At 65.4% G+C, this 56,379-nt stretch carries 52 protein-coding genes; 21 read left to right on the forward strand and 31 right to left on the reverse strand.

What is annotated here, in order from left to right:
- From KQ303_RS10095 to KQ303_RS10105, 3 genes are all read left to right on the forward strand, one after another.
- Positions 1–246 (forward strand): hypothetical protein (locus KQ303_RS10095; protein WP_259730169.1); only part of this gene is annotated, 246 nt, incomplete at its 5' end.
- A gap of 55 nt (positions 247–301) precedes the next feature.
- Entirely contained in the window at positions 302–1,294 is a 993-nt protein-coding gene (locus tag KQ303_RS10100) for a YihY/virulence factor BrkB family protein (RefSeq protein ID WP_259730170.1), read from the forward strand.
- 256 nt (positions 1,295–1,550) lie between these two features.
- On the forward strand, positions 1,551–2,036 hold the full coding sequence (locus tag KQ303_RS10105) for a zinc ribbon domain-containing protein (RefSeq protein WP_259730171.1): 486 nt from the start codon (positions 1,551–1,553) through the stop codon (positions 2,034–2,036).
- A gap of 755 nt (positions 2,037–2,791) precedes the next feature.
- Here the strand turns inward: KQ303_RS10105 and KQ303_RS10110 are convergent.
- The 6 genes from KQ303_RS10110 to KQ303_RS10135 form a co-directional block, all read right to left on the reverse strand.
- Entirely contained in the window at positions 2,792–3,115 is a 324-nt protein-coding gene (locus KQ303_RS10110; protein WP_311134144.1) for a DUF2834 domain-containing protein, read from the reverse strand.
- Between the two features lie 89 nt (positions 3,116–3,204).
- A complete protein-coding gene (gene xseB / locus KQ303_RS10115) occupies positions 3,205–3,519 on the reverse strand; it encodes an exodeoxyribonuclease VII small subunit (protein WP_259730173.1) in 315 nt (104 codons plus the stop codon).
- Positions 3,516–4,715: an exodeoxyribonuclease VII large subunit gene (xseA, locus tag KQ303_RS10120; protein ID WP_259730174.1), complete on the reverse strand. Its 1,200-nt coding sequence runs from the start codon at positions 4,713–4,715 to the stop codon at positions 3,516–3,518. Before xseA ends, xseB begins: the two co-directional genes overlap by 4 nt.
- On the reverse strand, positions 4,705–4,881 hold the full coding sequence (locus tag KQ303_RS10125; RefSeq protein ID WP_259730175.1) for a hypothetical protein: 177 nt from the start codon (positions 4,879–4,881) through the stop codon (positions 4,705–4,707). Before KQ303_RS10125 ends, xseA begins: the two co-directional genes overlap by 11 nt.
- Before the next feature lie 149 nt (positions 4,882–5,030).
- Entirely contained in the window at positions 5,031–5,177 is a 147-nt protein-coding gene (locus KQ303_RS10130) for a chlorophyll a/b-binding protein (RefSeq protein ID WP_094512408.1), read from the reverse strand.
- A complete protein-coding gene (locus KQ303_RS10135) occupies positions 5,170–5,673 on the reverse strand; it encodes a hypothetical protein (protein WP_259730176.1) in 504 nt (167 codons plus the stop codon). Before KQ303_RS10135 ends, KQ303_RS10130 begins: the two co-directional genes overlap by 8 nt.
- Positions 5,674–5,691: 18 nt before the next feature.
- On the opposite strand from KQ303_RS10135, the gene KQ303_RS10140 reads away from it, so the two are divergent.
- Positions 5,692–6,450: an HAD family hydrolase gene (locus KQ303_RS10140; protein WP_233132922.1), complete on the forward strand. Its 759-nt coding sequence runs from the start codon at positions 5,692–5,694 to the stop codon at positions 6,448–6,450.
- 65 nt (positions 6,451–6,515) lie between these two features.
- Here the strand turns inward: KQ303_RS10140 and hrpB are convergent, their stop codons facing one another.
- The 3 genes from hrpB to KQ303_RS10155 all read right to left on the reverse strand — a co-directional run bounded on the left by hrpB (position 6,516) and on the right by KQ303_RS10155 (position 10,257).
- Positions 6,516–9,101 carry an ATP-dependent helicase HrpB gene (gene hrpB / locus KQ303_RS10145; RefSeq protein ID WP_259730177.1) on the reverse strand — a complete coding sequence of 862 codons (2,586 nt, stop codon included), beginning with the start codon at positions 9,099–9,101 and terminating at the stop codon, positions 6,516–6,518.
- Between the two features lie 331 nt (positions 9,102–9,432).
- The gene (locus KQ303_RS10150) at positions 9,433–9,816 is read right to left on the reverse strand and encodes a hypothetical protein (protein WP_259730178.1); all 384 of its coding nucleotides are present in this window, start codon (positions 9,814–9,816) and stop codon (positions 9,433–9,435) included.
- A gap of 138 nt (positions 9,817–9,954) precedes the next feature.
- Complete coding sequence (locus tag KQ303_RS10155; RefSeq protein ID WP_094512419.1) at positions 9,955–10,257, reverse strand: DUF2973 domain-containing protein; 303 nt, start codon at positions 10,255–10,257, stop codon at positions 9,955–9,957.
- 314 nt (positions 10,258–10,571) lie between these two features.
- Between KQ303_RS10155 and KQ303_RS10160 the strand changes: the two genes are divergently transcribed.
- Positions 10,572–11,717 carry a trypsin-like peptidase domain-containing protein gene (locus tag KQ303_RS10160; protein ID WP_094512423.1) on the forward strand — a complete coding sequence of 382 codons (1,146 nt, stop codon included), beginning with the start codon at positions 10,572–10,574 and terminating at the stop codon, positions 11,715–11,717.
- Positions 11,718–12,048: 331 nt separating this feature from the next.
- Here KQ303_RS10160 and KQ303_RS10165 read toward each other — a convergent pair whose 3' ends face one another.
- The 3 genes from KQ303_RS10165 to KQ303_RS10175 form a co-directional block, all read right to left on the reverse strand.
- Positions 12,049–12,321 carry a hypothetical protein gene (locus KQ303_RS10165; protein ID WP_259730179.1) on the reverse strand — a complete coding sequence of 91 codons (273 nt, stop codon included), beginning with the start codon at positions 12,319–12,321 and terminating at the stop codon, positions 12,049–12,051.
- Between the two features lie 129 nt (positions 12,322–12,450).
- Complete coding sequence (locus tag KQ303_RS10170) at positions 12,451–12,651, reverse strand: hypothetical protein (RefSeq protein ID WP_259730309.1); 201 nt, start codon at positions 12,649–12,651, stop codon at positions 12,451–12,453.
- A 403-nt stretch (positions 12,652–13,054) separates the two neighbouring features.
- The gene (locus KQ303_RS10175; RefSeq protein WP_259730180.1) at positions 13,055–14,782 is read right to left on the reverse strand and encodes an ABC-F family ATP-binding cassette domain-containing protein; all 1,728 of its coding nucleotides are present in this window, start codon (positions 14,780–14,782) and stop codon (positions 13,055–13,057) included.
- A 116-nt stretch (positions 14,783–14,898) separates the two neighbouring features.
- Between KQ303_RS10175 and KQ303_RS10180 the strand changes: the two genes are divergently transcribed.
- Positions 14,899–15,132 carry a hypothetical protein gene (locus tag KQ303_RS10180; RefSeq protein ID WP_094512438.1) on the forward strand — a complete coding sequence of 78 codons (234 nt, stop codon included), beginning with the start codon at positions 14,899–14,901 and terminating at the stop codon, positions 15,130–15,132.
- Positions 15,133–15,246: 114 nt separating this feature from the next.
- On the opposite strand, the gene KQ303_RS10185 is transcribed toward KQ303_RS10180, so the two are convergent.
- From KQ303_RS10185 to KQ303_RS10195, 3 genes are all read right to left on the reverse strand, one after another.
- Entirely contained in the window at positions 15,247–15,492 is a 246-nt protein-coding gene (locus KQ303_RS10185; protein WP_094512441.1) for a hypothetical protein, read from the reverse strand.
- Between the two features lie 34 nt (positions 15,493–15,526).
- Positions 15,527–17,590 carry a glycosyltransferase gene (locus KQ303_RS10190; protein WP_259730181.1) on the reverse strand — a complete coding sequence of 688 codons (2,064 nt, stop codon included), beginning with the start codon at positions 17,588–17,590 and terminating at the stop codon, positions 15,527–15,529.
- A 133-nt stretch (positions 17,591–17,723) separates the two neighbouring features.
- Positions 17,724–18,107, reverse strand: coding sequence for a hypothetical protein (locus tag KQ303_RS10195; protein ID WP_259730182.1), 384 nt, complete (start codon positions 18,105–18,107; stop codon positions 17,724–17,726).
- A 127-nt stretch (positions 18,108–18,234) separates the two neighbouring features.
- Here KQ303_RS10195 and KQ303_RS10200 point away from each other — a divergent pair, with 127 nt between their 5' ends.
- Positions 18,235–18,567, forward strand: coding sequence for a ribbon-helix-helix domain-containing protein (locus tag KQ303_RS10200; RefSeq protein WP_094512444.1), 333 nt, complete (start codon positions 18,235–18,237; stop codon positions 18,565–18,567).
- Between the two features lie 73 nt (positions 18,568–18,640).
- Here the strand turns inward: KQ303_RS10200 and KQ303_RS10205 are convergent, their stop codons facing one another.
- The 8 genes from KQ303_RS10205 to KQ303_RS10240 form a co-directional block, all read right to left on the reverse strand.
- Positions 18,641–19,798, reverse strand: coding sequence for an anhydro-N-acetylmuramic acid kinase (locus tag KQ303_RS10205; RefSeq protein WP_259730183.1), 1,158 nt, complete (start codon positions 19,796–19,798; stop codon positions 18,641–18,643).
- Positions 19,799–19,802: 4 nt separating this feature from the next.
- Complete coding sequence (locus tag KQ303_RS10210; protein ID WP_255140766.1) at positions 19,803–20,507, reverse strand: TrkA family potassium uptake protein; 705 nt, start codon at positions 20,505–20,507, stop codon at positions 19,803–19,805.
- A gap of 43 nt (positions 20,508–20,550) precedes the next feature.
- Complete coding sequence (locus KQ303_RS10215) at positions 20,551–20,733, reverse strand: hypothetical protein (RefSeq protein WP_259730184.1); 183 nt, start codon at positions 20,731–20,733, stop codon at positions 20,551–20,553.
- Between the two features lie 130 nt (positions 20,734–20,863).
- Positions 20,864–21,004: a hypothetical protein gene (locus KQ303_RS10220; protein WP_259730185.1), complete on the reverse strand. Its 141-nt coding sequence runs from the start codon at positions 21,002–21,004 to the stop codon at positions 20,864–20,866.
- Positions 21,001–21,636 carry a peroxiredoxin gene (locus KQ303_RS10225; protein ID WP_094512461.1) on the reverse strand — a complete coding sequence of 212 codons (636 nt, stop codon included), beginning with the start codon at positions 21,634–21,636 and terminating at the stop codon, positions 21,001–21,003. Before KQ303_RS10225 ends, KQ303_RS10220 begins: the two co-directional genes overlap by 4 nt.
- 44 nt (positions 21,637–21,680) lie before the next feature.
- The gene (gene hflX, locus KQ303_RS10230) at positions 21,681–23,318 is read right to left on the reverse strand and encodes a GTPase HflX (protein WP_259730186.1); all 1,638 of its coding nucleotides are present in this window, start codon (positions 23,316–23,318) and stop codon (positions 21,681–21,683) included.
- An 18-nt stretch (positions 23,319–23,336) separates the two neighbouring features.
- Complete coding sequence (locus KQ303_RS10235; protein WP_259730187.1) at positions 23,337–23,999, reverse strand: HAD-IA family hydrolase; 663 nt, start codon at positions 23,997–23,999, stop codon at positions 23,337–23,339.
- Positions 23,996–25,297, reverse strand: a complete 1,302-nt coding sequence (locus tag KQ303_RS10240; RefSeq protein WP_259730188.1) for an NAD(P)/FAD-dependent oxidoreductase — start codon at positions 25,295–25,297, stop codon at positions 23,996–23,998. Before KQ303_RS10240 ends, KQ303_RS10235 begins: the two co-directional genes overlap by 4 nt.
- Positions 25,298–25,374: 77 nt before the next feature.
- On the opposite strand from KQ303_RS10240, the gene KQ303_RS10245 reads away from it, so the two are divergent.
- The gene (locus KQ303_RS10245) at positions 25,375–26,124 is read left to right on the forward strand and encodes a phosphoadenylyl-sulfate reductase (protein WP_259730189.1); all 750 of its coding nucleotides are present in this window, start codon (positions 25,375–25,377) and stop codon (positions 26,122–26,124) included.
- 3 nt (positions 26,125–26,127) lie between these two features.
- Complete coding sequence (locus tag KQ303_RS10250) at positions 26,128–26,955, forward strand: type III pantothenate kinase (protein ID WP_259730190.1); 828 nt, start codon at positions 26,128–26,130, stop codon at positions 26,953–26,955.
- Here KQ303_RS10250 and bcp read toward each other — a convergent pair.
- Positions 26,921–27,400, reverse strand: coding sequence for a thioredoxin-dependent thiol peroxidase (gene bcp, locus KQ303_RS10255; RefSeq protein ID WP_094512786.1), 480 nt, complete (start codon positions 27,398–27,400; stop codon positions 26,921–26,923). The genes KQ303_RS10250 and bcp overlap by 35 nt on opposite strands.
- A 68-nt stretch (positions 27,401–27,468) precedes the next feature.
- On the opposite strand from bcp, the gene KQ303_RS10260 reads away from it, so the two are divergent.
- Positions 27,469–27,993: a hypothetical protein gene (locus tag KQ303_RS10260; RefSeq protein ID WP_259730191.1), complete on the forward strand. Its 525-nt coding sequence runs from the start codon at positions 27,469–27,471 to the stop codon at positions 27,991–27,993.
- A gap of 170 nt (positions 27,994–28,163) precedes the next feature.
- On the forward strand, positions 28,164–28,844 hold the full coding sequence (locus tag KQ303_RS10265) for an alpha/beta hydrolase (RefSeq protein WP_259730192.1): 681 nt from the start codon (positions 28,164–28,166) through the stop codon (positions 28,842–28,844).
- Between the two features lie 17 nt (positions 28,845–28,861).
- On the opposite strand, the gene KQ303_RS10270 is transcribed toward KQ303_RS10265, so the two are convergent.
- On the reverse strand, positions 28,862–31,129 hold the full coding sequence (locus KQ303_RS10270) for an AAA family ATPase (RefSeq protein ID WP_259730193.1): 2,268 nt from the start codon (positions 31,127–31,129) through the stop codon (positions 28,862–28,864).
- A gap of 113 nt (positions 31,130–31,242) precedes the next feature.
- On the opposite strand from KQ303_RS10270, the gene KQ303_RS10275 reads away from it, so the two are divergent.
- From KQ303_RS10275 to KQ303_RS10285, 3 genes are read left to right on the forward strand one after another with little or no spacing between them, the layout of a single operon-like run.
- A complete protein-coding gene (locus KQ303_RS10275; RefSeq protein WP_259730194.1) occupies positions 31,243–32,328 on the forward strand; it encodes an efflux RND transporter periplasmic adaptor subunit in 1,086 nt (361 codons plus the stop codon).
- Positions 32,329–32,338: 10 nt separating this feature from the next.
- Positions 32,339–35,647: an efflux RND transporter permease subunit gene (locus KQ303_RS10280; RefSeq protein WP_259730195.1), complete on the forward strand. Its 3,309-nt coding sequence runs from the start codon at positions 32,339–32,341 to the stop codon at positions 35,645–35,647.
- The gene (locus KQ303_RS10285) at positions 35,647–35,988 is read left to right on the forward strand and encodes a hypothetical protein (RefSeq protein ID WP_259730196.1); all 342 of its coding nucleotides are present in this window, start codon (positions 35,647–35,649) and stop codon (positions 35,986–35,988) included. The genes KQ303_RS10280 and KQ303_RS10285 overlap by 1 nt, the downstream gene beginning before the upstream one ends.
- A 271-nt stretch (positions 35,989–36,259) precedes the next feature.
- Here KQ303_RS10285 and KQ303_RS10290 read toward each other — a convergent pair whose 3' ends face one another.
- Together KQ303_RS10290 and KQ303_RS10295 are read right to left on the reverse strand one after the other, a co-directional pair.
- Positions 36,260–39,055: an HAD-IC family P-type ATPase gene (locus KQ303_RS10290; protein WP_259730197.1), complete on the reverse strand. Its 2,796-nt coding sequence runs from the start codon at positions 39,053–39,055 to the stop codon at positions 36,260–36,262.
- Between the two features lie 504 nt (positions 39,056–39,559).
- Positions 39,560–41,809: a cation:proton antiporter gene (locus tag KQ303_RS10295; RefSeq protein ID WP_259730198.1), complete on the reverse strand. Its 2,250-nt coding sequence runs from the start codon at positions 41,807–41,809 to the stop codon at positions 39,560–39,562.
- 916 nt (positions 41,810–42,725) lie between these two features.
- Here KQ303_RS10295 and KQ303_RS10300 point away from each other — a divergent pair.
- From KQ303_RS10300 to KQ303_RS10320, 5 genes are all read left to right on the forward strand, one after another.
- Positions 42,726–42,968, forward strand: a complete 243-nt coding sequence (locus tag KQ303_RS10300) for a hypothetical protein (protein ID WP_259730199.1) — start codon at positions 42,726–42,728, stop codon at positions 42,966–42,968.
- 94 nt (positions 42,969–43,062) lie between these two features.
- Positions 43,063–44,199 carry an efflux RND transporter periplasmic adaptor subunit gene (locus KQ303_RS10305; RefSeq protein ID WP_259730200.1) on the forward strand — a complete coding sequence of 379 codons (1,137 nt, stop codon included), beginning with the start codon at positions 43,063–43,065 and terminating at the stop codon, positions 44,197–44,199.
- Entirely contained in the window at positions 44,196–47,471 is a 3,276-nt protein-coding gene (locus tag KQ303_RS10310; protein WP_259730201.1) for an efflux RND transporter permease subunit, read from the forward strand. Before KQ303_RS10305 ends, KQ303_RS10310 begins: the two co-directional genes overlap by 4 nt.
- 1 nt (position 47,472) lies before the next feature.
- The gene (locus tag KQ303_RS10315; RefSeq protein ID WP_259730202.1) at positions 47,473–47,769 is read left to right on the forward strand and encodes a hypothetical protein; all 297 of its coding nucleotides are present in this window, start codon (positions 47,473–47,475) and stop codon (positions 47,767–47,769) included.
- A 62-nt stretch (positions 47,770–47,831) separates the two neighbouring features.
- Positions 47,832–49,562, forward strand: coding sequence for a SulP family inorganic anion transporter (locus KQ303_RS10320; RefSeq protein ID WP_259730203.1), 1,731 nt, complete (start codon positions 47,832–47,834; stop codon positions 49,560–49,562).
- A gap of 208 nt (positions 49,563–49,770) precedes the next feature.
- On the opposite strand, the gene KQ303_RS10325 is transcribed toward KQ303_RS10320, so the two are convergent.
- The gene (locus KQ303_RS10325; RefSeq protein ID WP_259730204.1) at positions 49,771–51,432 is read right to left on the reverse strand and encodes an alpha-D-glucose phosphate-specific phosphoglucomutase; all 1,662 of its coding nucleotides are present in this window, start codon (positions 51,430–51,432) and stop codon (positions 49,771–49,773) included.
- Between the two features lie 155 nt (positions 51,433–51,587).
- Here KQ303_RS10325 and KQ303_RS10330 point away from each other — a divergent pair, with 155 nt between their 5' ends.
- Positions 51,588–51,938, forward strand: a complete 351-nt coding sequence (locus tag KQ303_RS10330; protein WP_259730205.1) for a hypothetical protein — start codon at positions 51,588–51,590, stop codon at positions 51,936–51,938.
- A gap of 6 nt (positions 51,939–51,944) precedes the next feature.
- A complete protein-coding gene (locus tag KQ303_RS10335) occupies positions 51,945–52,184 on the forward strand; it encodes a hypothetical protein (protein ID WP_259730206.1) in 240 nt (79 codons plus the stop codon).
- Between the two features lie 6 nt (positions 52,185–52,190).
- Here the strand turns inward: KQ303_RS10335 and KQ303_RS10340 are convergent, their stop codons facing one another.
- From KQ303_RS10340 to KQ303_RS10350, 3 genes are all read right to left on the reverse strand, one after another.
- On the reverse strand, positions 52,191–52,712 hold the full coding sequence (locus tag KQ303_RS10340; protein ID WP_259730207.1) for a hypothetical protein: 522 nt from the start codon (positions 52,710–52,712) through the stop codon (positions 52,191–52,193).
- 65 nt (positions 52,713–52,777) lie between these two features.
- Positions 52,778–54,013, reverse strand: a complete 1,236-nt coding sequence (locus KQ303_RS10345; protein ID WP_259730208.1) for an FAD-dependent monooxygenase — start codon at positions 54,011–54,013, stop codon at positions 52,778–52,780.
- Between the two features lie 439 nt (positions 54,014–54,452).
- Complete coding sequence (locus KQ303_RS10350; protein WP_399233527.1) at positions 54,453–55,832, reverse strand: phosphatidylserine/phosphatidylglycerophosphate/cardiolipin synthase family protein; 1,380 nt, start codon at positions 55,830–55,832, stop codon at positions 54,453–54,455.
- Between the last annotated feature and the right edge of the window lie 547 nt (positions 55,833–56,379).

The following is a 56,379-nucleotide window of genomic DNA, read 5'->3' on the forward strand; positions in this document are numbered from 1 at the left end:
AGGATAAAACTTTTCATTCCTACCAAGTTTTGCGTTGATCGAGCTTGTCATCTGATGATGATGAATCGAGAGAAGCAAAACACTGAAAGCCACCCGAAAGGGTGGCTTTTTTGTTGGTTGCGTGTTGGCTGGATGATGGATGGCTGGTGGGGGAGATTCAAGACACAGGCTGGGCATCATTTGTTCATGGGTTTCGCCTCTTCGCTCCCAGCAAGTGCTGCTGCAACAGGACTCTGTGAGGCGTGATCCAGCTGCCCATGCCAAGAATTGCGCTGTGCAGCCGCTGGTGTGTGCTTAAAGTATGCAGGCTGGCCGTGTTGATACTGTGCCGATCAGGCTTCCGCTGGCAGCAAAGAGGCTCGCTCTGACTGGTTGGAGGGCCTATCGCCTCTGGGATCGTTGTGACTGTATTGACCTCAGTGCGGCCTTTGCATATCACACGCTTCAATCCATATTCCCAGTGTTGCTGATCGTGCTCTCTACTGCGAGTGGGATTCTCGGTAGAGAGGATGGACTTACTGAACAGATTATCAGTTGGTCTGCCCAGTTTTTCCCCGAGGCTTCTTTGCCACTGATTCGCACCACTCTGCTCAAGTTGCAATCTGCCAGGGCCAGTGCTGGTTGGTTTGGGTTGGGGATGTTGTTGCTCACCTCCAGCAACGCCTATCTCACACTGCAGCGTGGGGCTGATCGTCTCTGGGGCGATCATTCGGCCATCCCTTCCGTTGCCTCTCCCATTCAGCAACAGCAGCCCTGGTTCGCTGTGCGCCGCTTTGTATTGCAACGCCTCAAGGCGTTTGGATTCGTGGGTTCAGTCGGTCTCCTGTTGGTGATTGATCAGCTCACCACTAACCTCCGATCAATGGGCACGCAGACGTGGCGTTCCATGTTTGATTCACACTTCTCCTGGTTGATCCAGGTCTTCCTTCCTGACCCGACCGTGTTGAATCTGGTGGGGTCGCTGCTCATCTCCGTGTTGGTGGCACTTCTTCTTTTGCGCGTGTTGCCTTCAGGGGTGACGCCTTGGCGTCCCCTGCTGCCTGCTGCGTTGTTGATCGGGGTGGTGCAGTTGGTGTTGAACTTAGCGGTGGGCCGCAGTCTAGTTTCCCTAGGGACCCGCTTTCAGGCCTATGGCGTGATCAGTGGTGTGCTCGTGCTGACTCTTTGGGTCTGGTTGCAGGGTCTGATTTTTTATTACGGCATCGCATGGAGCGTCGTTCTGGGCCGGCGGCGCAGTGGGGGCGATCCACACCTCGATTCGGCCGATCGTCTTGCGCCATTCGCGCGAGGATAATGGGAGCTAGGAGTAAACGCGTGGCCCGACCAGGTCTCTCCCTCCGACCACTCCCCGCCAGCCTTTTGCTGCTTGCTGCCGGTGTGGGCTCCATCGTTCTGATTGGCCTTCTCAGCCTTGCCTTGGTGCCTGTACTGCTGGGGGCTGGCCTCCTGCTTTGCTTTTTGGTGGGCGTTGTGCTTTTCAGTTGGGCTGGTATTGAGGGGCTTGCGGCTCTGGAGCGGTGGATCGAAAGCGACCCTCGCTTTCAACGCTGATGGAGCGGCGGATTCCCTGGGTCTGGATTCTGTTGGGTGCTCTGCTGCTCTTGGCACCGGGACCTGCTGGACGGCTCATCCTTGATCTGTTGGGTGGACTCACCCTCATCATTGTGCTGCTGCCATTTTTGCTGGCCGGCGGTGGATGGGTGGCGTGGAGAATCATTAGCAGCCGCGTGCGCACTTGTCCCACCTGCGGACTCACCACCCTGTCGGCGGTGAACTGCCCGGCCTGTGGATCCCGACTTGATCTAGATGGACCACAGGCTCGTGGCGTCGATCAGCAAACACAGGCACCAATGGACGCCGGATTACGGCGAGATCCGTTTTCTGCCGCGTTGTTCAACCGCTCTCTTTTCATTCAGGTCGATGACGACCCTGGGAGGGACCAAGCGAGCCGCACGACTGGTTTAGAACGCGAGGTAACCGATGTGACCATTGACGTTGCTGCCAGGCCGATCAGTGACAACGAACCGCCGGAATAATCCAGTACCGATGACACTGTTTGTGTTGATCGTATCCAGAAGAGATTGAGGAGACCCCCAGGTGAGTACGGTCTCCCATCGCTAACGGCCGACACATAATGAGGATTAGTGAGTCAGCGGGACCCATGGCCGTAAACATACAGACTCTGATTCGGACATCTACATTTGATACCGTTCGCACCGCCTAACCATCCAACACTGTCGACATCGCCGATGTCCCCACTGATTGTCTCCGTGAACACCATTGAAGCTTGAAACCTGTTGTCAGCGGTTTTTTCAACCGCCGGCATCGCTGATCCCCGACGCTCAAGCGGCTGAGACTGGTGACTAGCCTCTATGTGGCTGCTAAACGATCAACCGAGCCGCGGGAGATTGGCCCAACGGAACCGAGCAGAGGCGCGGCCAGCAGGAACGAACCGGTCCTCTGTTCTCCTACGTCCCCAACCAAGGACCGAATCCCCAAGCGCCACCCCATGCGGCAGGTACAGGAGTTGGACGACTAGGTGCTCGACCGGCTGACTCCAAGCTTTTTCAGGCTGTACCCCAAGGGTGCCTGGCCCTCAATCCCTCCTGAGCAGTTGCTGATGGCCCTGTTGCTGCAGGGGATCTACGGCAATCGCACGGAGCGGATGCTCACAGATGCGCACAGGAATCGCCCGATTGGCCGACCGGCCTCCCCACATGGCGCCGACAAACGTCGCCGGGAGTGGGGCAAGTGCTACACCAATCGGTTGAGCGGCAATTTCAGCGGGCTCTTATCCGCTGGCTGCGTTGGTATGGTCCAGCTCCTGCAACCGCCGTTCGCGAAGAAACAGAAACAAAGGAGCACCGCAGGCGAAGGCCAGCGTCACACAGCAGAGGAGGCAGATTGCGATGCCCTTCACCTGCAGCCGACGGGCTTCTGCCACCATCCAGATGGTTATGGCTGTAGCGCCAATGAAAAGATCACGCGAAAGAGACTGCGCCGCCGGATTGGCATTCGCCAGGCGGAGGAACAGACCCAGGTCAAAGGCGCTGTTGCTGAGTTGGATGAACTCCAGATTCGCCAGCCAGGGCAGGACGGCTCCCGCCACCGCCAACGCCAGATAGAGCCACTGAAGTCGATGCGAGCGGGCGGGCGCCCCTGTGATCGGAAGGACAGTGGGCCGTTCTGACCGTTCCGGGATTGTCATGGCTGCGTCTCGATGAATGGGGCGGCAGTGGCTTGATCACTTGCGTTGACCTCAAGCTGCAAGACCTCTTGCTCCACCTGCTGCAGTACGGCTTCGCAACGGTGGCCGTAGGCCAGTGCCCACTGATAGAGCTCCGCCATTCTTTCCACCTCAAGATCCTCCGACTGGAGCTGGGCTAGGGCCAGCTCCAGTGCCGTGAGGGCCTGGCTGTATGTGAGTTCGCCGATCTCCGCAGCCCAGGCGGGCGGAACGCTGGCAAGGGGGCCTGCTGCGTGGGCTTTGGCCTGTGGCTTGCTTTTGCGTATGGTCATGAAAGGGGCAAGCTGACGGAAGACTCCACCATGGCTTCGCCGATGGGGGTGGTGTCGGTGACCTGAACGTCCGCTAGCCCATCAGTCCATTCCAGCTGAAGGTGCTGGCCGATGCCCACCTGTCTGAGCGAACGCACGAGCTGACCGTTCTCGCTACGGGCCAGACAGAAGCCCCGCCGCAGCAGGCGTTGAGGTGAAAGGGCTTCGCGCAGATTCTCCAATTGCTGAAGCCGCTGGCGACGGTCCTGCAGGACCCGGGCTGGATGGCAGCGGTCGCGCTGGGCCGCTAGGGCGAGCAGGTTCTGGCGCTGGCTCTGCAGGCGCCAGCGCAATTCGTCGCCCAGCTGGGACCTGAGCGAGCGCAGGCGCTGGAGGGCACTGGTGCGGTCCGGCAACAGGGCCACCAGCGCAGCGGTGGGTGTGGCGGCCCGATAGTCCGCCACCAGGTCAGCGATGGTGGTGTCGCTTTCATGGCCGAGCCCGGTGATGACGGGGAGCGGGCACGTTGCCAGAGCCTGGGCCAGTCGTTCACCATCGAAGACGGAGAGATCTTCACGGCTCCCCCCACCACGGGCCAGCACCAGCGCCTCAAGGCCGAGGGCGCCGGCGTGCCGGCCCGCAGCTGCAATGGCACGACAGATCTCGTCCTCCACGCCCCCCTGTACAGGGATCGGCAGGATCACGATCCGGGTGGCCGGCCATCGCTCCCGTGCGGTGCGAAGCATGTCCGCGAGCGCTGCGCTCGGCACGCTGGTGAGTAAGGCAATCGCCTCGGGGAGAGCGGGGAGGGGACGTTTGCGGGCGGCACTGAAGATCCCGGACGGTTCCAGCAGGTCGCGGACCCGCTCAAAACGACGCAGAACACTGCTGAGGCTTGGCCGAACGTCGAGAACCTGTACACAGAGACTGGCCCGCGCCGGCCAGAAATTCAGCTTCCCCACCACCGTGACGCCGTCCCCATCGCCGGGGCGAAAGCTGAGACGCGGCAACTGGGAAGCCCACACCACACCGGCAATGGAGGCCTCTTCGTCCATCAGCGTGAGCCAGAGGTGACCCTTCTTGAGCTGAGGCCGGGACACCGTGGCTTCGAGCAGGAAGCGTGGCGCGAAGCCCCGCTCGATCAAAGTGCCGATCGCCACGTTGAGTTCGGCGACGCTGAAGCGGGGGAGAACACCGGTGGCGGAGTCAGCGTTCAAGACGGCCGTAGCAGAAACCCCAGTAGAGACTCACGGCCGCGGCCACCAGGAAAATGGATCGGCCGCTGGGGTGATCAAAACGGACCAATCCCGCGGCGCACACCACGAGGGCCGTGCTCAACAGGCGAGATCCATCGCGTCGGTTCTTGACGTAGAACGGAGCCATGCGAGCAACGTCGGCACGGAAGGCCCAGTCTTGCCGATCAGGAGTCGTCGTGGTGGACCAGTGGACAGACCAACTGTGAAACGTCAAAGGGATAGGCCCCACCACTCCTGAAGAAGCGGTGAGGCCAATGGGACGCTTCAGGCAGGAAATCAGCCCAGGCCGATCTGGGAGAGAATTCCCTGGCCGGTGAGCACTTCGGTGGTCAGGCCGATCACGAAGCCCAGCATGGCCAGGCGGCCATTCCAGGTTTCCGCGAAGTTGACGAAGCCGAAGCGGGGGGAGGTGGAGTCAGCCATGACACAAGCTCAATGACAGATCAAATCGTAACGAAAGATGGGGATGGCTTGACAGTTGCTGGTCTGTCGTTGGGAGGTTCGGGAATCCGTTCTGGGGATGCTTGCTCCACCGTGTTTCCGAGGGTTCTACCAACTGCCAACGACCAACCGGCAAACAGCCAGCAGTTATTGAGCCAGCAGACAGCCACAGACAAGTGCGGCAGAGGCCGCCGGCCAGCACTTCGCGAGCCAACCCGCCGCAGTTCAGCCCTCCGCAACCCAGCGCTCTGCAATCCACCCCTTCGCGATCGTTCACTCCGCACGCTTCAGCGATCAACGCTCCACCCGTCAACGCCCCACCGATCGACATCCCATCGTTTACCCCGCCATCGATAACCACCCCTTCAAACAGCACGCCGGCGGCCAACACTTTGGTGACCATCTCACCAACGACCACCGCGCCATTGGCCATCCCGCCGCTGATGTCCGCGCCATCAGTTGCTGCGCGACCGACCATCCGGCCACGGCCCAGCTGGTGGCTCGACTGCCGCGGGAGCCGCAGCTCGTGCTCGTCACCGATCTCGACGGCACGCTGCTGGAGGGCAGTCCGGCGGCCAAAGGCGCCTTCTACGCCTGGCTGGAGCAGCGCCGCGACCGGGTGCTGCACGTCTTCAGCACCGGCAGGGATCTGGCCTCCGTGGGTCGCTTGCTGCTCCAGGAGACCATCCAGCGGCCACCAGCTCCCCATCTGGTGATCAGTGACGTGGGCGCCACCGTGGCCTGTGGCACCAGCCTGGCGCTACTGCCGGGTCTGGTGGATCCGATCGATCGCCGCTGGCAGGGCTGCGCGGAACGGCTGGCCCCTCTGCTGCGGAACCAGCCCGGGCTCAGCCCCCAGCCGGTGAGCGCCCACCGCCGCCTCGCCTACGACGTGGATCTTGGCAAGCTCGACCCGGGCCTGCCGTCCCGCCTGAGCGACTTGGGGGTGGATTGCCTCATCTCCGCCGACCGCTACCTGGATGTGCTGCCGGCGGGAGTCAACAAGGGCTCGACACTGCAGGCACTGGTGGAGTGGCTGGAGCTGGATCCGAACACGGTGATCACCGCCGGCGACAGCCTCAACGATCTGGCCATGTTCGAGACCGGCCTCAAGGGCGTGATGGTGGGCAATGCAGAACCCGCCCTGCGCCAGGAGCTGCCCCGGCTGCAGCGCACCTATGCGGCGCGCGCTCCTGGCTGTGAGGGTATAGCGGAGGGGTTGAGGCATTTCGGCTTTGCCCACCTGTTCGACTGACACTTCGGGCCAGCCCTTCGACGTCGGCTCGTCGCTGCCACATCTTCGCCGCCGTCATGTTGCGGTCATTTCCGGGCAGCGGGCTTGGCGCGGCTCGTGGGCAGGGCCTGGCGGGGATCCTCCGGCCAGGGATGGCGCGGGTAGCGGCCCCGAAGCTCGGCGCGCACCTGCCGGTAGCTGCTGCCCCAGAAGCCGTCGAGGTCCTGGGTGATCTGGACCGGGCGGCCCGCGGGGGAGAGCAGGTGCAGGGTTACGTTCAGGCGCCCCTGGAGCAGCGCCGGCGTGCGGCTGCAACCGAACATCTCCTGCAGCCGCACGGCCAGCACGGGGGGAGAGTGGCCGTAGTCGATCGGTACCAGCCGTCCGGACGGCACCAGCAGCTTGGCAGGCAGGAGCTGGTCCAGGTCGCGGCGACAATCCCAGGGGATCCCCGACCAGAGCGCTTCCTGCAGATCGAGCGCCTGCAACTCCTGCAGGGAACGCCGGCCGGCGAGTTGATCGCCGAGCCAGGCGCCGAAATCACCCCCCAGGGCCGCCTCGCTCCGGTCTGGCCAGGGTGGCCCCAGCTCCCGATGGGCCAGGCAGAGGCGTTGCTGCAACTGCCGGCTGCCGGCGCTCCAGGGCAGGGCGATGAGGCCGTGCTCCCGCAGGCCCGCCATCAGGGCGTCCTGCACCTGATCGAGTGGGGCGTCCTGCCAGGGCCGCCGGCTCAGCACCAGGGCCCCCAGTCGGTGCTCCCGCACGGCCACCACCCGTTGCTCCTGGCCATCCCAGCGAACCGTTGCCACGCTGCTGCCTTCCAGCTGGGCCAACTGCTCCAGGCTGGCCCTCGCCAGGGGGAGGGCCAGCAGAATCCGGGCCTCGCTGCCTCCGGCGTCGGCCCGGGCGATGGCCAGGACCTCGGCGCCCGCCAACGGATCGCCGGGATGGAGCCGGGCGCCGCGACCGTTACGCATCAGAAAGCGGCCCCCGGCTTCCTGACGGGCCAGGGCCACCTGCTCCGGGTAGGCCAAGCCGATCAGCTCGGCCGCCTGCTGGGCTTCAGAGCCACCCGTGCTGGCTCTGAAGCCGCTGGTCGCCAACGGTTGGGCCACGCGCCACCCGCCCGCTTGCCGCTGTAGCTGTGCCAGCTGTTGGAGCAGGAGCTGACGGCGAGGGTCAGCGCCTCCTTGCCTCAACCAGTCGAGCCGCCGCAGCAGATCCGAGCCGGCTTCCTGTAGCCCGAGCGGATCGCGGGCCTCCAGCAGCACCGCCAGCTCGCAGGCCAACGGCAGCAGGTTGCGTTGCTTGGCGATCAGCAGCATGTGGGCGAGCCGGGGATGCAGGCCTAGCTGGGCCATGGCACGGCCATGGGCCGTGATGCGGCCGTGGACGTCCGTGGCTCCGAGCTGGCCCAGCAGGTCGATCGCCGCCAGCAATGGCTGCTGTGGGGGGGGATCCAGCCAGGGCAACGACCCCCCGGCTCCAGCGCCCCACTGCGCCAGTTGCAGGGCCACCGGCAGGGGATCCCGCTCCAGCAGCTCCGGCAGATCGAACGGAGGACGCCGCTGCTGCTCTGCCGGCGACCAGAGCCGCAGACAGCGGCCCGGGCCCAGTCGTCCGGCCCTGCCCTGACGCTGGGTGGCTGAGGCCTGGCTCGCTGGCTGCGTGACCAGCCCATCCATGCCGGTGCCGTGATCGAAGCGGCTGCGACGGCTGAGGCCGCTGTCGATCACCAGACGCACCCCCGCGATCGTGAGCGAGCTCTCGGCGATGACGCTGGCGAGCACTACCTTGCCCGCCTCGCTGCGTGCCTCCCGCATGGCCGCCGACTGCGCTCCCAGCGGCAAGCCACCGTGCAGGGGGGCAAGTTCCAGCTGCGCCCCCCAGCCGGTGGTCTGGATCGCCCGTTGGCATTGGAGGATTTCCCGCTGCCCGGGCAGAAACACCAGCACGGTTTCGCCTGTGCCGCGGGCTTCAAGCCAATGCTGCTCAAGCCCGCGCACCACCTGCTGCTCCAGGGTCTCCTGCGGCCTCGGGGGCTGGTACGCCAGTTGCACCGGGAAGCTTTTCCCTTCACTGCGGATCACTGCGGCCTCCGGCAGCTGGCGGGCCAGCGGGGTGAGATCCAGCGTGGCCGACATCACCAGCAGGCGCAGCTCCGGCGCCAGCAGTGGCCGGGATTCCAGTAGTAACGCCAGGGCGAGATCCGTGTCCGCTCGGCGCTCGTGAAACTCGTCGAAGATCACACACGACACGCCCGTGAGTGCGGGATCGCCCTGCAGCCGCCGCAGGAACAGCCCATCGGTCAGCACTTCAAGCCGGGTGGCTGCCGAACAGCGCTGCTCGAGCCGCACCCGATAGCCCACCGTGCCGCCTACCGCTTCATCGAGGCTGGCGGCGAGCCGCTGTGCGGCGGCCTTGGCCGCCAGACGCCGGGGCTCCAGCATCAGAACGGTGTGGGGTTCAGCCTGGGGCAGTTGCTCCTGCAGGCGGCGCAGTAGCGCCAGCGGGACACGTGTGGTCTTGCCTGCTCCGGGGGGGGCGTGCAGCAGCACTGTGGATCCGGCCGGCTCAAGCCGCTCCAGGATGTCCGGCAGAACCGCCTCAATCGGCAGGGGGGCCTTGGACGGGCCAGAGGCCGGAGGGAAGCTACGACCGCGCGGTTGCATGCCGGATCTCAGCGGCAGTCCGACGATTGTCCCCGGCAACGCAGGCGGGGGGTCAGCCGGAGGTCGCTGCGGGATCAGCCGAGCAGCTTCAGGATCAGAGCCAGCAGGGCGGTGCTGAGCAGCCCGAGGGATGCCAGCAGTCTCACCAGGGGTCCGATGGACAGGGCCAGCGAGGACATAAAGAAAAACGGAAGAAACCGATGCGTCCGTTTTAGCGCCCCTCTGGACCACAGGTGGTGGTCTTAGCCACGTTTCTTTGCCTGTTGATCAGGGGTAGCGCCGCTGCCACGCCGATCGTCAGCAGGTTGCGCACGGCACCGCCGGCCGCCTTTCAACGCACGTGACGGGCGCCATCCACCGGGTGATACGCCTCGCCGGTGGTTTCTTCGTAGACGACTGCCGGCAAGCCGGTTTCAAACATCGTCTGCAGGGCTTCCTTCAGGTAGGGGTTCCAGCCCCCGGTGGTGACCTTGCCGTGCCGCACTGTCCAGTCCCAGGTGCCCTGCAGGTCGCGAGGGATCCTGCCCTCCCGATCGCGGCGTGCCACGAGATCCTGGGATTCCACCAGGCCCACCAGGATCGGATCCTTGCCGTAGGAGGGCGTGAGGCTCAGCTCCAGGCGGATCGGATCCTCCTTTGTGAGCTGGAGGCGAAACCGGGGAGGAAGTTTGAGGCTGCGCATAACGGCCGCCACGATTCGAGTTCTCTGATCCAACTGTCGGCCTCCGCCGTGATTCGGTTCTACGTTCTGGTTGTACCAGCCCATGGGACCGCAGCAGGCTGATCCGGTGCGCATGTGCGCAAGCCAAGGATCCGCTCAGAGCGGGTAGCAGTTCATGGCGCCTTGGCTGGGCTAAGGGGTTTCCGGAGGAAGAACCGTTTCCTCCGCACCATCACTGAAGCGCACTGTCAACAGATCCTCCTGGGTAAGGCTGCCGTCGGCGTCGAGCAACTCCGGGTGGATGGTGAGACGGCCGGTGCGGTCAGTGCTCTCCGGCTGAGCACTGACCGGGGCGAAGGGGCTGGGAAACGGGAGATCGGCGGGTCGGGAGACCGCTGTGAATCCCTTGGCCATCACCCGGAACGCCTGCCACAGCAGGCCAAGCAGGCAGGCGCCGTAGAGGAGGGGAAACAGGCGGGCGAGAAAGGGGTCCATCGGTGATGGGCAAGCTGCCGTGGCCGTGGAAGGCCATGGCCCATCATCGCCTGCTTGAAGACCCGGGTGCCATGCTCCAGGCCCAGAGGGTGCTGCAGGCGGCGCCAAAGGCGAGAAACACCAGCAGAACGCTGCTTGTGTCCATATTCATTCATAAAAGTTCTTCAACCCTAGGGGCGGAGCGTCTTGCGTGCAGAGATCCTTTGAGCCTGCGCTTTGCCGCACTTCGTCACACCTTCACTGCCGCAGGCGTTCCTCAACGCCAGGCAACACCGTTACGGTCGGAATCACGTCCCGTTCCTGTTCTGATCGCCATGTCCATGAGGCGTTTGTCTCTCCGCCAGCTGCCTTATCTGCTCCCCCTTGCCGTTCTGCTGGCCTCCCCGGTGCTCACCCGGCCCGCTCCTGCGCCGGCCCAGGCTCAGCCAGGCGGTGCGCCTGGGCTCTCCCGGCAGTCGTTCGTCGCGGACGCTGTCCGCAGCGCCGGGCCGGCGGTGGTGACGATCGACACGGAGCGCACGGTGGTGAGCGGTGGCGGCTCAGGGCTGCCGCGCGGCCTGATGGCTGATCCCTTTTTCCGCCAGTTCTTCAACCTGCCCCAGGCTCAGCAGCCGTCCCAGCGCACCGAGCGGGGTCAGGGCAGCGGTGTGATCTTCCAGGCCGATGGCCTGCTTCTGACCAACGCTCACGTGGTGGAGAACAGCGACCGGGTGTATGTGGGCCTCAAGGATGGGCGCCGGGTGGAAGGGAAAGTGGTGGGGCTTGACCGGCTCACCGATCTCGCCTTGGTGCGTTTGCTGAGCCCAGGGCCGTGGCCGGTGGCCAGGCTCGGGAACTCTGATGCGCTGCAGGTGGGCGACTGGGCGATTGCAGTGGGCAATCCCTTCGGTCTCGATAACACCGTGACCATGGGGATCATCAGTAACCTCAACCGCAACGTGAGCAAGCTGGGCATCACCGACAAGCGGCTGGATCTGATCCAGACCGATGCCGCCATCAATCCCGGCAATTCCGGCGGGCCCTTGCTCAATGCCGATGGTGAAGTGGTGGGGATCAACACCCTGGTGCGCTCCGGCCCCGGCGCCGGCCTCGGTTTTGCGATTCCGATCAACCGCGCCCGCAGCATCGCGAATCAGCTGCTGGCCACCGGCCGAGTGGACCACCCGATGATCGGCGTCGGCCTCGACAACGTGCCCGGCACAAATCCAGGCAGCGCCCCGCGCGGTGCCCTCGTGCGCTCGGTGCTGCCGGGCAGTCCTGCCGCATCAGCGGGTCTGCGGCCCGGCGATGTGATCGTGGCGGTCGAGGGGCGTCCCCTGCCCGGCCCCGCCCAGATGATCGCCGCCGTGGAAAGCAATGGTGTGGGCCGGCCGATGGCGTTGCGCATCATCCGGAACGGCGCTGACATCGACCTTCAGGTCACCCCGACTGCCATGGTGGGCCAGGGCCAGCGGCGCTGATCGATCTCCGGTGCCCAGCGATCCGGGCCACTGAGCAGCTCGCAGAAACGAACGGTGATCAGCAGGGCCACAAAAACGAGCACTGCTGCAGACCCTGGCGAGAGGAATCACGAAGCGAATGGTCAGAGAAAAGCCATTGGGTCGTCAGACCCAATGGCTTGCTCGTTGGTGTTCAGGCTTGAGTCAAACGGGCTTGGGCCCGTCCTCCTTGGGACAATCGGCCGTGCGCCAATCGGCATTGCGATCGGATCTTTTGAACCATGCAGCCGCTGGTTGAGCGCTGCCGGCCGGAGGGGCTGGCAGCGCTGGGGCGACAGTGCAGAGGCCACCGTCAGAGCACGTCCGGGCCAGCCACGGAAAACTCCTGATTCAGTTTGAGAGCCGTGGGCTGGCTCTGCCCCTGAGGGTCGCTGAGGCGGCTCGGCGGACTGCCAAGCTGCTGGCGCATCATCCACTCGGTAGCGGCTCGCTGGGTTTGCCAGGCCTGGAGCAGCTGTTTGGCCAGACCGCGCAGCGACTGGGCGTCTCCGGTGGAGTCGATGACGCGGGTCATGCGCTCCAACTCAAATTGCTGGCCAAGGGTGAGGGCGAGCGGTTCGGACATTCCTGGCATCGCGGCGGATCAATGAACCGCCCCAATGCTACGAAGTGTTTCGAGGTCGCTCGTATCGATCGCCACAGAGTTAAGGGGATCGTGTCAGGGTCCCACCATGGCGGGTCTCGCGCCCAGGGATCAGTGGTGCATCCGCAATTGCTCTACACACTCGGTGATGCAGGCACCATCATCCAGTGAGCAAGTGGTGATGCATTCGAAGTAAGACTCAACAGAGTCTCCTGCGGCATCTCGCCCGTGGGCAGCATCCATGGCGATCATGCCGGCGTCAAGGGCGTCGGCGCCAAAGGAGGAGGGGGAGGACAGACGGGGATCGCTCATTGGTCCTGCGGCGTGGGATACGGTCAGGATATGCAGATCAATAGGAGGGGTCCAGGAAAATGAGTTTTCCTGCCTAAGCCTTCATGAAGTTTTCTGTGGTAACTGCTGCATAGAGCGGGCTCTCAGGCGCTTCTCCTGCCTCAGGTCCATGTGATGCATCCGGCCGTAAGCGGGTGTGGAGTGGCGGGAAGCGGGCCTGGCCATGGTTGGCGCTCCGCTCAACAGGCCTGGGCACCACTGACCCGGCACCGCTGAGCCCGGCTCCGACAGCGGGTGATCAGGCGTTGAGGGGCCGGTGGGATGCACCGATTGGTCCGGTTGCTTTCGGTTGGTACCCCTGCTTCCTGGTGGTCAACCGTCTGAGGTTGGCGCTGTGGCTTGCCCTGGCTGCGGGCGGCCGCGCTCAGTCCTGGCGGGTCTTGCGCGAGGCCGCTTTGGCCTGTTGCTTTTCCTTGTTGGCGGCCGTTCTGGCGCGACGGGCCTGGACCTCCTGCTCCAGCCGCTCGGCTTCGGCCTCTTCGCGCTTTTTCTCCAGGTAGTAGGCGTAATCCCCCCGGTAGAGCACCAGCTCGCCATCGCGCAGCTCCACGATGCGGTTGGCCACCTGGGCGATGAAATAGCGGTCGTGGGAGACGATCAGCGCCGCCCCGTCGTACTCCTGCAGTGCCTGCTCGAGCATCTGCTTGGCGGGGATGTCGAGGTGGTTGGTGGGCTCGTCAAGGATCAGCAGGTTGCAGGGAGTGAGCAGCATCAACGCCAGAGCCAGCCGCGCCTTTTCGCCGCCGCTGAGCTGCCCCACCTGTTTGAACACCGCATCGTTGCTGAAGCAGAAGCTGCCCAGCAGGGAGCGCACCTGGGTCTGGGTCCAGTCGGGCACCGCCTCGAACAGGGTGTCGATCACGGTTTTCTCCAGATCGAGTGCCTCGGCTTGGTTCTGCTCGAAGTAACCCGGCACCACGTTGTGATCGCCAAGGCGGGCGATGCCCTCGTCCACCGGCTCCAGACCCATCACCAGGCGCAGCAGCGTCGATTTTCCGGCGCCATTGGGGCCGACAAAGGCGATCCGATCGCCCCGCTCCACCTCAAGACCCGCGCCGAGAAACAGGATCCGGTCGCCGTAGCTGTGGCTCATGTCTTCGATCAGCGCCACCTGCCGGCCGGAGCGGGGCGCCGGCGGGAACTGGAAGCTGGGGCCGGACACCCCTTCCAGCGGAGCTTCGATCCGCTCCACCTTCTCCAGCAGCTTTTCGCGGCTCTTGGCCTGGGTGCTGCGGGTGGCGCTGGCGCGGAAGCGGTCGATGTAGGCCTGCTGGCCCGCCAGTTCCTTCTGCTGGCGTTCGAAGGCGGCCTGGGTGGCTTCCCTCTCCAGTGCCTTCTGCTCGAGGTGCTGGCTGTAGTTGCCCAGGTAGGTGCGGGAGATGCCGCGCTCGGTTTCCACGATCTGGTTGCAGATCCTGTCGAGGAAGGTGCGGTCGTGACTGACCACGACGATCGGCACGGGCTGGGCCACCAGGTAACCCTCCAGCCACTGGATCGTTTCCACATCCAGGTGGTTGGTGGGTTCGTCGAGCAGCAGCAGATCGGGATCCTGCAGCAGGACCTTGCCGAGCGCGATCCGCATCTGCCAACCGCCGGAATAGTCGCCCACCGGCAGGTCGGCGGATTCGGGGGTGAAGCCGATCGTGGGCAGGAGCTTGTCGATGCGGGCGTCGAGCTCGTAGCCGTGCAGGGCTTCGAAGCGGCTGTGCAGCCGCCCCAGTTCGTGGATCAGATCGTCGAGATGATCGGGGTCGGCGCTGGCCTGCTCGCTCGCCATTTCATGCTCCACCCGATGCTGACGGATCAGCACCTCGGCGGCCTCCCCGAACGCCTGGAAGAGCTCCTCCCGCACGGTGCGGCTGGGATCCACATCGAATTCCTGCTTGAGGTACACGATGCGGGGATTCCCCTGGCGCACCACCTGGCCGCTGCTGGGTTCCTCAAGCCCGGCGATCAGCCTCAGCTGGGTGGATTTGCCGGCACCGTTCACCCCCACCAGACCGATCCGGTCGCCTGGCTTCACTTCCCAGGTGACGTCGCGCAGCGCTTCGCCGGTGGGGTAAAGCTTTGAGACGCGTTCCAGACGAAGCACAGCGTGGGGGGTATTGGGAGTTGTGTCCCATCATCACGCCTGTGCCCGCCTGGAACCGTATCGGCACACTGGAGGGAGGAGAAAGGCGCCGCGATGATGGCCCACCGGCTGGAGCCATGGTGAAACGACTGGAGCAAGTGGCGGCGCTGGTGGTGGCCGCCGGTCTGGCACTGGTGAGTTACTGGCTGTTCTTCAGCTGGTCGCAGGGTGGCCGCTCCGATCGCCTGGCTCCGCGCAGCCTGACGCCCATGCCGGAAGGAACGGGAACCGAGCTGGCGCGCCCCCAAGGAACAGCCGCGCCGTTAGCAGGGGGAAACCTGCCGCTGCCAGCGGACCGCACACACCCCTGAGCGGGCGCACGTCCCTCTTCATCAGACGTGCGCCAAGGGGCTTGCGCAGAGCCACGCCGGCTGGGTTACGTAGAGCTCGTTGGCCTGGCCTGAGCAGGTAGCTGCGCGCCTCGATCAGAGCCCGCCGCGCGCCTTGACCAGCCACTGCCGCGTGCCTTCATCGTGGCTGGCCAGATGCTCCTTGACCTGCTCGGCGGTGACGGGCAGATTCCATTGCGCGCCCAGTTCCACGATCCGCTGCAAGGTGCCCTTCGGGTCTTGCAGCGCCTGGCGGAACAGCAACTGGGTGAGCTCGTGGTCTTGCTGGATGCGGGCGTACAGCTCGGCAACGGGGGTTGGAGCAGCGCTGGAATCTGTCATGGAAACGGATGGGAGCCGTTGATCTGGTTCGACGTTATGGGTGGCTGGTGAGTGGGGCGAGAGATTGTGTGGTGTTGATGGACTTCGGCACCAGGCTGCGGCGGAAGGGGCGTGCCTCCCGCGGGGCCCGCAGCAGCTGGGAGAACAGCACCGCCAGCGCCTTCCACTCCGGCGGAGCCTGACGCTGCGGCCAGCTGCCCGGGGTGCAGTACAGAAACTCAATGAGCGCGTTGTGGCTGTCCCAGCTGAGCGCCTCCCAGGCCAGTGCCACGTTCCGTTTCCGCTTGGCCAGGCAGCTGGCCGGCAGGGGGGCCGGCAGGCCAGGCAGCTGCAGGGTGGCCTCGCTGAACGGCGGCAGGTCGGCGGTGAGGCGGCCTTCCAATCCCCGCTCGCTGATGGCTTCGACCTGGAGCGTGCAGGTGATCCCCTCCGCCCGCAGCTGGACCGGCAGGTGGAGCGCCAGCCAGGGGGTGGGATCGAGACAGGGGGGATCGATGCAGCAGCGCAACGCCACCAGCAGGGCAAAGGTGTTGAGGCCGCCCCAGAACAGCCCCACCCAGTGGGTGGTGGGAGCCAGCGGGCCCGCCTGCAGTTGCAGCAGCACGGCGCCGAGATTGGCGAGGTTGACCACCAGCAGCACGAGCAGAGGCAGCATCAACGACCAGGCGCCTCCGCCGTGCTGGCGCAGGCGGTGCTTGGGCGTGATCGTGAAGCCTCCAGCCGGCATCACCAGGCTGCGCAGCACGGTGATCGCCAGTGGCACCGCCAGCAGCCAGCTCATCAGCTCCGGCAGCAGGGCATGGCGGGAGCCGCGGGTGAGCCAGCCCACCAGGGCCAGTTGGCTGCAGAGCACGGGCAGGGCATAAACGAGAAACTGCTCGAGCGTCATGCGGATCGGCAGGATGCCCAGCAGCCCCACACACAACGGCATCAGCAGCAGGATCAGCCGGGGCAGGTTGTTGAACCAGTGCAGCAGCCCCTCGCTGTAGGAGAAGCGCTGCTGTGCCGAGAGCCCCCGCAGCCGCAGAGGATTGGCGTTCAGGCGCAGGGTCTGCAGGGTGCCGGTGCACCAGCGCAAGCGCTGCTGGACGAAATCGGCCATCGTTTCGGCCGCCAGTCCGGCGCTGAGCTTCTCTGGCAGGTACACGAGGCGATGGCCGCGGGCGGTGAGCTCCAGGCCGGCCACGAAATCCTCGGAGAGCGCCCCCGGATTGAACCCACCGATGGCCGCCAGCGCCGAACGCCGCACCACGAAGGAGGTGCCGGCACAGACGACGGCGGCGTTGCCATCCCGCACCGGCTGGATCCAGCGGTAGAAGCTCTCCTCATCGGGAAGCAGCCAGCGCTCCATCGCCAGGTTGCGCATCAGCGGGTCGGCGTTGATGAAGGTCTGGGGGGTCTGCACCAGCGCCACATCCGCCTCCAGAAAGAAGCCGAGCGTGCGCTCGAGAAAGTGGGTCTGCGGGATGAAGTCGGCATCGAACACCGCCACCAGTTCCGCATGGCTGTGGCTGAGACCGAAATTCAGATTGCCCGCCTTGGCGCCGCGGCGATCGGGGCGGCTGAGGTAAGTGCAACCGAGGCGGTTGGCGAGCTCTTCCACCTCTGCGCGGCCGCTGTCGTCGAGCACGAACACGCGCTTGTGGGGATAACGCATCGCTGTCACGCCCACCAGACAGCGCCGCAAGACCGCCAGCGGCTCGCCGCAGGTGGGAATCAGCACATCCACCGGCGGCTGCCAGGTTCCGGCGCGGAAACAGGCTTCGAGTCGATCGGCCTGCCGCTCCCGTGGCGGAATCGCGCGCCAGCTGAGCAGGATCTGCATCATGCCGGTGCCCAGCAGGAAGGCTTCGCAGCCCAGCAGCACCAGAGAGAGGGTGAGCGCCAGCGCTGATGAGGTGTTGAGGCTGAAGCCCACCCGCCACACCAGGTAGCGCAGCACCAGAAACAGCAGCAGGGCCGCCGCCAATCGGCGCGCCGCCAGCGGACGCAGGGCTTCAGGCCGGTGGGTGAGCCAGCGGGCCGCCGCCAGCACCAACAGCACCGGCAGCAGGGCGGGGGCCAGCGAGGCCGAAGGAATCAGAGGGAAGGCGTTCAAGGTGGGGTCGGCGTTCCCCGAATACCGTCCCAACACCTTGCCGGATGCATTCCTGCGCCGTGGAAATCGCCGGCCGGGCCTGTGACAGGGTGCGTCTGAGCGTTGCTTGGCCAGCGGGACAGGGGCGCTCGCTTCAGGCCGCGCAGGGCGAGTCGAGCTCCTCCTGTTCGGACGCGGAGGCATCTTCCATGGTGCGGGCGTCGAGGCAGAGCACCTTGCGCAGCTGGGCGTAGTTGGAGGCCTGGGATTTGTGGCCCTCCTGGGCTGCGGCGAACTCCGCGCGCTGAAGAACGTGGTGCAGATGGGTGAGCAGATACGTGCTGATCACGGCGGACACGAGCACGTCACTTTTCTCGGCGCCACGGCCCGATCGATCGCTGCTGCCGGCGGCGCGGGCTGCAGTGCTGGCGGCGCGCCTGGCGGGTTTCGAGGCTGCCACCTGGCTTGCCTTGGTGTCGCCGGGGGTGGTGGGCCCGTCCGTGGCCCGGGTCACAGCCCTTGTCACGGCTTTCGTCATGGCTTCGGTCGTGGCTTTGGTCATGGCTTGGGGGCGGCGCATGCGCAGAGCTCCACAAGCATACGGCTGGATACTATCCCTGTGCACCTCTGTACACTCGTGTGTAGAGCAAGCGCACCCTGGGGCCGTGGCCACCCGTCAGACCTCCGCCAGCGGCCGCCCCAAGTCACCTCGCATTCAGGTGGTGCTGCCTGAAGAACTCTGTGAGCGGCTCGCCGCGGTGGCGGAGGCGGAGTCGCGCACGGTCAGCAACATGGCCAAGGTGCTCATCCAGCAGGGTCTGGATCGTCTCGATCAGCCGCCGCCCGAGCTGCCGCCGGAACGGCCGCGCGATGCCCGCAGTCAGCGCCAGTTGCGCACCGATCAGTTCCGCCAAGCCCTGGAGCGGCAGCAACGCAATGGACCAGGTCGTCTGCGGGGGGCGCCGCGGCGCCTACGGCTCTACCGGCCGGCGAGCTGAACGGCTTTTCTGGTCCGCCGGTTGACCGCGGCTTGGGTTGGCCGGTGCCTGCGGCGGCGGCAGTGGCGGGCGCTCAGGTGGTGGGAGTTGCGCGCACGCCCAGCACTGCGCTGCGGGAGGCCCCTGTGACGGAAGGCAGGGAACCGGGATGGCAGTGGTGGTGCCACCAGGCCAGCAGTGCGAAACCCAGCGCTTCCCGCTGGGCCGGCTCCACCCCCAGCTCCGACAGGGGCCGCACCATCACGCCGCGGCAGCGCTGGCGGAGCTCACGCACCAGCGTGCCGTTGTGGGCGCCGCCGCCTGCCAGTACCAGCTCCACTGGCCGGGTGCCCCGCTCCAGGTCCTGAGCGACAACCGCCGCACTGAAGGCGGTGAGGGTGGCAAGTGCATCTGCCTGCTGGGTGGCAAGTCCTGAGTTCTCGGGTTCGGCTGCCAGGGCGAGTTCCTGCAGGCGGCGGCGCAGATCCTCCTGGCCGAACAGTTCGCGGCCGGTGGACTTCGGCGCTGGCAAGTGGAAATAGTCGTCCTGCAGCCAACGGGCGATCAAGGCGTTCTGCACCTTGCCGCGGGCAGCCCAGGCGCCATCGCGGTCGTAGCCGAGGCGGCCATCGCTGAACTGCGCCACCGCAAGGTCGATCAGGGTGTTGGCCGGGCCGCAGTCCCAGCCCGTCACCGGGGCCTGCCGCTCCGGGCCACTGGCCGGCGGCAGCAAGGAGAGATTGGCGATGCCACCGAGGTTGAGCACCGCCCGCCAGCCGCCGATGCGTGGCAGCAACGCGGCATCGGCGGCTGGCACCAGTGGCGCGCCATGCCCGCCGAGTGCCAGGTCATGGGCGCGCAGATCAAACACCACCGGCGTTTCCAACAGCTGGGCCAGCAGGGGGCCCTGCAGGAGTTGCCAGCTGGCACCGCGACCTTCGGGTGTGGGCGGGCGATGCCAGAGGGTCTGGCCATGGCAGCCCACCAGCTCCGCCTCGCCGGCAGGATCGCAGCTGCGGGCGGCGCGCGCCTGTTCGACGGTGACCGCCTCCGCCAGATCCAATAGCGCGGCAGCGGTGTGTGGCTCCCCCTGACCCACCGCCACCAACTGGGAGCGCAGCTGCTCGGGGTAGGGGGTCGAGGTGCTGTGCAAGACACGCCAACGGGGATGGTCGCAAGGACCTTCAAAGCTGGCCAGCACGGCGTCGATGCCATCGGCGCTTGTGCCGCTCATCAGGCCCAGAACCTTCATCGGCTCAATGGGAGGGAAGGGCCTCGAGCGCCTCGCTGCTGCCCATCACCACCAGCAGTTCGTCCTCGTTGAGCACGTGGGAGGCCGGAGGGTTCACGGTGAGGTGGTTCTGGGGACCGGCCGCCAACACACTGACGTCGTGGTTCTTGCGCAGGTTCAGATCGCGCAGCGAGCGACCCACGAACGCCGTTGGCACCTTGATCTCCTCGATGCTGTTGCGGTCGTCGAGACGCAGCCGCTCCAGCAAGTTGGGCCGCACCAACTCCATGCCGAGCCGGGTGCCCTGCATCTTCGAGGGGAACACCACCCGATCGGCGCCGACCCGCCGGAGCATCTTTTCGTGCAGATCGCTGGTGGCCCGCGCGATCACCTGGCGCACGCGGCTGCCGGGAGCATCCTTGACGATCAAGGTGGCGGTGATGCTCGCCTCGATCGGCTCACTGATCGCCACCACCACCGTGCCCACATCAAGGGCGCCAGCTGCGCGCAGCGCTTCCTCATCGGTGCAGTCCACGACCCGCGCCTCGATGGCTGGATCCACCTGGCGCATTTCATCGATCGCCCGCTGGGAGTTGTCGATGGCCAGCACTTCCGCATCGAAGCGGAGCAACTCCTTGCAGACGGCACTGCCGAAGCGGCCCACGCCGATCACAGCGAAGCTTCTCGACACCGTGTCACTGCCACCTTGCCACTGCCACCACTGGGTCATGAGCGGTGCAATGGCAGGGGACACAGGGAAAGGCGCATGACGATCAGAGGGAGAGCTCTTCGCGGGGATAGCCCACACGATTGTGGGTCCTGTTGGGGTAGAGGGAGGAGAGCAGCAGCAGAATCCCCGCCCGGCCCACAACCATGCCCACCATCATCACCACCTGCCCCCAGCGGTTGAACTGGGCGGTGACGCCCACATTGAGCCCAACGGCGTCGAAGGCCAAGCACCGGGGCCATGGCCACCACGCACAGCACGAAGCAGGGCGAATGTGGTGGTTGTGGTGGCAACGCCGGTGCCGCCCGGGCTGGCTCCGCTGAACGTCAACGCCATCAGCCCGAGGCCGCTGGTGAGAATCAGCCCCACCAGCACACGTCGTCGTTGGAGCAGAACGGGCTGGCCATCACCACGGTGCCCACGGCGACCATCAGCATCCCTGTCACCAGGGTGAACTGCGGAACGATGAAACGGTGCTGCCAGCCCGATCGTGTGCTCACGTGTTGGGCTGGGGGGTCATGCGCAGGTAGGGCTTGACCTCAGTGACGCCTTTGGGGAACTTGGCCCGGGCGTCTTCGGTGGAGATCGAGGGAACCACGACGCAGTCGTCGCCCTGCTGCCAGTTCACCGGTGTGGCCACCTGGTGGTGATCGGTGAGCTGCAGGGAATCGATCACCCGGAGGATTTCATGGAAGTTCCGGCCCGTGCTGGCGGGATAGGTGATCTGCAGACGCAGTTTCTTGCTGGGATCGATGATGAACACCGAACGCACGGTGAGGTTGTTCAGCGCCTTCGGGTGGATCATCCCGTACAGATCGCTCACTGATTTGTCCGCATCCGCCAGGATCGGATAATCAACGATCGTGCACTGGGTTTCATTGATGTCGCCGATCCAGCCTTTGTGGCTCTCGGCGGAATCAACGCTCAGGGCAATCGTCTTGACATTGCGCTTCTCCCACTCCGGGCGCAGGCGGGCCACTTCACCCAGCTCCGTGGTGCACACAGGGGTGTAGTCGGCCGGGTGGGAAAACAGCACGACCCAGCTGTCGCCGGCGAAGTCGTAGAGGTTGATCGGACCCAGCTGGGAATCCTGGGTGAAATCGGGGACGGTGTCACCGAGTTGAAGAGGCATGGCAGGGGGGATGAGACATCGTTGATCGTGCCATAGCCCTGCGGTCAGCAGACCTGGGTGATCATCCAGTTACGCAGTCCCTCCAGGCCGAAGTTTGCGGTCGCTGACACAAACAGCATGGTGGGGTGCAAGGTGCGGGCCAGCTCCAGCGCCTGCGCGTCGCAGCGGTCGATCTGGTTGCCAACCATCTGACGCGGCGCGGTGCTGCCGAGGGTGTCGAGCAGGGCGTTCACCGCTTCGAGCTGCTGCGGCCAGGCCGGGTCCGAAAGATCGACCACCACCAGCAGCTGATCGGCGTCGAGGGTTTCCTCCAGCGTCGAGCGGAACGCCTCCACCAGGGGCGGCGGGAGGGCGCGGATGAAGCCGACCGTGTCAGTGATCAACAGCCGCACCAGCCCCCCTTGCCCATCCGGCAGGTCAAGCCGCCGCGTGGTGGGATCGAGGGTGGCGAACAGCTTGTTCTCGGCCAGCACCTCCTCACCCGCCACCGGGCGGGTGAGGGCATTGAGCAGGGAGCTCTTGCCGGCATTGGTGTAGCCCACCAGGGCCAGCCGCCTGACGCCCTGGCGTCCCTCGCGCAGGCGCGCCCGGTGCTCCCCCAGCCGCTGCACCTCCCGCTGCAGGCGGTCGAGGCGTCGGGCAATGGCCCGCCGGTCTTTTTCCAGCTGGGTTTCCCCCGGGCCCCGGGTGCCGATGCCACCCCCCTGACGCGAGAGGCTCTGGCCGCGGCCGCTGAGCCGCGGCAGCCGGTAGCGCAGCTGGGCCAGTTCCACCTGCAGACGCCCGGCGCCGCTGGCGGCCCGCTGGGCAAAGATGTCGAGAATCAGTTCGGTGCGGTCGCTGATCGGCAGGTCCAGCAGCCGCTCCAGGTTGCGGGCCTGCACCGGCGTCAGGTCCCGATCGGTCACCACCAGGGTGGCTCCCAGTCGGCGGGCCTCCAGGGCCGCCTCGCGCAGTTTCCCTTCCCCCCAGAGCGTCTGGGGCGCCGCTTGCTGGCGCTTCTGCTGGATCAAGCCCACCGGCAGCGCGCCGGCGCTCCGCACCAGCCCTTCGAGCTCGGCGATGTCGCGCTGGCTTGCGGCACCGTCCTCACCGATCAGGGCCAGCAACAGCACCCGTTCGGGCCCAGCCTGGGGCGCCGGCCCCGGGGCGTCGTTGGCGGCCTCCGCGGGCAACGGCGAGTGAGCGGCCTCGCAGAGCTCGGCCAGGTCGGCCTCTCGGTACAGGGCCCAGGGGCGCCCCTCCTCCTGGCTGATGGTGTAGGACGCTGCCGCCCAGCGCCCCCCCGCGGCGGCCTTGTCGGGGTAGCGCAGCCACACCAGCGGCTCCAGATCGAGCCCCACCAGCGCTTCGCTGGCCAGCGGCTCCAGGCCGGGCTTGCGGCCCACGCAGGTGATCAGGCGCAGGTCGCTCCCCTGGCGCCGCTCGCTGCCGGGCAGTCGCTCGATCAGCCGGCCCGATTGCTCCAGTGGCCCCACCCACAGCAGGCGGGTGAGGCCGCGGCCGTCCACCACCAGGCTCAGCGGCAGCTCCAGCTCACGGGCCTCGGCGGCTAGCCGTTGCAGGCAGAGCAGTTCCGCGCCTCCCCCTTCCGGGTGCCGGCGGTGGGACAGCCGCTCCAGGCGGCGTTTCTGGGCGGGGCGCAGACCGCTGACACGCCCCAGCAGCACAGCTTGTTTCAACGGCGCGGGTGCATCGGGTCAGGGGCGTTGGATCCGCAGGCAACGCACACCGGTGGCTGCCGCCCCTTCAGCATCCTCGGGGCTGTCCCCCACATGCCACACCTCAGCGGCCTCAAGGCCGAGGGCCGTCAGCGCCAGCCGGAAGGGCAGGGGATCGGGTTTGGCGGCCCCGGCCGCGCTGGACACGATCACCGCCTGAAGATGTTCCGCCAGGCCCAGCCCGCTGAGCAGCCCGTTCAGACGCCCGTCGAAATTGCTCACCACCGCCAGCCGGAGGCCCACGGCCGCCCAGTGTTCAAGCGCGGGAGCCACCCCGGGGAGCACCCGCCACAAAGCAGGATCAGCAAAGCGGAGATACAGCTCCTCCTGCAGGGCGCCAGGGGCGCGCGCGCCGCTGCCAGCGCCCTGCAGGGCAGCATCGATGCGTGCGCCCCACCACTGCCGCTCGGCCCGTTCCAGTTCCTGCTGTTGCAGACCCGGAAAGGCCAGGGGCGGGGCCTGGCGCAGCACGGCCGGAAAGACCTGGTCGATTGCGGCAGCGCTCAGCGTGATTCCATGCCCGGCAGCGGCGGCGGCATAGGTGGTGCCCACCGATTCCCGCAGGCCGATCAGGGTGCCCATCGCATCGAGCAGCAGCCCCTTCGGGGCCGGCCAGGCGTCCGTGGCAGCGGCGGCGATCACGGTCGGGGCGGCGGCGTGCGGGCGGGTTCGCCGGCGCCGAACAGGGGGCGGCCCAGGTCGGAAAGCCAGCCGGAGGCCACGCGCAGCTGATGGGGGAGCCCCGGCAGACGGCCCAGGTAGGTGAGCTGGCGGAGGCGGTAGGCGGCGGATCCGGCCAGGGTGAGGCCCAGCCCGGTGAGGCTGGCCTCGCCGATGCCAAGGCTGATCATCTCGCCGAGATCGTTCCAACGGAATGGGCTGGTGGGTTCGCCGGCCAGGCTGCGAATCAGGTTGTCGGCCAGCACGTCGGCCTGCTGGAAGGCCACCTGGGCCGTGCCGGCCAGGGGCTCACCATCGGCATCGGCCGCGTGGGCCACATCGCCGAGGGCAAACAGGTGGGGATGCTGCACCAACGACAGATCGGGGTGGCAGAGCAGACGGCCGCGGCGGTCGGTGGCCGCGGTGGGCGTGATCGCCGGCGCCGCCGCTGTCACCCCGGCGGTCCAGACCACGCCATCGACGCTGAGATGCTCCGTGTTGGCGGCGCCCCCGCCCGCCGGTTCGTGTCGCAGCGTGACCCGGCCCGCCTCCACGGCTTCCACCCGGGTGTGGGTGCGCAGGCGCACATCGCGGCGCAGCAGGGCGGTGCGGGCCTGCTCCCGGTTGAAGGCTCGCGCCTCAGGCAACAACTCGGCGCCCTGCTCCACCAGCTCCAGCACGGCGTGGCCCTGCAGCAGGTCGGCAAGCTTGCAGGCCAGCTCCACTCCGCTGGCCCCGGCCCCCACGATCGCCAGACGCTGCAGGGGGCGCTGTTGCGCCTGGAGTTGTTGTACCAGCGCCTGAAGGCGCTCCACATCCGCCAGGCAGCGGAACTGCAGGGCGTGGTCGTGCACCCCGGGGATGCCGAAATCATTGCTGCGGCTACCGGTGGCCACCACCAGCCGGGAGTAGGGAAGGCAGCGGCCCTGCGCGGTGGTGACGGTGCCGCTGGCGGCGTCGATGCTCACCACCCGGTCGCGCAGCCAGGCGATGCCGCGGCTGGCCAGCAGGCTGGCGTAGGGCGGCGCCACCTCCCAGGCACGCAGCTCATCGGAGAGCAGCTCGTAGAGGAGCGGCAGAAAAACGAACCGCTCGTTCGGCTCCACCAGCACCACAGGCGGAGGGTCACGCCGGGCAGCCAGGGCCAGCGCCGTGTAGAGGCCACCGAAGCCGCCCCCGACGATCACCACCGGATGGGGGGGCTCCCACGAGGACGTGGTGCCCGCACCGGCTTCGGCTGGATTGGGGAAGGGGGTGCGGTCCCCGCTGGTCTCCGCCATGGGTACGGCGTCTCGGTTGTGGCGTTGACTACCCGAACCCTAACCAGAGCGTTTCGTCACAGGAGATGATGGCGTTCATGGCCGCCACCATCTCCCCCACCCTTCCCACCGACCGCCAGGGCCTGCCGCTCGACGCCGAGGCCGCAGGGAGGGTGGTGGAAGCCCTCCCCCCCGAGGACCAGCTGCGCTGGGGAAGGGACACCTTCGGTGATCATTTTGCTGTGATCACCAGCTTCGGCATTCAGTCTGCGGTGCTGTTGCACATGGCCGCCGCACTCGACGCCGCCCTGCCAGTGATCTGGGTCGACACGGGTTATCTCCCCCCCGAGACCTACCGCTATGCAGAGCAGCTCACGGATCTGCTGTCGCTCAATCTGCACGTGGCCCAAGCCGAGGTCAGCCCGGCCCGCATGGAAGCTCTGCATGGCCGGCTGTGGGCCACCGGCGATGCCGATGATCTGGATCTCTACCACCGCCTCCGCAAGGTGGAACCGCTCGATCGCGCGTTCGAGGCGATCGGCGTGGCCTGCTGGGCCAGCGGGGTGCGTGGCGTACAGACTGACCACCGCGCCTCAATGCTGCCGCTCCAACCGGTGCGGGGCCGCTGGTCGCTTCGACCGCTGCTGAACTGGACCAACCGGGACGTGTACTACTACCTGCAGAACAACGGCCTCCCCCAGCACCCGCTCTTCGAACAGGGTTATTCCACTGTGGGCGACTGGCACTCCAGCGGCCCCGACGACGGGAGTGGCCGCGCCACCCGCTTCGGTGGCCTGCATCAGGAGTGTGGCATCCATCTGCCCGGTGTGATGGGCGAAGGTATCTAGGTGGTGGGGGTCGCCGGCGGCACTCCGGGCCGCGCGGCGAGCTTGGTGCTGCTGATCGGCAACACTCACTGGCACTGGGCGCGGCGCGAACCGGCCTCGGAGCCTGATGAACTGGCAGGCCTCCGCTGCTGGAGCACGCGGCCGCCCCAGCGCCTGGAGCCAGCAGACCGCGACCTGCTGCTGGCCTGGGCCGCCGTGGGGCCCTTGCCGCCGGAGCTGGCCTTGCCGCTGCGGCACAGGTGCACGCTTGATGCCGTGCCCCTGCTGGGCATGCCGGCCTGGCTTGGCATCGATCGGGCTCTGGCGGGCTGGGGAGCCTGGCAGCGCCAGCAAGGGCGTCTGGCGCCTCAAGGGCGCCTGGGGGGTGGTGGCCAAAGCGATGGCCCCAGTGGCGCGGTGCTGGTAGCCGATGCCGGCACGGCGCTGAGCCTCACCCGGGTGGCCGGAAGCGGCGCCTTTGCGGGTGGAAGGCTGCTGGCTGGCGCCGGTCTGCAGCTGGCGGCGCTGGCCGGGGGCACGGCCCTGCTGCCGCAACAGCGACTGCCGGACCCGGCCATGCCCCTCGACCTCTGGCCCAGCGCCACTGGAGCCGCCATGGCCAGCGGTTGCCTGTGGGGGTTGGCCCATGCGATCGCCGGGGCCTGCCGGCAACACGATGCGGAGCCGCCGCCGGGCCTGTGGCTCACCGGCGGCGATGGCCCCCGGCTGGCCCCGCTGCTGCAGGAGCTGGGTCAGCCGTTCGAGCTCGTGCCCGACCTGGCGCTGGAGGCGCTGGACGCGCTGAGCGCTGCCCGGCTCAGGCGGCTGGGGCGCTCAGGCCCAGATCGATGAGCACCTGCTCCGCCATTTCCTCGGCTTTCACCTTGCGGTAGATCTTCTCGAGGGTGCCATCGGGGGCCACCACGAAGCTGTGGCGCATCATCCCCATGTATTCCTTGCCCATGAACTTCTTCAGTCCATAGCTCTCGTAGGCGGTGGCCACCGGACAGGGTTCCGCATCCGTGAGCAGGGTGAAGGGGAGCTCGTATTTGCTGATGAACTTGCCGTGGCTGGCGGCCCCGTCCTTGCTGATGCCCAGCACCTTGATGCCATGGGCTTCGAACTGGCTCCACAGATCGCGGAAGCCGCAGGCTTCCTTGGTGCAGCCCGGGGTGTCATCCTTCGGATAGAAGTAGATCACCACGCGCTGGCCCTTCAGGGCGGAGAGCTGCACCGGATGGCCTTCCTGATCCGGCAGGGTGAACTCGGGCGCGGGATCACCGATCTCAAGGGTCATGAAGCTGTCCAAAGCTGGGCTGGCTGGAGCCTAGGGGCGGCTAGGGTCCGCCCACTTCCTGGCCGCTCATGGCCCCCGTCGTGCGCCTTGGTCTGATCGGAATCCTGGTGGCGCTTGGCCTGGCCGGCCTCACCCAGCTGCGCCTGCACCCCCCCCTGGCCAGCCGTACCGATGCGGACACGGCGGGGCTGTTGGCGCGGCTGGAGACCCAGGAAGCCCTGCTCGGGCAGCGCCAACAGGTGTCGCTCTTGCTGAACCGTTTCGTGGGCGCGGAGATCACCCGCTACTTCTGGGGCGGCTTCACCCCTTACCTCGATGTGCTCGGCATCGAGATTCCCGCCACAATGACTGCCGATGTGGTCTTCAACCAGGACCGGGTTCAGCTGGTGCTCACCCCGACCGGTGGCGATGAGATCTACCTTGCCCGGGTGGAGGCGGTCGAGAATGCCCCCCGCGGTGCCGTCTGCCGTGGATCCCGGCCGGCGCCTGATCCCGAGGCCTTCCCCAGCCAGGACAACCGGCTCCTGTGTCCCTCAGGCTGGGTGGCCCTACCGGCCGTTCGCCCCGCCACCGCAGGGGCGGTGCGGTCTTGAACCCCTGGTGAGCGGCCTGCCGGTCATGCCCCACGCTGATGAGGTTCCGCTGCAGAGGCGCCGCATCCTTAGCACCTGACGCGCTTGGGTCTTCATGTTCGACCGATGACGAGTTGTTGGCAGATGCAACCGGGCTGATTAGGTTCGGATTGTTGTTCCAGAACTGATCCGTGCTGAAGCGTCTTGCCGCTGGCCTCCTGATGGGGTCGGCTCTCGTGGCCTCCACCCTGCCGGCCTCCGCCGCTGTTGATAACGACCTCCCCGTGCGCTGGAACACCGGCGGTGCCGTTTGGTCCACCCCAATGGGCGCTTTCGGCACCTTCCTTGAAACCGGCGAAATCACCGACCGTGGCTTGGCTGGTGGCCTCAATCTTTCCGGCTGGACGGCCGCCGAAGTGCGCGACGGTCTCTCCAAGTCGTACAGCGTCGACCTGGTCGGCGTCACCCGTTTCCTCTATTCCGATGAGGGTGTGAAGTTCCTCAAGAATCAGAGCCGCAGCTATTTCCCTTACTGGACGATGAGCACCTACGCCGTGCAGGGTCTGCGCAGCGCGATCATCGCCGATGCCAAGGATGGCCAGATTTCCTCGGCCGGAATCATGGCGGCGCTGCCGGTGGATTACCGCCTGGCGGATACCTGCGGCACCTACGACGGCAAGCAGAACATCTGCGCCGAAGGCAAGTGCAAGGAAGGTTCCGCCCAGTGCACCTCCCTGCTGTCCTGGTACGTCTTCCTGCCGGCCTGCATCCAGGCCAACCAGATGGGCGATCCCGTGGCCAAGGTTCAAAACTTCCAGGCTCCTGTGGTTGCCCCTGCCGCCGAGCCCATGCCCATCCGCGGCCTCTGGTGAACCCTCGCGGTTCAGCCTTACCGCCCCGGGATTCCCGGGGCTTTTTTCATGGCCACCAGCAGCGTGTGCTGCAAGGCCTGCGCCAGCTCTGCCCCTTCCAGATCGGCGCTGAGCTGCTCCAGCCGCCCAGTGGAGTTCCTGCCGAGGGCGGCGCTCAGCTGGTGCCCATAGCTCGCCCCCTCGCCGAACCAGCGCTGACGCAAACCGACAGAGAGCGTCATGCTGAGCGGTTCGCGCCACTGCTCAGGTTCCACCCTCCAGCCCCGCGCCTCAAGGCCCTGCTGCAGGGCGTCCGCGCCGGGTCCGTTGCCCAGCCCGCCGCTCTCCCACGCAGCCGCCTGCTGCAGGAGGGTTGCCAGCTCCTGCGAAACGGAACGCTGCCGCTGCCGCACCAGCTCAGTGAGGGCCCCAGCCGGACCGATCAGCGGCAGGCTCTGAAGCCACCGTATCTGGGCCCCTGGCGCCGCCAGGTCGCTGATGTGGTCAAGCCAGGTCGCCAGGCCTGACGCCTCCAGATCCTGAAAAGGGGAGCGGCCCACGATCCACTCGAAGCGTTCACCCGGCTCCAGGGCCGCGATCAGCGCCTCAGGGTGGGCGCCGGGAATGCACAGCAGCCGCGGGCGCCGCAGCTGATCCAGCACCTGCAGCTGGGCCTCCAGTCGCCCCCGTTCCGCCTCTGCCGCCACCGTGATCACCACGCCTCCTTCCGGCGTGGCGTCGAGCGGATCCAGGCTCCACAGCAGCGAGCGCGCATTCAACACCAGGCAACGGTCCTGCCGCTGCCACCGCACCCCCTCCCAGAAGCGCTGCCGCAGCCGCTCGAGGCGCTGGCCCTCACTGCCGATCTGGCGCCGCAGCCAACGTTGCAGGGCCGGATCCTCGGGGCCAGTGGTGAGCAGGATCCCCTGCTCGAGATCGGCTTCGGCCGCGGCCGCCAGCTGGGCAGCCCGACGCCGCTGCAGGCCCGCTCCGAGCCCTCCCTCCCAGCCCAGGGCACCCGGCTTCCAGAACACCTCCCCCTGCAGGGCACCGGGCAGATATTGCTGGGCCACCCAGTGCTCCGCGTAGGCATGGGGGTAGCGGTAGCCCACCCCGTCGCCGAAGGCCTTGCCATCGCGGTTGGCATCCCGCAGGTGGGAGGGCACCTCCTGGCGGCTGGTGGCACGCACGCTCTTGAGCGCATCGAAGAACCCGAGCACGCTGTTGCTCTTTTCGGTGGAGGCCAGGTAGAGCGCCGCCTGGGCCAGGGGGTAGAGCCCTTCGGGCAGGCCTACCCGCTCGAAGGCGGCGGCGCAGGCCTCCACCACCACCACGGCCTGCGGGTCCGCCAGCCCCACGTCCTCACCGGCGGCGATCAGCATGCGGCGGAAGATGAAGCGGGGGTTTTCGCCGGCCTCCACCATGCGGGCCAGCCAGAACAGGGCGGCATCGGGATCGGAGCCCCGCAGTGACTTGATGAAGGCACTGATCGTGTCGAAGTGGGCATCGCCCTGCTTGTCGTAGAGCACGGCCCGCTGCTGAATCGACTCTTCGGCGATCGCCAGATCGATGTGGATCACCCCATCGGCGCCGGGGTCTGTGGTTTCCACCGCCAGTTCCAGGGCATTGAGCAGGCTGCGGGCATCGCCGCCGGCCACATCCAGCAGGTGGGCGCTGGCGTCGGCCTCGATCTGGATCGGCCGCCCGCCATAGCCGTGCTCCACATCCGCCAGGGCCCGCTCCAGTAAGCGGCGCAGATCCCCAGGTTCGAGCGGTTGCAAACGGAACAGGCGGGAGCGGCTCACCAGCGCCTTGTTCACCTCGAAGAACGGGTTTTCCGTGGTGGCGCCGATCAGGGTGATCGTGCCGTTCTCGACCCAGGGCAACAGGGCGTCCTGCTGGGCAGCGTTGAAGCGGTGCACCTCATCGATGAACAGGAAGCTGCGCAGACCGTGCCGACCCAGCCGTTCGCGCGCGGCCTCCACCTCGGCCCGCAGCTCCTTCACCCCCGCCAGCACCGCGTTCAGGCTGGCGAAGTGGGAGCGGGTGGTCCCGGCGATGATGCGGGCGAGTGTGGTCTTCCCCACACCAGGTGGCCCGTGCAGGATCAGGTTGCCCACCCGGTCGGCGGCGATGGCGCGACGCAGCAGGCGGCCCGGGCCGAGGATCGCCTCCTGGCCGACGAAATCATCAAGCCCGCGCGGCCGCATGCGGTCGGCCAGCGGGGCGATCTGCTGGCGCTGGCGCGCAGCTTCGAAGTCGAACAGATCGGTCACACCCTTCTGTTTCGCCGCAATCCTCGGCATGCTGACCCGGTGGGTGACAATCCTGCGACCCACCCCGGCGCACTGCATTGACGCGTGGGCCCTTCAGAATCCCCCCAACCAGAGCCTGCTGCGTGATTCTTCCTCTCCGCTCCATGTCAGTTGGAACGGGTGTGTCTCTGGCGGCCGCCCTGCTGGCACTCTCGGGTTGTGGAAGCGGCCCGCCAGCGCCGCAGCAGCGCCAGGTGCAGGTGTCCACCCAGCCGGTGGCGCTGGGTCGCTTCAGCAACGATGTCGACACGATCAGCACCCTGGAGGCGATTGAGGAGGTGCAGCTGGCCGCCCAGACCGCCGGCCGCATCGAGCGCCTGTTCGTGCGTCAGGGTGACGTTGTGCGCCAGGGCCAGCTTCTGCTCGTGCTCGACCAGGCCCAGGTGCGCGCCGATGTGGCCAGCCTGATCGCGCGGCGCGACAAGGACCGGCTCAATTACGAGCGCTTTGAGTTTCTGGTGCGCCAGGGTGCCGCCAGCGCGCTGCAACGTGATCAGCTGCGCGCCGAATACATCCAGTCGCGCGAGGCGGTGGTGGCCCGACAGGCCGACCTCGCCTTCAACAACCTCACCGCGCCGATCGGGGGTGTGATCAGCGACCTGCAGGTGAAGCAGGGCGATGTGATCGCCGCTGGCGCGCCCTTCACCAAGGTGGTGCGCAACGACCGACTGATGGCCCGCATCGATGTGCCGGGTGCCTTCAGCGACCGGGTGCGGCCCGGCCTGCCGGTGGTGCTGCAGGAGCCGCTGGGCGATCGGGTGCTGGCCAGGGGCGTGGTGGGATCGGTGGATCCGGCCGTCACCCCCGGCACCCAGGCGTTGCTGCTGAAGGCGGAGTTTCCCAATCCCAATGGCGCCCTGCGCACCGGCCTGCGCCTGCGCACCCGCGTGCAGCTGGCGGCCGGCGATGTGCCCTCCGTGCCGTTCGTGGCGGTCACCCAGTCGTCGGGCCAGAGCTTCGTGTTCGCGGTGGGAACCCTGCAGGATCTGGAGCGCAACCCCGGCAGGGCCGACCTTGAGGCGCTGCGCAAGTTGCCACCGGGCACCAGCTTCGCCTTGCAGGTGCCGGTGCAGCTCGGTGAGCTGCAGAACAACCGCTATCCGGTGCTCAAGGGCGTGGATCTCAACGATCGGGTGATCACCACCAACCTGCTCACCCTGCGTCACGGCACACCCGTGACGGTGAAGTGAGGAGCCGCCGATGTCTGCTTCCGACAATTTCATCACGCGGCCGGTTCTGACCACCGTCTGCAGCCTTCTGATTGTGTTCGCCGGGCTGATCGCCATCCCGCTGCTGCCGGTCGAGAACCTGCCGGATATCGCCCCGCCCACCGTGCAGGTCACCTCCCGCTACAACGGCGCCGATGCCCTCAGCGTCGAGCAGGGGGTTACGGCCGTGCTGGAGCAACAGATCAACGGTGTCCAGAACATGGAGTTCATCAGCTCCAACAGTTCCGCCGACGGCACCAGCGCCATCACGGTGTCCTTTGTCAGCGGCACCGACGGTGACATCAACCAGGTCAACGTGCAGAATCGGGTGGCGCTGGCCCAGCCCCAGCTCCCCGAGGAGGTGCGCCAGTCGGGGGTGGTGGTGAACCAGGCCTCCAACTCGATCCTGCTGGTGGCCAACTTCGTGAGCGAAGACCCAGCCAACCCTTTCAGCATCGAGACGATCAGCGGCCTGCTGGATCAAGGGCTCACCGATGCCCTCCGGCGGGTACGGGGCGTGGGCAGCATCGCGTATTTCGGCAACCGCCAGCTGGCGGTCCGCCTCTGGCTTGATCCCGACCGGCTGGCCGTCAACAAGCTCACGTCAGCCGATGTGGTGGCAGCCCTCAGTTCCCAGAACCGGCTGGTGCCGGCCGGCCGGGTGGGCGGTGCGCCGGCGCCCGACGGCCAGATGTTCACCTTCACGGTGCAGTTGCAGGGGCGGCTGCGCACCAACGAGGAATTCGAGCGCATGATCCTGGGCACCACCCAGGATGGGGGCCTGATTCGCCTCAGCGACGTGGGCCGCGTTGAGCTGGGCGGTGAAAGCTTCGATGTGGGGGCCACCGACCTGCGGGGGGTGCCGTCCGTGGGCCTGGCGGTCTACCAGCTCACCGGCAGCAACGCCCTGGAGGTTTCCAACGGTGTCAAGGAGGTGATCGACACCTTCGAAGCCACCCTGCCGCCGGGCATTCGAAAGGAGATCATCTACGACAACACCGACTTCATCAACGCCTCGATCGAGGGGGTGACCGGAGCACTGCGGGATGCGGTGCTGCTGGTGGTGCTGATTCTGTTCCTGTTCCTGCAGGACTGGAAAGCCACGATGGTGCCGGGGATCGCCATTCCTGTGGCCCTCGTGGGCACCTTTGCCTTCGTCAAGGCCTTCGGCTTCTCGCTCAACCAGCTCACCCTGTTCGGGTTGGTGCTGGCCGCCGGCCTGGTGGTGGATGACGCCATCACCGTGATCGAGGACACCTCAACCAAAAAGAAGGAGGGGCTCTCGGCCGTGGCAGCCGCCATGGCCACCATGAACGAGCTGTTCGGTGCCGTGATCGCCACATCCCTTGTGCTGTTTGCGGTGTTCCTGCCGGTGCTGTTCTTCCCAGGCGCCACCGGCACGATCTACAAGCAGTTCGCCGCCACGATCCTCTTCGCGGTAACGATCTCCACCTTCAACGCGCTCACGTTTTCGCCGATGCTCTCGGCCCTGCTGCTGGCCCGGGAGAGCCCACCCCCTGGGCGCCGCACCTATGCCATCGCCGGCGCGGTGATCGGCGCCATCTATGGGTTGCTGCTCAGCGGTGGTTTCGCAAACCCCCTCCCCATCGTGTTGTTTGGCCTGCTTGGCCTGGCCCTGGGCTGGTTCACCCCGCCGATATTCAGTGGGTTCAACCGCTTCTATGCCGGCTTTGAGCTCCGCTACGAGGGTGCCCTTGGCTGGGCGCTGGGCCACCGCAAGTTGGTGATGTCGGTGTTGGTGGGGGGGGTGGTGCTCACCGGTGTCGCTTTCAACGCCATCCCATCCGGTTTTGTACCGGTGGAAGATCAGGGCTATGCCATCGGCTTCGTGCAGGCCCCGGATGGCACCTCGGTCCAGAAAACCAGCCAGGTCAATGCCCAGGTGGCCGAGATCCTGCGCACTGAACAGGACATCACCTCGGCGGCGATCTTCAGCGGCGCCAGCCTCGATGGCAATGCTCCCAACCGGGGGCTGTTCTTCTTCGGCACCAAGAACTGGGACGATCGCGGGGACGCAGACCAGTCGGTGAACTCGATCGTGGAGCGGCTGAACCGCAAGCTCTCGGTGATCGACGGCGCCCGTGTGTTTGTGGTGGAGCCCCCGGCCATTCCTGGCTATGGCGCCTCCGGCGGTTTCGAGTTCCAGCTGCTGGATCAGAGCGGTGGGGCCCTCAACCTGCCCGAGTTCGCCGGGGTGGCGGGCCAGCTGATCGGCAAGGCCAACCAGGCACGGCCGGATGGCCGTCCCCTGTTCAGCCGTGTGTTCACCCAGTTCAGCGCCGAGTCCCCCCAGCTGGCCGTCACGGTGGACCGTGATCGCCTCGCCACACTCGGCCTCGACTACGGCCAGGCGATGCGGGTGTTCAGCTTCTACTTCGGCGGGGTCTATGTGAACGACACGTTCCAGGAGGGCCGGGTGCGGCGGGTGTTTGTGCAGGCAGATGGCCCCTTCCGGGCCACGCCCCAGCGGCTGCAGGCCATCTTCGTCACTAACTCCAAAGGGGAACCGGTGCCGCTGGCCGAGGTGATCACGGTGGAGCCGGTCACCGGCCCCTCGATCATTCCCCGCTTCAACCTCTTCCGCGCCATCCGGGTGGAGGGCTCGGCGGCGCCGGGGCGCAGCTCGGGCCAGGCGATCAAGGGGATCCTGGGGCTGTTCCAGAGCCTGGATGTGCCCGGCATCGGCTACGACTGGACCGGCATCGCCCGGGAGGAGGTGAGCGCGGGGGCCCTGGCGGTGGTGATCTTCGCCCTCGGCATCCTGGTGGTGTACATGGTGCTGGCGGCTCAGTACGAGAGCTATAGCGATCCGCTGATCATCCTGATGACCGTGCCCACCGCCATGCTCGGGGCCCTGGCGTTCCTCGGGGCCCGTGGCTACGAACTGAACATCTACGCCCAGGTGGGGCTGGTGATGCTGATCGGTCTGGCGGCCAAGAACGGCATCCTGATCGTGGATCTCGCCAACCAGCGCATGGCCGCCGGCGCCAGCGCTCTGGAGGCGGCCCGCGAGGCGTCCCGCTCCCGCCTGCGGCCCATCATCATGACGGCCGTTTCGTCGTTGTTCGGCTTCCTGCCGCTGCTGTTTGCGAGTGGGGCCGGTGCCCGCGGCCAGTCCTCTCTGGGCACGGTGGTGTTCGGCGGCCTGTTGGTGGCTACGGTGCTGTCGCTGCTGGTGGTGCCGGTGTTCTACGTGGTGGTCAAGCAGCTTGTGCCGCCCCCTCCCGCTCCGCCGAAGGAGGCTCCTGAGGCTGGGGCGATCGAAGGAGCCTCACCCTGATGGCGGCGCCCCAGGCCCGGCTGCGGACGCGCGTAATCCTGCTGGCAGCTGCCATCGGCGCAGGCCTCGGGGCGGCCATTGCCTTCATGCTTCATGCGGTGGTGACCCACACCCCTGTGGAGGTGAGCCCACGCACCTATGTGATCTTCTTCGTGATCTTTACCGCCTTCGGGGCTGTGGCCGGACTCGCCCTTGAAACGGTGCGTCAGCTGCAGGCGGGCAACCCCGATCCTGCTTACCACCGCTACCCGCGCACCTTCCCCCGCTCTTCTCCTCGGCCCTCACCGCGACATAATCCCGAGGGGCCCAGAGATCCTGGTCAGTCATCTGATCTCGGGTGATCTTCGATATGTTCCCTTGCTTTAGTTGAGGTGTCTTAGGGGGCTCTTCTTTCTATCGGTGGGCGGCAACCTGGGCTGCATGCTTTGGGTGGTTGACTTGGCCATCACGTGACGCGCCTCGATCTTGCCAAGAGTGCTGGGAGTGGTGGCTGGATAGGGCCGCCCAAGGAGTTGATGGCCATCAAGCTCACTCTCGGATCTTGGACGACGGGGCTGTTGTTCTTGCCCGATCTTGGCTTTCTCTGAGGGGCTACGGCTGGCTGCAAGCGGATCAACCAACTCCTGTGATGGTGCGCTGGGGAGGGGTCCAGTTGACGGGCCAGCGGTTGGCGAGCAGGGCCACCACCAGCATCGGCGAGGCCAGACCGAAGCAGGCAAGCCATTGGTTGGCCGTCATCGGCGTTGTCTCGAACAGCAGATTCATCACGCGCCACTGACTGAACAGCACCTGCAGCAGAAAGGCAGCAATGATGCCGAAGCCGATGCGTGAGAAATTGCCCAGCTGAACCTTGCGTCCGCGCAGGCGTGCAATCAGAGAAGACCAGAACTGGCTGAGGCTGAACAGGTAGATCGCCAAGCCCGTGACCAGCGTCTGGATCGCCATCGTGCGGGCCAAGGTGAGATCGCCACTGGATTCGCGTATCCAGGCGAAGATGCCGAAGATGAAGATCAGGTTGAGCGTGGAAATCAGGGCGATGCGTTGGAGCAGGGGTGTTGACAGCAATGGCTGCTGGGGAGAGCGGGGCGGGCGCTCCATCAGGTCGTAGGGCTTGGGCTCGAAAGCGATGGGAACCGTCATCGTGATCGAGATGATCATGTTGATCCAGAGCACCTGAAGCGGCTGAATCGGCAGGAAGTTGCCACGTCCGGCCATCACGCTCAGAAACACGCTTGCGGCGAGGCCACCATTGACCGGTAACAGGAAAGCAAGCGCTTTCAGCAGGTTCTGGAACACATTCCTGCCTTCCTCGACGGCCGCTTCAATCGAAGCAAAGTTGTCGTCAGTGAGCACCATGTCTGCAGGTTCCTTCGCCACTTCCGTTCCGGTGATTCCCATGGCGATACCGATGTCCGCCTGTTTCAAGGCAGGCGCATCATTCACACCATCACCGGTCATGGCAACGATGTGACCGCGGGACTGCAGAGCCTGAACCAGGCGAAGCTTCTGCTCCGGAACAACACGGGCAAAGACGCTTCCCTCCAGGGCGGCATCGATGAAAGCGGTCTTGTCCAGATCTGAGAGCTCTTGACCACTGAAAGCCGCGGTTGTCTCCTGTTGACTGAGTTTCAGGCGATTGGCGATCGCCACAGCGGTGACCTTGTGATCACCGGTGATCATTTTCACGTCGACGCCGGCGCTGTGGAAGGCCTGTACGGATTGGATGGCCTCGGAGCGTGGTGGGTCGATCATTCCCTGAAGACCGAGGAAGACCAGCCCCGAAGCCAGAGCATCGTGATCGATCGTGGTGCTCGAATGCGGTTTCTTTGCAAAAGCCAGCACGCGCAGACCCTTCGAAGCCATTCGCTCAGCCTGCAAGGTGAGACGTTCCTTGTTGATCGGAAGAACACCTCCCTCCGAATCAAGAATCGAATCACTGCGCTTGATCAGGGATTCGACGGACCCCTTCATCCAGATCCAGCAGCCTGCCTCCATCGGCAACTGATTCAGGGTTGCCATGTATTGATATTCGGATTCAAAGGGAATGCTGTCGAGGCGGGGATGCGTTTTGGCGAGCTGGGCGCGATCAAGGCCGACCTTGCCGCCAGAAACCAGCAGAGCGCCTTCGGTGGGATCGCCCACGATGCTCCAGGTCTTGCCTTCATGAGCTAGTTCAGAATCGTTGCAGAGCACACCGGCGAGCAAACAGTCTCGTACGGCAAGCGGCATCTGGGTGATCTCGATCGGTTCATCATCCGAATTGAGTAGATCTCCCTTGGGAACATAGCCATCACCGATGAATTGGTAGTGATGACCGCCGGCATAAAGAGCCTGCACAGTCATTTGATTTTCGGTGAGGGTTCCGGTTTTATCGGAACAGATGATTGTTGCACTTCCTAGGGTTTCTACGGCAGGAAGATTCCTGACGATGGCATGCCGCTCCGCCATCCGCGAAGCACCGATCGCCAGGGTGATGGTAACCACTGCTGGTAGTCCCTCGGGAATCGCACTGACGGCAAGGGCAACGGAGGCCTGGAACATGTCGAACGGGGTGTTCCCCCAGGCCAGGCCCACGATGAACGTAAAGATGGCAATCCCTAGAATTGCCCGCAAAAGCAGATTGCTGAATCGTTCAAACTTTCGAGTGAGCGGTGTCGTCAGTGCGCTGCTTTGATCCATCAATGTGGAAATCCGGCCTGTCTCGGTTCTCTGGCCCGTTTCTACAACGATGCCTTCAGCTTGGCCGAAGGTGACGAAGCTGCCTGCATAGGCCATGTTGATGCGATCAGCCAGAGGCGTTTCCGGACCTAGTTCCTTGCAATCTGCATCCTTTTCCACGGCCACGGACTCTCCCGTGAGGCCTGATTCATTGATCTGCAGGCTGCGACTTGTCACAAGGCGAACGTCGGCCGGCACTTTGTCACCGGAAGCCAGCAGTACCACATCTCCTGGCACCAGTTCGACAGATGGCAGCTTCTGCATCTCTCCATTGCGACGAACCATCGCCTCTGTGGTGACCGAGGATGCCAGTGCTTTGATGGCAGACTCCGCCTTGGATTCCTGGGTGAAGGCGATCAGCGCATTCAGTACTGCAACACCGGTGATCACTCCCGCCTCAATCCATGAGCCCATGAAGGCCTTGACGGCACCAGCAATGAGGAGGATGTAAAGAAGAGGATTCTTGAACTGAATCAGAAACATCCACACAAGAGGGCGGCCCTTCTTGGCTTTCAGCTCATTCTTGCCAAAGCGATCCTGTTGCCGTTTGGCCTGAGCATTGGTGAGGCCCTGCTGGGGATCGACATTAACTCGGGAAATAACCGTTGAAAGATCAAGACTGTGCCAGGGAATCAATTGAGAATGGCTCTGGGAGGATTCAGAGCGAATTGAGACGCTTGCTTTGATCATTGCAGGAGGTTGTGCGCGAGATAGCGGCTAGGGTTTGAAGGAAGTTCGTTGTGTATAGCAAGAAATCCTTTGGTTCAATCAGTATAGGCATTCATAAACGGTAACATAAGTTCCGCGAAGGCGATCTGCTTCTGGAATACCCGATTCTTGACGCATCCAGGGGAATATCGGCAACCTGACTTGATGGTTCACCCAGTCGTGCCTGAGAACGATCGAACTCCCCTTCATGGATGAGAATGTGGCGCCTACCTCGGTCGTTGACACCAGGCAGACGCCGGAGCTGGGCTTCCCCTGCCTGTGGCCTCCCCGCGCCACAGTCCTAGTCCAGTCGACCTGTTCCAGACATGCCCCAGTCACAAAATAGGGTGCGGGAACCAATAAGGCCAAGGGGTTCGGGGCTGGATCGAGGCGCGCAAGAGGAGCACCTGAAGGGAAGCAAGATCGAGACCCAGGAGGAAGTTGTGATTTAGCCGTAGAGTCTGTAAGTGAAAACCAACTAAGCTCTCAATATGAGACGATTGTTTTGATGTCTGCCGTGGCTGCGATCCTTTGACCGAGATCAGCAAGAACAGACAGTGAGCCAAACACCAATAATCTGTCTCCCGCTTTGATCACACACTTCCCATTCGGAAATCGAAGATACATTCCTTGGCGACGGATTGCTTGAATTGTGGATCCGAATTGCTTCTGAAAATCAAGTTGAGCCAAGGACTTTCCGACGACTTCACTGCCTTCGGAAACGAGGATCCAGAGGGAAGAATCGGTATCCTCTGGTAACTGCTTTATTCCCCCTTCAACCAGCTTCTTGAAAGCGGCTAGTTCATCAACTTCTCCTACGAGTAAATAGTTATCCCCTTCTTGAATCAGGGTGTTCGACTCGGGGTAATCGATTTTCTCGCCACTGGCGCGTGTAATCGCCATCAAGATGACCCCGGAAAGCAAGCGTATGTGGGATTTCTCAAGGGATTTTCCTACTAAGGCAGAGTTGGGAGGCAGGGAATACATTTTGCTTTTCATCATGCGCGTGGCCTCCTTGATCTCTCGAGAGATCTGATCCTTGGATTGCTCTGGACGCAGAGTTGAGTAGTGAGAATCTCGAATTTGCTGGATGTTTTGCTGGATGGCAGCCAAGGGAAATCCCAAACCTGAAAAAAGATGTGACGATAGCTCTAGGCTTGCCTCAAACTCTGGTTGCACAACTTCTTTCGCGCCCATCTGATACAGGGGTTCAATGTCTTTCTCTGCGCTGGCACGCACCACCAGATCCAGTTCTGGGTTGAGCGCAAGGGATCTCTTCAGGCACAAACGAATGCTCATGGGATCAGGCAGGGCGATCGCCATGCCTCTGGCCTGATCGACGCCGGCCTTTTGCAGAACGAGGGCACTGGCTGCATTGCCAAAGATGTATGGTATTTCTGCATCCCTCAACTTTTGAACATATTGCTCTGATTGCTCAATCACCAATACAGGGTAGTCGCGTTCACGTAACAGCTTCACAATGTTGCTGCCAACTCTTCCGTAACCGCAGACAACAATATGATCCCGAAGGGATTGCGAATCTTCTGAGATTTCCATGGGGCCATCGGCCTGGGTAAACCAGGGTATGGACTCGGCTTTGGCTAAGAGCGCAGGCAGCCATTGCAGCACGAAGGGAGTGACGATCAAAGTAACGGCGGTTGTTCCAAGGATCAACGAGTAGACATCCTCTGAAATCAAGCCAAATTTGCTACCCTGCCCTGCCAGTACGAAGGAAAACTCACCAATCTGAGCTAAGCCCAGACCAGCAATGATGGCAGTATTCAGCGGATAGCGAAACAGGATAACCAAGGGCGTAATGATAAACGATTTGCCGACCAATACCAGTGTGACAAGTCCTAAGATCAGGGGCAGATTGTTCCAAAGGAAAACCGGATCGATCAAAATTCCAATCGCTGCAAAAAATGCAGCCGCACAGATGTCCCGGATCGGTTCAACATAATCGAGGGTCTGGTCGGAATACTCGACCTCTGAAATCATCAGACCCGCTACAAATGCGCCCATTTCAGTGGACAGCCCAATCTTGCCCGTGAGGAGTGCAATGCCCAGGCAAAGCGTCACGACTCCTAGAAGAAAAAGCTCGTGGCTTTCCGTCTTGGCCAGAAGCTGCAGGTAAGGAGGGATGAGCCATTTCCCCACTACGAACGCCCCTAGGGCAAACAGCGCGAGCTTCAGTACGGCGATTCCGATGGCAAATCCGAGCTCCTCGATCGGACTGTTCAGCGCCGGCAAGATCGCCAGCATCAGGCCAAGGGCAAGATCTTGGACAATCAAGATGCCCAGCATCACCTGCCCGTGGGCCGAGGCCGTTTCATCCTGCTCTGCCAGGGCCTTGATCACCACAGCAGTGGAGGAGAGTGACACCAACTCGCCGAGGAAGATACCCTGTGGAACGGAGGTGACCCAGCCCGCCACCACGGCGACCAAAGCCGTCAGGGAGATCGTGAGGACCAGTTGCAGTCCGCCACCACCCAATGCGATCTTTTTGACCTTATTGAGTTCAGCGAGGGAGAACTCAACTCCGATGGTGAAGAGTAGAAACGTAACGCCCAATTCGGCGATTGTTTCTACTTCCTCGTAGTTACTGATCAGCCCGAGCTCGAAAGGCCCAACAATCACCCCCGCAAGCAAGTACCCAAGAATGACGGGCTGCTTCATCAAGGAAGCCAACAAGCCTCCGAAAGCCGCCGCGGCAAAAATTATGATGAGCTCGGTCATGGGGGGTTGAGAACGGCTTGAAACGGTTGGCTTTCGCTGGGCAAAGACGAACTCTGAGATTGTTGTCTCTGAGCGGGGGATGGGTGAGTTTCATTCTCATTATAGGCGGCATGGAATTTTCTGCCTACCAGTGAGCAATGAGGGCTTACCTGTCAGCATCTCCAGATGGGGCGGGCAAGGCTGATTTACGCCTCTCGGCTATCTCTCTAGGCTAGGCTCTGAACGAGGCCTATACTCAGCTTCGCCAAGAAGCCTGCTCCTCCATGCTTGAGTGTTCACCACTCCGGTTTCAAAAAGATCTTGTCATGCCCCTTGGCTTCTGGGAAGCAGTGGCATCGCTTTCGGCCTGACCAGGCAATCCTGAACGTTTCTCCTTACAGCCTCTTGAGGAATTCCCTCGATCTGTTTTCTCACAATGTCATTCAGTGACCAGCAACCGCTGAATCCACTGCTGATGGCTGAGGCCACTTAGTGCACTTTGGCACCTGTAACCGTTATTGAACCTTGGATTTGGATGTCCCCAGGGGCTTCGCTCCTCCGATCTCAGGCAGGTGTCAAGCGACATCCGGTATTGCTCCTCTGGTGGCAGGAAATCTGCCCTGCCTTGTGAGGCTTCAGCACCGGATTGTTGATGCCGCAGTTGACCCCGGTTTTTCTTGCTCATCAGCCCATTGGGACGGATCTGGATTGGGAGACACGGGTTTTCATGGGCACCTTCCTCCTGCGTGGCGAGGATGGTGCTCACCGCACAGTTGGCCTTGATCAGGCCGGCGCAGTGTTTCCTCGTTGTTCGGTTTCTTGCCGCTGGTGTTCGCGAGTGGAGCCGGTGCCCTTGGCTAGTCCTCCTTTGGCCCGGTGGTTTTCGGCGGAGTGCTGGTGGCCAAGGTGCTGCCGTTGATGGTGGTGCCTGATTCTGATGGCGGGGCTGATTGGCAGTGGCCTCGGGGCCGCCTTGGCGGTGATGCTGCATGCGGTGGTGATCCACACGCCGGTGGTGGTGAGCACGCGCTCCTTTGCCCTCTACTGCGGGATCTTCTGCGGGTTCGGGGCCTTTGCCGGCCTCACTCTGGAGACGGTGCGGCAGCTGCAGGTTTCCACCTCAGATCCTGCTTCCCACCACAAGTTCTCCAGAGGCGGAGGAAGCCAGAAGCGCCCCTGATCGCCTCTCGTCGTTCCGTCATGTTCCCAGTACGCGCCGACGCCCATGCAGAAGTAGACAGGTCCCCTGGTGTGCGTCAACATTGATCGCACTCGTGACCAGCCCGTTGCGGCCACCCACCACCGTTCTGGCGGCATCCTCTCTTCTCTCGCTGGTTGCTCTCATTGGCTGTGCTCCGGCCAAGGTTCCCGAGCAGCCCCCGGCGGCCGTCAGGCTGGTGAATCCACGCACTTCCGTCTTCACCGACTCCGCCGATTACCAGAGCACGCTGGAGGCCATCCGCGAGGTCAAGCTCGCTCCAGAGATCGATGGCCGCATCGTGGCGATGCCGATGCAGGAGGGACAGGCGGTGAGAAAGGGAGAGTTGCTCTTCCGGCTCGACCAGGTGCAGCAGGAGGCCACCACCAATTCGGATCGGGCGGAAGCCCGGAAGGACCTGGTGAACGCCGAGCGTTATATCTTTCTCAACGAGCAGGGTGCCGTAACCACCAAGGAACGTGATTTTTATGTCACCCAGGCTCTGGTGAGCCGTGATCGGCTGCAGTCCTCAAAAGCCACCCTTGGTTACAAGAACGTCACGGCTCCGATCACCGGTCAGGTGGGCAGCATCAACGCCAAGCTTGGTGATGTCGTTCGTGCCGGCGGTGTCGTCACCAGCGTGGTCGACAACTCCCGCCTGTGGGTGCGCCTCGATGTGCCGGGCACCGATGCCGCCCGCGTGAAGGTGGGGCTGCCCGTGGTGCTGAGCGCGCCCGATCGCCCCGAGCTCACGGCCCGCGGCGCCGTGAGTTTTGTGGCCCCGTCCCTCGACAAGGAGCGCCAGACCCTGCTGGTGAAGGCCACCTTCGCCAACGACGACGGCGTGCTGCGCAACAGCCAGCGGGTGAACGCCAGGTTGATCTTCTCGCAGGGCAACGCGTTGTCGATTCCCGAGCAGGCGGTGCTGCTCCAGGCCGGCAAGACCTTTGTGTTCCTGGCTGTGAGCCCCGAGGAGGCACGGCAGCGGCTGGGCCGGCCGATTGAGCCACCGCCACCCGCGGGTGCCCTGGTGGCGGTGCAGGTGCCCGTCACCCTGGGCACGCTGCAAGGCGGCATGTTCCCGGTGGCTTCGGGCCTGCGGAGCACCGATTCGGTGATCCTGGGCAACCTGGCCCAGTTGCGCAGTGGCCTGGCTGTGCGCGCCGCCGCTGCAGCGGCGCCTGCTTCCGCCCCCCCGGCGGCCCGTCAATGAGCCTTTCGGACACCTTCATCCGCCGCCCTGTGCTCAGCACGGTGTGCAGTGTGCTCATCCTGCTGGCAGGCGTGATCGCCCTGCCCCTGCTGCCGATCGAGAACCTGCCGGACATCGCTCCGCCCACGATTCAGGTGAACGCCAACCTGCCCGGGGCCGATGCGCTCACGGTGGAAAGCGCCGTGACCGGCCCGCTTGAGGAGCAGATCAATGGGGCGCCGGGGATGGATTACATCACCTCCACCAGCACCGGGGAGGGCAGCAGCCAGATCAACGTCTACTTCAAGCCGGGCACGAACGCGGACATCGATCAGGTGAACGTGCTGAACCGCGTTCAGACCGCCACCCCGCAATTACCGCCCCAGGTGAATGCTCAAGGGGTCACGGTTCAGCAGACCTCCGGCAGCTACCTCCTCGTTTACAACCTCACGTCCACCAAAGGCCAGTTCGACGGCACCTTCTTGAACGGGCTCCTGCAACTGAATCTTGTGTATCCGCTCACGCGCGCGGATGGTGTCGGCCAGGTGAACATCTTCGGGGCCAGTGATCCCGCCTTCCGCCTCTGGGTGGATCCACTACGGCTGGCCCGTTTCAACCTTTCCATCACCGATGTGGTGAATGCGCTGAAATCTCAGAACGTGGTGGTGATTGCCGGCAGCGTGGGTGGCCCGCCCTCACTGCCCACCAACCGCTCCACCTTCCCGATTCTGGTGAACGGCAACCTGGAGACAGTTGGTGAATTCGAAAAACTCATTCTCTCCAAGGGCCCCGACGGCGGATTGATTCGTCTGGGTGATGTGGGCCGCGCAGAATATGCCTTTCAGAACTTCAATCAGGCCGCCATCAATGCCATCAGCGGCTACCCATCGGTGGGCTTCGGGGTGATCCAGCTGCCTGGCAGCAATGCAATCACCACAGCTGATGCGGTGGATGAGGTGCTCACCCAGTTCCGCAACTCCCTTCCGCCAGGTGTGGTGCTGGAGAAGGTGTTCGACCAGACCGACTTCATCAATGCCTCGATCGAAGGGGCCCTCGATGCCCTGCGCGATGCTGTGGTGCTGGTGTTGCTGATCATCTTCCTGTTTCTGCAGGATTGGAAGGCCACGGCTGTGCCGGCCCTCGCCCTGCCCATCGCCCTGCTGGGGGCGATGGTGTTCGTGAAGGCGTTCGGCTTTTCGATCAACGAACTCACGCTCCTGGGCATCATCCTGGCCACCGGCCTGGTGGTGGATGACGCGATCGTGGTGGTGGAGGCCGTGTCGGCGCGCATCGAAGCCGGCGACCCACCGTTTGTGGCGGCCTCCAATGCCATGAAGGAACTGACTGGCGCCATCCTGGCCACCGCCCTGGTGCTGCTGGCTGTGTTCGTGCCCGTGGCCTTCTTCCCGGGCGCCACCGGCGTGATTTACCGGCAGTTCGCGCTCACGATCGTCTTCTCGATCATCGTGTCCACCTTCAATGCGATCACCGGCAAGCCGCTGCAATCGGCGTTGCTGCTCGGTGGCGGCAAAACCGAACCCAGGGGCTGGCGTTGGACGGCGATCGGCGGGGCCTTCGGTGCGTTGTACGGCACCCTGGCCGGCGGCTGGCTGTTGGCTGTGGTGCTGGGCCTGGTGGGGGCCGTGGTGGGCACCTTCCTGATGCCCATCTTCACGGCCTTCAACAAGGTGTTCGATCAGGTGGCCCGTGGCTATGCCGCCCTGCTTCAACAGGTGATCCGGCTTCGGCGGCTGGTGCTGGCGGCGTTGCTGGGCGGGGTGCTGCTCACCGGCGCCGCCTTCGTGCTGATTCCCACCGGTTTCGTTCCCACCGAAGACCAGGGCTATGGCCTGGGCATCATCCAGTTGCCGGCCCAGTCGTCGATCGAGGCCACCATGGCGGTGGCGGATGAGGCCCGCAGGATCATCGCCAAGGAGCCTGATGTGGTGTCCGGAGAACTGGTGGGAGGGGCCGGATTCAACGGCGGCTCGTTGAACCAGGGCATCTTCTTCTTCGGCTTCAAGCCGATCGAGGAACGCACCAGTCCGAAGCAATCGGCGAATGCCATCATCGGGCGGATGAACCAGGCCTTCGCCAAGATTCCCGGGGCGATTGTGCTCGCTCAGGCGCCCGCGGCCGTGCCTGGCTTCGGCGCTCAGGGGGGCCTCTCCTTCCAGTTCAACGACCTCAGCAATGGCGGCTACAGCCCCACCGAACTGGCCGGCCTCGCCAAGCAACTGATCGCCAAGGCCAGGGGCACCGGCACCTTCGGCAACCTCTATACCCAGTTCGTCAGTGATGCGCCGGTGTGGCGCCTCGACGTGGACCGCGACCGCATGGCCTCGCTCGACATCGACTTCAGCGCCGCCATGGAGGCCCTGGGTACCCTCACGGGCGGCAGCTTCGTGAACCAGACCTACGAGCAGCAGCAATACCGGCAGGTGTATGTCCAGGCCGATGCGAGCCACCGCACCATGATCCAGGACCTCAACAATCTCTATGTGAGCAACCGCTCCGGTGGGCTGGTGCCTCTTTCCAACGTGGTGAAGGCCCGCCTCGACAGCGCCCCGCCGATCATCAGCCACTTCGATCTTTATCGCACCGTGCTGATTCAGGGGGTGGAGGCCGCCGGCAAGAGCAGTGGCCAGGCGATCGACACGATCGCGGCGGTGTTCCGCCGGCTCAATTTCGCCAACATCGGCTCAGCCTGGTCGGCGTTGACCCGGTCGGAGGTGCAGGCCGGCGCCCTGGCCATCCTGGTGTTCGCGCTGGGGATCGTGGTGGTGTACCTGGTGCTCTCCGCTCAGTACGGCAGCTACATCGATCCGCTGATCATCCTGATGACGGTGCCCCTGGCCATGCTCGGGGCGCTGATGTTCCTGGTGTTGCGCGGCCAGGTGAACAACGTGTACGCCCAGGTGGGCCTGGTGACATTGATCGGCCTGGCGGCCAAGAACGGCATCCTGATCGTGGATCTGGCCAACCAGCGCATGGAGCAGGGCATGAGCTCCGCCGAAGCGGCCATGGCGGCCGCCTGCTCCCGCCTGCGCCCGATCCTGATGACGGCAATGGCGGCACTGGCCGGCTTCTTCCCCCTGCTGGTCGCCAGCGGCGCCGGCGCCCTCAGCCAGCAGTCGCTTGGGGCCGTGATCTTCGGTGGCTTGCTGGTGGCCACGGTGCTCAGCCTGTTTGTGGTGCCCTCCTTTTATGTGCTGATGAAGCAGCTGGAAGCCTCCTGGTTCCCCGCCAGCCAGGCCACCGAACCGGTGCTGCCGTCAGGCCCGGCCGCCTGAGATGCCCCTGCCCCGCCCTGCCGGCTACCGTCCGCGCCGCCAGTTGCGGGTGGATCGCCGCCGCATCGCCCTGGCGGGATGTCTTTATGCCCTCGCCGTGCTGGTGCTGCTGGTGTTGGCCCACCACGCCTCGCGCACCCCTGGTGAACTTCTGCCGGCGATCCACCCCCGCTTCTGGGCTCTGGTGATCGGCATGGCGGGCTTCTGCGGTGCCTGGGGAGAAACGCTGCGGCAGATCAGCCTCACCCGCCGCGGCCAGCCCGGTGCGCCACTGGACGAACGCGGAGACGACTTCTGAGGGCCGGCCGCGAGCCCCTCCACCGGCCCGCCCCGCACACGGACGGCCCGCATTGGCTGGGTATGGCGTTGCTGCGGGGTGTACTGCCGTTGCACCGCACCGGCCTCGCCGACGACCTGCTGGCTGGGCTCACCCTGGCGGCTCTGGCCATTCCCGAGGTGATGGGCTACACCCGCATCTCGCACACCCCTGTGGTGACCGGGCTTTACACCCTGCTGATCCCGGTGCTGGCCTTTGCCGTGTTCGGCGCCTCCCGTCAGCTGGTGGTGGCGGCCGATTCCGCCACCGCCGCGATCCTGGCGGCCACGCTCAGCGCGGTGGCGGCGCCAGGTTCCAGCGCCTATGTGCAGCTCACCTCGGCGGTAGCCCTGCTGGTGGGGGCCATGCTTGTGCTCGCCACCTGGCTGCGGCTGGGCTTTCTTGCAGACTTCCTCTCCCGCAGTGCCCTGATCGGCCTGCTCACTGGGATCGGCCTGCAGGTGGCCGCCGGCGAGCTCAGCGGCCTGCTGGGTCTGGAGAAGCAAGGGGACGGATCGTTCGCGCAGATCCTCTCGGTGCTGCAGCGGCTGGGGCAGACCAGCGGCGTGTCCATGCTGCTGGCGGTGCTGGTGCTGGCGGTGATCGCTGGCTGCAAGCGCTGGTCGCCGCGGCTGCCCGGGGCTCTGATCGCGGTGGTGGCCACGATCGTGGCCAGTGCCGCGCTCGATTTCCAGCACCACGGCCTGGAGGTGGTGGGTGCGGTTCCCCATGGCCTGCCGCAGCTGGCCTGGCCCACGCTGCAGGCCGCCCAGCTCAATCAGGCCCTCACCACCGCCGCTTCCTGCTTTGTGGTGATTCTTGCCCAGAGTGCTGCCACGGCCCGGGCCTATGCCCAGAGGCATCACGAACGTGTGGATCAGAATGGCGATCTGATCGGCCTGGCCATCGCCAACCTGGGCGCGGCGCTCTCCGGGACGTTCGTGGTCAACGGCAGCCCCACCAAGACGGAAATGCTGGATGCCGCCGGCGGCCGCAGCCAGGTGGCGCACCTCACCATGGCCGCGGTGGTGCTGGCGGTGTTGGCTTTTTTCACCGATCCGCTCGGCTTTCTCCCAGCTGTGGTGTTGTCGACGATCGTGTTTGTGATCGGCCTGAAGTTGATCGATCTTCGTGGCCTGCGTGAGCTCTACCGGTTGCAGCGCAGCGAGTTCGTGATTGCCATCCTCACCGCCCTCTGTGTGGCGCTGCTTGGCGTGATGCAGGGGATTCTGCTGGCGGTGGGCCTGTCGTTGATCGATCAGGTGCGCCACACCTACAGGCCCCGAACGCGCCTGTGGGCCCATGACGCCGAGCGGGGCTGGCACACGGTGCCGGTGGCGGCGGGGGTGTTTGCAGCGCCGGGCATCGTGGCCTATCGCTTCGAGGCGAATCTGTTTTATGCCAACGCCAGCGCCTTCCTGGAGGAGGTTCTGAATCTGATCACACTGAATGGCCCGGATCTCAAGGGGCTGGTGATCGATGCTTCCGGCATCGATGCGGTGGATTATTCAGCTGCCAAGACATTGATGGATCTCCAGGCCGAGTTCCAGCGCCGTCAGTTGTTTCCGGTGTTCGTGGTAAGCGCCGATGAGCTGTTGGCCAAGCTCTCGCGCTATGGCTTCACCCCCCACGGCAAGCCCTATCGCACCGTCAAGAAGGCGATCCGGGCCCTGTCGGCGCAGCTTGCCCAGCAGGATGCCACCAGCTCGGCGGCAACCAGATCGACGACGGCAGAGCTTGACCCCGCGGACGATGCAGCCGCCCCGGAGGATTGAGTTGGAGACGATGCCAAGCCGTAAGAAGGCCCAGTCCCAGTTTTAGGTCCAGGCATTGAACCAGATACAGGCGGAATCCCTGCCCTAGGCACAGAACTAGATCCAGGCACAGTCCCAGGTCCAGTTCCCGGCCAAGGCCCAGAACCAGGACCCGGCCTAGGCCTAGGCCCAGAACAAGACCCAGGCCCGCGCCGGATCGAACCGCCGATCAGGTGATCACCGTGGGCCGATCCATGCCGGTGCGGCTGCGGATCTCGGCCAGGCCATCGGCGGCGTTGATCAGATCGGCGAGGGCCGCCTGGGGATCCTGGGCCAGGTTGCCGCCGGAGGGCACGAAGCTCTCGAGGTAAAGGCGCAGGGTGGCGCCCTGGGTGCCGGTGCCGGAGAGGCGGAACACCACCCGGCTGCCGTCGTCGAGCAGCAGGCGCAGACCCTGCCCCCGCGTCGTTGATTGATCCACCGGATCGTCGTAGCTGAAGTCGTCGGCGGTGGCGATCGAGCGGCCGGCAAAGCCGGTGCCCTTCAGGGAGGGCAGCAGGCCATGCAGGCGGTCGTAGAGGCCGTGGGCGCGGTCGCTGGCGATGGCTTCGTAATCGTGGCGGGAGTAGTAGTGGCGGCCGAAGCGTGCCCAGTGGCTTGCCATCACCTCGGCCACCGAGCAGCGGCGTCGGGCCAGGATCTGCAGCCAGAACAGCACCGCCCACAGCCCGTCTTTTTCGCGGATGTGGTTGCTGCCGGTGCCGAAGCTTTCCTCGCCGCAGAGGGTGATCCGGCCGGCATCCAGCAGGTTGCCGAAGAACTTCCAGCCCGTGGGCGTTTCGTAGCAGGGGAGCCCCAGCTCGGCGGCCACCACATCCACCGCGGCGCTCGTGGGCATCGAGCGGGCCACACCCGCCAGGCCGCTGGCATATCCCGGTGCCAACGTCGCGTTGGCGGTGAGCACCGCCAGGCTGTCGCTGGGGTTCACGAAACAGCGGCGGCCCAGGATCATGTTGCGATCGCCATCGCCATCGCAGGCGGCGCCGAAGCTGTAGGCATCGCCCTTCAGCAGCAGATCCGCCAGCTCATGGGCGTAGGTGAGGTTGGGGTCGGGGTGCCCGCCGCCGAAATCCTCGAGGGGGATGCCGTTGCGCACCGTGCCTGCGGGTGCGCCCAGCAGCCCTTCGAACAAGCGGCGGGCGTAGGGGCCGGTGACGGCGTGCATGGCATCGAAGGCCACCGGGAAGTCACCCGCCAGCAGGTCGGCGATCGCGTCGAAGTCGAACAGGCTCTGCAGCAGCGTCAGATAGTCGTCCACGCCGTCGATCACCTCCACCTGCAATCCGCCGATGTGGTGGGTGCCGGGCGCCTCCAATGGCAAGGGGCTGCCCTCCACGATCCGGTAGCCGTCGAGGGTCTGGGTGACGGCGTAGATGGCGTCAGTGATCGATTCCGGCGCCGGGCCACCGTTCGCCCCGTTCACCTTCACACCGAAGTCGCCGTCGGGACCGCCGGAGTTGTGGCTGGCCGAGAGGATGATGCCGCCGACCGCCGCGTGCCTGCGGATCAGGTGGGAGGCGGCGGGGGTCGAGAGGATGCCGTCTGTGGTGGTGATCAGCCGGGCCAGCCCGTGGGCGGCGCCCATGCGGCAGATCACATCAATGGCCTGGCGGTTGCCGTAACGGCCATCGCCCCCGAGGATCAAGGTGCCGCCCTCCACGCCAGGAAGCACCCGGAACACAGCTTCCACGAAGCTTTCCAGGTAGTGGGGCTGCTGGAACTGCCTGGTGCTTTTACGCAGCCCGGAGGTGCCCGGTTTCTGGTCGGTGAACGGGCTGGCCAGCGTCACGCGGCAGGAGGCAACAGAGCCTGCGGAAGCGCTGCTCGTCATCGGGCCAACTGTGTGGGGGTCCAACGTAACCCTGCCTCCTATGAGGCAGATCCGAGCGACCTCGGTAGCGTGCGCAAGGACACCCCCCTTCGCTTTTCAGGCCCGTGACCCTGTTCACTCCCGTCCTGTGTCGTCCGCGGGGCCGATCCGCCCTGGTGACGTCCCTGCTGGCCGCCGTCGCCCTGGTGGGAGCGCCTTCCCTCCCGGCCCGTGGCGGTGTTCCTGCGGCTGCTCCATCGCCTGCCCTCGCCCAGGCGATCAACCGCACCCGGGAGGCCGCCCAGGCGGTGCTCGATCAATCCGGCACGGAGCATTGCCTGCGCGGCAAGCTCACCAACGCACTCCTGGGGCTCTCCGCCAGCTGCGCCGGTGCCGCCTCGCCGCTCTGTGAGCTGGCTGATCGCGTGGTGGTCACCACCGGCTGGTCGGTGACGTTCATGGAAACGACAGCGCGCCAGCTGCTGGCGCTGGCAGCCCCGCCTGCAGGCCCTCACACCCAACCCTGACCGCCGATGGACATCGAACGCACCGGCGGCAAGCCCCTGACCGCGGAGCAGCAGGCCCTGCTGGATCTCTTCCGCACCAAGGTGGATGAGGTGATCAAGTACCGCGGCCTCTCCGAATCCGACGTGAAGCGTCTGGTCAAGGAGGTGCGGGCCCATCCTGATTGCGGTCCTGAAATCCTCGCCACCGTGTTTGCCGAGCTGAGCGAACGGATGCCCGGTTCCCGCCTCAGCTACGACTGGGACTGACCTGCTTCAGGAGCCACCGGCGCCGGCGGGCCGGCCGCTGCCGGACCCGGGCCCACCAGCGGCGGGAGGACGGCGGGGGCCGTCGTCCTGCTTCCTGGTGCTGGCGGCGCTGGGTTGCTGGCAGCGCTTGAGCAGTTGTTCACCCGCCCGGTCGAGGTCGTCGCGGCGCTGGAAGCTGTTGGTGGCGGCCGGCTCGGCCTGCTGCACGATGCTCCACACCGTGTCCTTACAGAAGGAGGGCAGCAGGGGGTTGTCCATCAGCGGATCCGCGAGGCTGCGGGCGCGGCTGCAGGCTTCGGCACCGTTCTCGCGGGAGCAGGCGAAGGTGGCCAGCTGAATCGTGCGCAACTCCGCCGTGGTGGGAAACGCCGGCGGCTTGGGCCTGGCCGCGGCGACGGGGCTGGCCCCCGTCAGGGCTCCAGCCGCCAGCCAACCGCCCAGCAGCCAGCCGGCTCCCACAGGTCCAGTCCATGGCGGGAGCCTTCGGGAGAAGGCGTAGCGCCAGATGGGGAGGCGGTGCCGGGACATGGGGCGCGGAGGGGCAGCCCGCTCATCATGACTGCAGCGGCCGTGATGCTGGGGTGTCGCCTTGGTCACACGCGCAGTCGCACCGGCAGGAAGCCGTCGCGCAGCGGTGCCTGGCGCCGCACCCAGAGCGCCTTCACCAGGGGGCCGGCCAGGGGCGCCAGTGGCGCGAGCAGAGCGCGCAGCTCCGGCCGCCGCCGCAACAGATCGCCCTGGGCCGCCTCGGCCTGCTGGGCCCGCTGCGCCAGCTGGATCTCCGCCTGCCGCTCCTGCTGAATCCGGGGCAGCACCGCATCGATGGCCTGCGGGCCGGCGCCCTGCTGCAGCGGCGGCACCAGCCAGTTGGCCGCCACGATCGCGTCGCGGAGCGCCATGTTGATGCCCTGCGCCCGCACCGGGCTCATCGGGTGGGCGGCATCTCCGAGCAGCAGCAGGCCGGGCTCCTGCCAGCGCGGGCAGCAGCCCACCTGCACCGACAGCGCCTCCGGACCCCGGATCGCAGCGGCATGGGCCCGAACGTGGGCGGCCAGCCAGTCGGGCGCCAGGGCGGCGAAGGCCTCTGCCCACTCCAGCGACGTGCGCGTGATCCGCTCGCCAGGGCCCACCAGCCAGCCCAGCTGCAGCTCGCCGCCTTCTGCGGCGGGAAAGACGCTGCAGCCGCCGCCGGGGCCGAGCAGCACCATGAAGCGGTTGTCGGCGCTGCAGCGCGGCTGGGCGGGCAGCCGGAACCAGAGCACGTCGATCGGGCTGGGAGCGCTGACGATCGGCAGGCCGGCCGCGCGCCGCAGGCCCGAGCTGCGGCCATCGCAGGCGATCACCAGATCGGCGGCCAGCACCCGATCGCCGGTGAGCCGCACCCCATCGACGCGCCCCTGTCGGCGCACGAGGCCCTGCACGGTTTCCCCCGGCTTCCAGCTGAAGCTCTCGTTCCGGCAGGCCCGCTGCACCAGCGCCTCCAGCAGGGCTGGCTGGGGCACGAGCGTGCACGGTCTTGTGCTGCCCAGTGGCTCGGCGGCGTCGAACAGCTCGCGCCCGTTGATCCAGAACGACCACCCCGCCAGCGCCCGTTGGGGCAGACCGGCCAGTAGGGGCTCCAGACCCATCTGGGCGAGCGCCTCCAGCCCGCAGGGCATCAGCCCTTGGCCGCGGAACTGGCGATCGAAGCGGCGGGTCGCCTCCACCAGCGTGACCCTCAGGCCCCGCTCCGCCAGCAGCAGGCCAAGGGAGGCACCGGCAGGGCCGGCGCCCACGATCACAACATTGCTGCGGGAAGGGGCAGCAGCGGCGGAGGAGGCGACGGGCAAGGGGTGGAGCGGCCGGGTGGCGGTCGGTGGGGCGCAGGGCCGCCCAGACCCATGGTGGGACCCATGTGGATGAATTGCGTGGGTGGGGTGCAAGGCATTGGTGTGCACCCTGTTCGTATAGAGAGACGCTGGATCCGCTTTCCGTGATGCAGATGGTGGGCCTTTCTGCCGTCACAGCCGCTTATCTCCACGACTTTTCGGAGCGCCTGGCCTGGAAGCTTTCCGGCTGAGAACGGCGCGATCAGCCCGGTGCTACTCGTTGTGCCAGTGGCCTGTTGCCATTGGCATTAGAACTTTCCCTCCGCCATCAGCATTGACAGGCGTCTGTTGCACTGCGCGCTCACTACTCGTTCACAACCTGCCAACAGCCTGAAGACTCCAGCGTTGGCATGGCTGTAGCGCTGCTACGGATCCGGCGCTGGGATGGCTTCATACCGCATCAACTGCGCTGATCACCGATGCCGCAGCGTTGCCTGCTTTGCTGAAGCTTGCGCTGCAGTCGTGGCGTCAGCCCCAGCTCGGCCCCTTGCCACAGTTGATCCATTTCGCGGTTGAAGTGGGCGGCAAGCTGCGGTGAGCGGATGATCATCAGGGTTTCGTCATTGCCATGGGCCGCTGATGGACTCCAGTTGAAGGAGCCGGTGATCACGCTGCGGTCATCGATCACCGCCACCTTGTGGTGCAGCTTGTCGCCCCGGGCCAGCCGCGGCGTGCCGACCCCAGCGAGGGGATGGGCCAGGGGCGCGTTGCCCGCTTCCCGTTTGCAGCGGTGATCGGCCATGGCCAGGCCCAGCAGGTCGAGCACCTCCGAGAAGGAGCGGGTGGCGAAGCCTGGATCTGCCAGCACCCGGATCCGTACCCCCTGCTGGTGCAGTTGGGCGATGCGATTGGCCAGATTCTGGGCAGAGAACACGAACAGATTGAGATCGAGGCGCTGCTGCGCCTGGGCAAGTTCCGTCTCGATCAGGGCGAGGCCGTTGCGGGGATCGCGACGCCGGTGTGGCGCGAACAGCACCTCCACCTTGGTGGGGCCCACCATCACCTGCTGGAGGTCCCCGTTGTCCTTGCCGATGCCGAAGCGGCTGTTCGGCAAGCCGCCAGGGCCATCGCCCCAGAGGCGGGAAAACTCGTGGTTGAACACAGTCGCCAGGGGGCGGCTGTCGATCCGCAGCAGGTGGTTGGCATTGCCCCGGGTGCGCCCATCATTGAGGTCACCGTGAATGCAGGAGGGGGTGAAATTCGCCGATCCGGTCACCACCCAGCGGCCATCCACCACGAGAAACTTGTGGTGCATCAGACCGCTGCCGGCGCTGCCATCGGCGGTGTCATCGAGCAGAGTCACACCGCCGCGCCGCAGCAGCGCCACCGCATCCCCCTGTTGCCGTTCCTCCAGGCTGAGCACCCCGTCACGATTGCTGTCCGCCAATCCCTTCAACTGGTGGTGCCGGCTGCGCTGGCGGCTGTCGAGATCCACCGGGTGCTCTTCGCTCCACGGCCGGCTGTAGGTGTTCTCCAGCACCACCTTCACACTGACCCCGGCATGCTGTTTGGCCACCAGCGCCCGTGACACCTCCGGCAGGCTGAGCTCCTGCACCGCCACGAGGATCTCCCGTTGGGCGCGAGCGATCGTGTCGAGCAGCATCTGCTCGAGGTTGTCGCCATTGCGCTTCAGGCCACTGACCGGGCTGCGGTAGTGGCGGTCAACCCTGTGGTTGAACGCCACCTCCATGCCCGGCGGCAAGGGCAGATCGGCGGGAGGCTGCCCGATGATGCGCGCCGCGCTGCCGCAACCGGCCAGGCTGAGCATCAACCCGCCCAGGGCGAGCACGGTGACTCCGGACCTCCGCCGCGTCCTTGCGAGGTTCGGCAACACCCCAGCAGCGGGTGGTCGCCGGCACGGCGAAGGGACGCGAAGGAGCACGTGCGCTGGCACTGGCTTGGGCACGGGCGGACGACGTGAACTCAGCTGAGCGTTCCCAGCCCGCGGCCATTCGGTACAGACAACAGCGCTCTGCTGCAACCGCCGGCCGAATGCCTCGGGAACGCAAGAGAGCGCTGGATAGAGACAATGAGAGCAACAAACCCTCGGCACAGCTCATGATCAGCGCCGTGCAGACAGGAGCATGCGACCAGGAGTGGCGGACAGTGGTCTGGGTTTAGCCGCTTGCAGGTGGCAGTTGGAAGCTGACAGCCTGTAATCACAGGCTCGAGATGCAGCTCCTCCGGTGTTCAAGAGCAACACGTGAGGGAGTTGATCGCCTGGTCAGGGGGGGGTGAGATCCTCGTCAGGCTGTGATTATCGCCAGCAGGTGATCAACTGAACAGGATTCTGTGATCCTGATGAGTCCGTCGTCGACTTCAGCGGC

The sequence above is a fragment of the Synechococcus sp. CS-1333 genome (assembly GCF_025128015.1).
Classification (GTDB): Bacteria; Cyanobacteriota; Cyanobacteriia; order PCC-6307; family Cyanobiaceae; genus MW101C3.

What these genes read in the sequence shown, in the direction of transcription:
- KQ303_RS10100 (WP_259730170.1), top strand. Translation starts at nt 302, where the DNA reads ATGCAGGCTGGCCGTGTTGATACTGTGCCGATCAGGCTTCCGCTGGCA.
- KQ303_RS10105 (WP_259730171.1), top strand. Translation starts at nt 1,551, where the DNA reads ATGGAGCGGCGGATTCCCTGGGTCTGGATTCTGTTGGGTGCTCTGCTG.
- xseB (WP_259730173.1), bottom strand. Translation starts at nt 3,519, where the DNA reads ATGACCATACGCAAAAGCAAGCCACAGGCCAAAGCCCACGCAGCAGGC.
- KQ303_RS10125 (WP_259730175.1), bottom strand. Translation starts at nt 4,881, where the DNA reads ATGGCTCCGTTCTACGTCAAGAACCGACGCGATGGATCTCGCCTGTTG.
- KQ303_RS10130 (WP_094512408.1), bottom strand. Translation starts at nt 5,177, where the DNA reads ATGGCTGACTCCACCTCCCCCCGCTTCGGCTTCGTCAACTTCGCGGAA.
- KQ303_RS10135 (WP_259730176.1), bottom strand. Translation starts at nt 5,673, where the DNA reads ATGGTCGGTCGCGCAGCAACTGATGGCGCGGACATCAGCGGCGGGATG.
- hrpB (WP_259730177.1), bottom strand. Translation starts at nt 9,101, where the DNA reads ATGCAACCGCGCGGTCGTAGCTTCCCTCCGGCCTCTGGCCCGTCCAAG.
- KQ303_RS10155 (WP_094512419.1), bottom strand. Translation starts at nt 10,257, where the DNA reads ATGGACCCCTTTCTCGCCCGCCTGTTTCCCCTCCTCTACGGCGCCTGC.
- KQ303_RS10160 (WP_094512423.1), top strand. Translation starts at nt 10,572, where the DNA reads ATGTCCATGAGGCGTTTGTCTCTCCGCCAGCTGCCTTATCTGCTCCCC.
- KQ303_RS10165 (WP_259730179.1), bottom strand. Translation starts at nt 12,321, where the DNA reads ATGTCCGAACCGCTCGCCCTCACCCTTGGCCAGCAATTTGAGTTGGAG.
- KQ303_RS10170 (WP_259730309.1), bottom strand. Translation starts at nt 12,651, where the DNA reads ATGAGCGATCCCCGTCTGTCCTCCCCCTCCTCCTTTGGCGCCGACGCC.
- KQ303_RS10180 (WP_094512438.1), top strand. Translation starts at nt 14,899, where the DNA reads ATGGTGAAACGACTGGAGCAAGTGGCGGCGCTGGTGGTGGCCGCCGGT.
- KQ303_RS10185 (WP_094512441.1), bottom strand. Translation starts at nt 15,492, where the DNA reads ATGACAGATTCCAGCGCTGCTCCAACCCCCGTTGCCGAGCTGTACGCC.
- KQ303_RS10195 (WP_259730182.1), bottom strand. Translation starts at nt 18,107, where the DNA reads ATGACGAAAGCCGTGACAAGGGCTGTGACCCGGGCCACGGACGGGCCC.
- KQ303_RS10205 (WP_259730183.1), bottom strand. Translation starts at nt 19,798, where the DNA reads ATGAAGGTTCTGGGCCTGATGAGCGGCACAAGCGCCGATGGCATCGAC.
- KQ303_RS10210 (WP_255140766.1), bottom strand. Translation starts at nt 20,507, where the DNA reads ATGACCCAGTGGTGGCAGTGGCAAGGTGGCAGTGACACGGTGTCGAGA.
- KQ303_RS10225 (WP_094512461.1), bottom strand. Translation starts at nt 21,636, where the DNA reads ATGCCTCTTCAACTCGGTGACACCGTCCCCGATTTCACCCAGGATTCC.
- KQ303_RS10240 (WP_259730188.1), bottom strand. Translation starts at nt 25,297, where the DNA reads ATGGCGGAGACCAGCGGGGACCGCACCCCCTTCCCCAATCCAGCCGAA.
- KQ303_RS10245 (WP_259730189.1), top strand. Translation starts at nt 25,375, where the DNA reads ATGGCCGCCACCATCTCCCCCACCCTTCCCACCGACCGCCAGGGCCTG.
- bcp (WP_094512786.1), bottom strand. Translation starts at nt 27,400, where the DNA reads ATGACCCTTGAGATCGGTGATCCCGCGCCCGAGTTCACCCTGCCGGAT.
- KQ303_RS10260 (WP_259730191.1), top strand. Translation starts at nt 27,469, where the DNA reads ATGGCCCCCGTCGTGCGCCTTGGTCTGATCGGAATCCTGGTGGCGCTT.
- KQ303_RS10270 (WP_259730193.1), bottom strand. Translation starts at nt 31,129, where the DNA reads ATGCCGAGGATTGCGGCGAAACAGAAGGGTGTGACCGATCTGTTCGAC.
- KQ303_RS10275 (WP_259730194.1), top strand. Translation starts at nt 31,243, where the DNA reads ATGTCAGTTGGAACGGGTGTGTCTCTGGCGGCCGCCCTGCTGGCACTC.
- KQ303_RS10280 (WP_259730195.1), top strand. Translation starts at nt 32,339, where the DNA reads ATGTCTGCTTCCGACAATTTCATCACGCGGCCGGTTCTGACCACCGTC.
- KQ303_RS10285 (WP_259730196.1), top strand. Translation starts at nt 35,647, where the DNA reads ATGGCGGCGCCCCAGGCCCGGCTGCGGACGCGCGTAATCCTGCTGGCA.
- KQ303_RS10290 (WP_259730197.1), bottom strand. Translation starts at nt 39,055, where the DNA reads ATGATCAAAGCAAGCGTCTCAATTCGCTCTGAATCCTCCCAGAGCCAT.
- KQ303_RS10295 (WP_259730198.1), bottom strand. Translation starts at nt 41,809, where the DNA reads ATGACCGAGCTCATCATAATTTTTGCCGCGGCGGCTTTCGGAGGCTTG.
- KQ303_RS10300 (WP_259730199.1), top strand. Translation starts at nt 42,726, where the DNA reads ATGGCGGGGCTGATTGGCAGTGGCCTCGGGGCCGCCTTGGCGGTGATG.
- KQ303_RS10310 (WP_259730201.1), top strand. Translation starts at nt 44,196, where the DNA reads ATGAGCCTTTCGGACACCTTCATCCGCCGCCCTGTGCTCAGCACGGTG.
- KQ303_RS10315 (WP_259730202.1), top strand. Translation starts at nt 47,473, where the DNA reads ATGCCCCTGCCCCGCCCTGCCGGCTACCGTCCGCGCCGCCAGTTGCGG.
- KQ303_RS10320 (WP_259730203.1), top strand. Translation starts at nt 47,832, where the DNA reads ATGGCGTTGCTGCGGGGTGTACTGCCGTTGCACCGCACCGGCCTCGCC.
- KQ303_RS10325 (WP_259730204.1), bottom strand. Translation starts at nt 51,432, where the DNA reads ATGACGAGCAGCGCTTCCGCAGGCTCTGTTGCCTCCTGCCGCGTGACG.
- KQ303_RS10335 (WP_259730206.1), top strand. Translation starts at nt 51,945, where the DNA reads ATGGACATCGAACGCACCGGCGGCAAGCCCCTGACCGCGGAGCAGCAG.
- KQ303_RS10340 (WP_259730207.1), bottom strand. Translation starts at nt 52,712, where the DNA reads ATGTCCCGGCACCGCCTCCCCATCTGGCGCTACGCCTTCTCCCGAAGG.